General features: G+C 74.0%; 52 protein-coding genes, 1 tRNA gene, 1 pseudogene and 1 riboswitch (1 of these 55 only partly in view). Of the genes and pseudogenes, 25 read left to right on the top strand and 29 right to left on the bottom strand.

Translation table 11 applies throughout. The annotated features are described in order from the left end of the window. The 5 genes and pseudogenes from M8C11_RS21735 to M8C11_RS21715 all read left to right on the top strand — a co-directional run. Window positions 1–336: the final stretch of an SDR family NAD(P)-dependent oxidoreductase gene (locus M8C11_RS21735; RefSeq protein ID WP_252452495.1), read on the top strand. It extends 408 nt beyond the left edge of the window; 336 of the gene's 744 nt are visible here — the last part of the coding sequence; its start codon lies beyond the left edge, outside the window; it ends in the stop codon at window positions 334–336. Between the two features lie 111 nt (window positions 337–447). After that, window positions 448–1,288: pseudogene (locus M8C11_RS21730) on the top strand (ABC transporter ATP-binding protein). Between the two features lie 23 nt (window positions 1,289–1,311). Further along, on the top strand, window positions 1,312–2,112 hold the full coding sequence (locus M8C11_RS21725) for an ABC transporter permease (protein ID WP_252452493.1): 801 nt from the start codon (window positions 1,312–1,314) through the stop codon (window positions 2,110–2,112). Between the two features lie 21 nt (window positions 2,113–2,133). After that, a complete protein-coding gene (locus M8C11_RS30605) occupies window positions 2,134–3,288 on the top strand; it encodes a sensor histidine kinase (RefSeq protein ID WP_252452491.1) in 1,155 nt (384 codons plus the stop codon). Beyond that, window positions 3,285–3,905, top strand: coding sequence for a response regulator (locus tag M8C11_RS21715; RefSeq protein ID WP_043329150.1), 621 nt, complete (start codon window positions 3,285–3,287; stop codon window positions 3,903–3,905). The genes M8C11_RS30605 and M8C11_RS21715 overlap by 4 nt, the downstream gene beginning before the upstream one ends. A gap of 6 nt (window positions 3,906–3,911) precedes the next feature. On the opposite strand, the gene M8C11_RS21710 is transcribed toward M8C11_RS21715, so the two are convergent. Both M8C11_RS21710 and M8C11_RS21705 read right to left on the bottom strand, forming a co-directional pair. Then, the gene (locus tag M8C11_RS21710) at window positions 3,912–4,802 is read right to left on the bottom strand and encodes a L,D-transpeptidase (RefSeq protein ID WP_120568596.1); all 891 of its coding nucleotides are present in this window, start codon (window positions 4,800–4,802) and stop codon (window positions 3,912–3,914) included. 73 nt (window positions 4,803–4,875) lie between these two features. Further along, on the bottom strand, window positions 4,876–6,321 hold the full coding sequence (locus M8C11_RS21705; RefSeq protein WP_252452489.1) for an alpha-amylase family protein: 1,446 nt from the start codon (window positions 6,319–6,321) through the stop codon (window positions 4,876–4,878). A 238-nt stretch (window positions 6,322–6,559) separates the two neighbouring features. Here M8C11_RS21705 and M8C11_RS21700 point away from each other — a divergent pair, with 238 nt between their 5' ends. From M8C11_RS21700 to M8C11_RS21685, 4 genes are read left to right on the top strand one after another with little or no spacing between them, the layout of a single operon-like run. After that, window positions 6,560–8,251 carry a hypothetical protein gene (locus M8C11_RS21700; RefSeq protein ID WP_252452487.1) on the top strand — a complete coding sequence of 564 codons (1,692 nt, stop codon included), beginning with the start codon at window positions 6,560–6,562 and terminating at the stop codon, window positions 8,249–8,251. Further along, the gene (locus tag M8C11_RS21695; RefSeq protein ID WP_120568599.1) at window positions 8,248–9,714 is read left to right on the top strand and encodes an NADH-quinone oxidoreductase subunit NuoF family protein; all 1,467 of its coding nucleotides are present in this window, start codon (window positions 8,248–8,250) and stop codon (window positions 9,712–9,714) included. Before M8C11_RS21700 ends, M8C11_RS21695 begins: the two co-directional genes overlap by 4 nt. 16 nt (window positions 9,715–9,730) lie before the next feature. Continuing rightward, window positions 9,731–10,327, top strand: coding sequence for a redoxin family protein (locus tag M8C11_RS21690; RefSeq protein ID WP_252452485.1), 597 nt, complete (start codon window positions 9,731–9,733; stop codon window positions 10,325–10,327). Continuing rightward, the gene (locus M8C11_RS21685; protein ID WP_252452482.1) at window positions 10,324–11,271 is read left to right on the top strand and encodes a cytochrome c biogenesis CcdA family protein; all 948 of its coding nucleotides are present in this window, start codon (window positions 10,324–10,326) and stop codon (window positions 11,269–11,271) included. Before M8C11_RS21690 ends, M8C11_RS21685 begins: the two co-directional genes overlap by 4 nt. On the opposite strand, the gene serS is transcribed toward M8C11_RS21685, so the two are convergent. The 5 genes from serS to M8C11_RS21660 all read right to left on the bottom strand — a co-directional run bounded on the left by serS (window position 11,258) and on the right by M8C11_RS21660 (window position 16,940). Continuing rightward, window positions 11,258–12,541 carry a serine--tRNA ligase gene (gene serS, locus M8C11_RS21680; protein ID WP_252452479.1) on the bottom strand — a complete coding sequence of 428 codons (1,284 nt, stop codon included), beginning with the start codon at window positions 12,539–12,541 and terminating at the stop codon, window positions 11,258–11,260. The genes M8C11_RS21685 and serS overlap by 14 nt on opposite strands. A gap of 438 nt (window positions 12,542–12,979) precedes the next feature. After that, window positions 12,980–14,125, bottom strand: coding sequence for a MerR family transcriptional regulator (locus tag M8C11_RS21675; protein WP_252452477.1), 1,146 nt, complete (start codon window positions 14,123–14,125; stop codon window positions 12,980–12,982). Between the two features lie 31 nt (window positions 14,126–14,156). Further along, a complete protein-coding gene (locus tag M8C11_RS21670; protein WP_252452474.1) occupies window positions 14,157–15,332 on the bottom strand; it encodes a trans-acting enoyl reductase family protein in 1,176 nt (391 codons plus the stop codon). Window positions 15,333–15,363: 31 nt separating this feature from the next. Continuing rightward, complete coding sequence (locus M8C11_RS21665; protein WP_252452471.1) at window positions 15,364–16,500, bottom strand: alcohol dehydrogenase catalytic domain-containing protein; 1,137 nt, start codon at window positions 16,498–16,500, stop codon at window positions 15,364–15,366. Further along, complete coding sequence (locus M8C11_RS21660) at window positions 16,497–16,940, bottom strand: hypothetical protein (RefSeq protein WP_120568605.1); 444 nt, start codon at window positions 16,938–16,940, stop codon at window positions 16,497–16,499. The genes M8C11_RS21665 and M8C11_RS21660 overlap by 4 nt, the downstream gene beginning before the upstream one ends. 155 nt (window positions 16,941–17,095) lie before the next feature. Here M8C11_RS21660 and M8C11_RS21655 point away from each other — a divergent pair, with 155 nt between their 5' ends. Beyond that, window positions 17,096–19,891 carry a LuxR C-terminal-related transcriptional regulator gene (locus M8C11_RS21655; protein ID WP_252452469.1) on the top strand — a complete coding sequence of 932 codons (2,796 nt, stop codon included), beginning with the start codon at window positions 17,096–17,098 and terminating at the stop codon, window positions 19,889–19,891. Window positions 19,892–19,898: 7 nt separating this feature from the next. Here the strand turns inward: M8C11_RS21655 and M8C11_RS21650 are convergent, their stop codons facing one another. From M8C11_RS21650 to M8C11_RS21635, 4 genes are all read right to left on the bottom strand, one after another. Beyond that, the gene (locus M8C11_RS21650) at window positions 19,899–20,453 is read right to left on the bottom strand and encodes a thioredoxin domain-containing protein (protein WP_121686662.1); all 555 of its coding nucleotides are present in this window, start codon (window positions 20,451–20,453) and stop codon (window positions 19,899–19,901) included. Then, window positions 20,450–20,947, bottom strand: a complete 498-nt coding sequence (locus tag M8C11_RS21645) for a redoxin domain-containing protein (protein ID WP_252452467.1) — start codon at window positions 20,945–20,947, stop codon at window positions 20,450–20,452. The genes M8C11_RS21650 and M8C11_RS21645 overlap by 4 nt, the downstream gene beginning before the upstream one ends. A 59-nt stretch (window positions 20,948–21,006) precedes the next feature. After that, window positions 21,007–21,681: a BON domain-containing protein gene (locus tag M8C11_RS21640; protein WP_121686660.1), complete on the bottom strand. Its 675-nt coding sequence runs from the start codon at window positions 21,679–21,681 to the stop codon at window positions 21,007–21,009. A 161-nt stretch (window positions 21,682–21,842) separates the two neighbouring features. Then, window positions 21,843–22,247 carry a hypothetical protein gene (locus M8C11_RS21635; protein ID WP_091421399.1) on the bottom strand — a complete coding sequence of 135 codons (405 nt, stop codon included), beginning with the start codon at window positions 22,245–22,247 and terminating at the stop codon, window positions 21,843–21,845. A gap of 421 nt (window positions 22,248–22,668) precedes the next feature. Here M8C11_RS21635 and M8C11_RS21630 point away from each other — a divergent pair, with 421 nt between their 5' ends. Continuing rightward, on the top strand, window positions 22,669–23,028 hold the full coding sequence (locus M8C11_RS21630; protein WP_013287849.1) for an STAS domain-containing protein: 360 nt from the start codon (window positions 22,669–22,671) through the stop codon (window positions 23,026–23,028). A 101-nt stretch (window positions 23,029–23,129) separates the two neighbouring features. Beyond that, window positions 23,130–23,582 (top strand): SRPBCC family protein, encoded by a 453-nt coding sequence (locus tag M8C11_RS21625; protein WP_013287848.1) that lies wholly within the window; start codon window positions 23,130–23,132, stop codon window positions 23,580–23,582. Window positions 23,583–23,605: 23 nt separating this feature from the next. Here the strand turns inward: M8C11_RS21625 and M8C11_RS21620 are convergent, their stop codons facing one another. The 4 genes from M8C11_RS21620 to M8C11_RS21605 all read right to left on the bottom strand — a co-directional run bounded on the left by M8C11_RS21620 (window position 23,606) and on the right by M8C11_RS21605 (window position 29,120). Beyond that, the gene (locus M8C11_RS21620) at window positions 23,606–24,679 is read right to left on the bottom strand and encodes a hypothetical protein (RefSeq protein ID WP_252452465.1); all 1,074 of its coding nucleotides are present in this window, start codon (window positions 24,677–24,679) and stop codon (window positions 23,606–23,608) included. Window positions 24,680–24,683: 4 nt separating this feature from the next. Next, a riboswitch (cyclic di-AMP (ydaO/yuaA leader) is annotated at window positions 24,684–24,814 on the bottom strand. 143 nt (window positions 24,815–24,957) lie between these two features. Continuing rightward, complete coding sequence (locus M8C11_RS21615) at window positions 24,958–25,872, bottom strand: cation diffusion facilitator family transporter (RefSeq protein ID WP_120568613.1); 915 nt, start codon at window positions 25,870–25,872, stop codon at window positions 24,958–24,960. Between the two features lie 91 nt (window positions 25,873–25,963). Then, window positions 25,964–28,081 carry an AAA family ATPase gene (locus tag M8C11_RS21610; RefSeq protein WP_252452463.1) on the bottom strand — a complete coding sequence of 706 codons (2,118 nt, stop codon included), beginning with the start codon at window positions 28,079–28,081 and terminating at the stop codon, window positions 25,964–25,966. 124 nt (window positions 28,082–28,205) lie between these two features. Continuing rightward, window positions 28,206–29,120 (bottom strand): alpha/beta fold hydrolase, encoded by a 915-nt coding sequence (locus M8C11_RS21605; RefSeq protein WP_252452461.1) that lies wholly within the window; start codon window positions 29,118–29,120, stop codon window positions 28,206–28,208. A gap of 148 nt (window positions 29,121–29,268) precedes the next feature. Here M8C11_RS21605 and M8C11_RS21600 point away from each other — a divergent pair, with 148 nt between their 5' ends. Further along, complete coding sequence (locus M8C11_RS21600) at window positions 29,269–29,898, top strand: carbonic anhydrase (protein WP_252452459.1); 630 nt, start codon at window positions 29,269–29,271, stop codon at window positions 29,896–29,898. A 37-nt stretch (window positions 29,899–29,935) separates the two neighbouring features. On the opposite strand, the gene M8C11_RS21595 is transcribed toward M8C11_RS21600, so the two are convergent. Then, a complete protein-coding gene (locus M8C11_RS21595) occupies window positions 29,936–30,265 on the bottom strand; it encodes a hypothetical protein (RefSeq protein ID WP_252452457.1) in 330 nt (109 codons plus the stop codon). Window positions 30,266–30,594: 329 nt separating this feature from the next. Here M8C11_RS21595 and M8C11_RS21590 point away from each other — a divergent pair, with 329 nt between their 5' ends. The 3 genes from M8C11_RS21590 to M8C11_RS21580 all read left to right on the top strand — a co-directional run bounded on the left by M8C11_RS21590 (window position 30,595) and on the right by M8C11_RS21580 (window position 33,136). After that, window positions 30,595–31,086: a DUF3145 domain-containing protein gene (locus M8C11_RS21590; protein WP_252452454.1), complete on the top strand. Its 492-nt coding sequence runs from the start codon at window positions 30,595–30,597 to the stop codon at window positions 31,084–31,086. Window positions 31,087–31,119: 33 nt separating this feature from the next. Continuing rightward, entirely contained in the window at window positions 31,120–32,844 is a 1,725-nt protein-coding gene (locus tag M8C11_RS21585) for a glycoside hydrolase family 3 protein (RefSeq protein WP_252452451.1), read from the top strand. A 70-nt stretch (window positions 32,845–32,914) separates the two neighbouring features. Then, entirely contained in the window at window positions 32,915–33,136 is a 222-nt protein-coding gene (locus M8C11_RS21580) for a hypothetical protein (RefSeq protein ID WP_252452448.1), read from the top strand. Window positions 33,137–33,191: 55 nt separating this feature from the next. Here M8C11_RS21580 and fabF read toward each other — a convergent pair whose 3' ends face one another. The 5 genes from fabF to M8C11_RS21555 form a co-directional block, all read right to left on the bottom strand. Beyond that, entirely contained in the window at window positions 33,192–34,418 is a 1,227-nt protein-coding gene (gene fabF / locus M8C11_RS21575; RefSeq protein WP_121686656.1) for a beta-ketoacyl-ACP synthase II, read from the bottom strand. A 2-nt stretch (window positions 34,419–34,420) separates the two neighbouring features. After that, a complete protein-coding gene (locus tag M8C11_RS21570; protein ID WP_007072348.1) occupies window positions 34,421–34,660 on the bottom strand; it encodes an acyl carrier protein in 240 nt (79 codons plus the stop codon). Between the two features lie 83 nt (window positions 34,661–34,743). Beyond that, a complete protein-coding gene (locus tag M8C11_RS21565; RefSeq protein WP_120568620.1) occupies window positions 34,744–35,688 on the bottom strand; it encodes a beta-ketoacyl-ACP synthase III in 945 nt (314 codons plus the stop codon). Further along, a complete protein-coding gene (locus M8C11_RS21560; protein ID WP_252452445.1) occupies window positions 35,689–36,858 on the bottom strand; it encodes an acyltransferase domain-containing protein in 1,170 nt (389 codons plus the stop codon). Between the two features lie 97 nt (window positions 36,859–36,955). After that, window positions 36,956–38,230 carry a CdaR family transcriptional regulator gene (locus tag M8C11_RS21555; RefSeq protein WP_305034171.1) on the bottom strand — a complete coding sequence of 425 codons (1,275 nt, stop codon included), beginning with the start codon at window positions 38,228–38,230 and terminating at the stop codon, window positions 36,956–36,958. Between the two features lie 104 nt (window positions 38,231–38,334). Between M8C11_RS21555 and M8C11_RS21550 the strand changes: the two genes are divergently transcribed. After that, window positions 38,335–38,664: a hypothetical protein gene (locus M8C11_RS21550; RefSeq protein ID WP_120568622.1), complete on the top strand. Its 330-nt coding sequence runs from the start codon at window positions 38,335–38,337 to the stop codon at window positions 38,662–38,664. An 18-nt stretch (window positions 38,665–38,682) separates the two neighbouring features. On the opposite strand, the gene M8C11_RS21545 is transcribed toward M8C11_RS21550, so the two are convergent. Next, window positions 38,683–39,345, bottom strand: coding sequence for a hypothetical protein (locus M8C11_RS21545; protein ID WP_120568623.1), 663 nt, complete (start codon window positions 39,343–39,345; stop codon window positions 38,683–38,685). A gap of 191 nt (window positions 39,346–39,536) precedes the next feature. Here M8C11_RS21545 and M8C11_RS21540 point away from each other — a divergent pair, with 191 nt between their 5' ends. After that, window positions 39,537–40,139, top strand: a complete 603-nt coding sequence (locus M8C11_RS21540; RefSeq protein WP_252452442.1) for a copper resistance CopC family protein — start codon at window positions 39,537–39,539, stop codon at window positions 40,137–40,139. Between the two features lie 4 nt (window positions 40,140–40,143). On the opposite strand, the gene gltX is transcribed toward M8C11_RS21540, so the two are convergent. From gltX to M8C11_RS21525, 3 genes are read right to left on the bottom strand one after another with little or no spacing between them, the layout of a single operon-like run. After that, complete coding sequence (gltX, locus tag M8C11_RS21535) at window positions 40,144–41,553, bottom strand: glutamate--tRNA ligase (protein WP_308212770.1); 1,410 nt, start codon at window positions 41,551–41,553, stop codon at window positions 40,144–40,146. Window positions 41,554–41,602: 49 nt separating this feature from the next. After that, window positions 41,603–42,880, bottom strand: a complete 1,278-nt coding sequence (locus M8C11_RS21530) for an MFS transporter (protein ID WP_252452439.1) — start codon at window positions 42,878–42,880, stop codon at window positions 41,603–41,605. Beyond that, entirely contained in the window at window positions 42,877–44,190 is a 1,314-nt protein-coding gene (locus tag M8C11_RS21525) for a GH1 family beta-glucosidase (RefSeq protein WP_120568627.1), read from the bottom strand. The genes M8C11_RS21530 and M8C11_RS21525 overlap by 4 nt, the downstream gene beginning before the upstream one ends. 201 nt (window positions 44,191–44,391) lie before the next feature. Here M8C11_RS21525 and M8C11_RS21520 point away from each other — a divergent pair, with 201 nt between their 5' ends. Next, window positions 44,392–44,838, top strand: a complete 447-nt coding sequence (locus M8C11_RS21520; protein WP_120568628.1) for an SRPBCC domain-containing protein — start codon at window positions 44,392–44,394, stop codon at window positions 44,836–44,838. 132 nt (window positions 44,839–44,970) lie between these two features. On the opposite strand, the gene aceE is transcribed toward M8C11_RS21520, so the two are convergent. Then, a complete protein-coding gene (aceE, locus tag M8C11_RS21515) occupies window positions 44,971–47,715 on the bottom strand; it encodes a pyruvate dehydrogenase (acetyl-transferring), homodimeric type (RefSeq protein ID WP_308212768.1) in 2,745 nt (914 codons plus the stop codon). Between the two features lie 189 nt (window positions 47,716–47,904). On the opposite strand from aceE, the gene M8C11_RS21510 reads away from it, so the two are divergent. Further along, window positions 47,905–48,309, top strand: coding sequence for a secondary thiamine-phosphate synthase enzyme YjbQ (locus M8C11_RS21510; protein WP_030271630.1), 405 nt, complete (start codon window positions 47,905–47,907; stop codon window positions 48,307–48,309). Window positions 48,310–48,350: 41 nt separating this feature from the next. On the opposite strand, the gene M8C11_RS21505 is transcribed toward M8C11_RS21510, so the two are convergent. Next, the gene (locus M8C11_RS21505) at window positions 48,351–49,994 is read right to left on the bottom strand and encodes an alkaline phosphatase (protein WP_252452436.1); all 1,644 of its coding nucleotides are present in this window, start codon (window positions 49,992–49,994) and stop codon (window positions 48,351–48,353) included. 185 nt (window positions 49,995–50,179) lie between these two features. Here M8C11_RS21505 and M8C11_RS21500 point away from each other — a divergent pair, with 185 nt between their 5' ends. From M8C11_RS21500 to M8C11_RS21480, 5 genes are all read left to right on the top strand, one after another. Next, window positions 50,180–50,650, top strand: coding sequence for a MarR family winged helix-turn-helix transcriptional regulator (locus M8C11_RS21500; protein ID WP_121686647.1), 471 nt, complete (start codon window positions 50,180–50,182; stop codon window positions 50,648–50,650). 62 nt (window positions 50,651–50,712) lie between these two features. Continuing rightward, on the top strand, window positions 50,713–53,151 hold the full coding sequence (locus M8C11_RS21495; protein WP_252452433.1) for a transketolase C-terminal domain-containing protein: 2,439 nt from the start codon (window positions 50,713–50,715) through the stop codon (window positions 53,149–53,151). Window positions 53,152–53,261: 110 nt separating this feature from the next. After that, on the top strand, window positions 53,262–53,696 hold the full coding sequence (locus M8C11_RS21490) for a DUF3052 domain-containing protein (protein ID WP_013287823.1): 435 nt from the start codon (window positions 53,262–53,264) through the stop codon (window positions 53,694–53,696). An 83-nt stretch (window positions 53,697–53,779) separates the two neighbouring features. Further along, window positions 53,780–54,247, top strand: a complete 468-nt coding sequence (locus M8C11_RS21485) for a peroxiredoxin (protein WP_128138072.1) — start codon at window positions 53,780–53,782, stop codon at window positions 54,245–54,247. 83 nt (window positions 54,248–54,330) lie between these two features. Next, window positions 54,331–54,402, top strand: a tRNA-Val gene (locus M8C11_RS21480). A gap of 78 nt (window positions 54,403–54,480) precedes the next feature. On the opposite strand, the gene M8C11_RS21475 is transcribed toward M8C11_RS21480, so the two are convergent. Next, window positions 54,481–54,627, bottom strand: coding sequence for a hypothetical protein (locus tag M8C11_RS21475; RefSeq protein WP_252452429.1), 147 nt, complete (start codon window positions 54,625–54,627; stop codon window positions 54,481–54,483). A 722-nt stretch (window positions 54,628–55,349) separates the two neighbouring features. Next, window positions 55,350–55,634 carry a DUF3027 domain-containing protein gene (locus tag M8C11_RS21470; RefSeq protein ID WP_252452426.1) on the bottom strand — a complete coding sequence of 95 codons (285 nt, stop codon included), beginning with the start codon at window positions 55,632–55,634 and terminating at the stop codon, window positions 55,350–55,352. Window positions 55,635–56,007 lie beyond the last annotated feature (373 nt).

Below are 56,007 nucleotides of genomic sequence, written 5' to 3'. Positions count from 1 at the left end.
ATCGTCAACATCGGCAGCAGCTTCGCCAGCCGTGTCCCGGCTCCCGGGGTGAGCGCGTACGCGATGACCAAGAGCGCCGTGAACGGGCTGACCCGGGCGCTCGCCCGCGAACTCGGTCCGCGCGGGATCACCGTCAACCTGATCCTGCCCGGCTCGACCGACACCGACATGAACCCGGCGGACAGCGCGGGCGCGGACGGGCAGCGGTCGCACATCGCCCTCGGCCGGTACGCGGAACCGGAAGACGTGGCGGCGACTGTCAGCCACCTGGTGGGCGCCGGCGGACGGCACATCACCGGTGCGTCGATCGCGGTCGACGGCGGCGCGACAGCCTGAGCGGACAACCCGGGCGTCCGCCGTCGGCGGTGTGACCGCCTGACAAATGTCACGGCCGGAAGGTGACTGCCGCTCCGGGGAACCGGACACCGCACGCCGGAGCATCGGGGCATGACCGATTCCGCACCGGCCGTGGACCTGGCCGGACTCACCAAGACCTTCGGCCCGGTGACCGCCGTCGACGGGCTCGACCTGCGGATCGCCCCCGGCGAGGTGGTGGCGTTCCTCGGCCCCAACGGCGCCGGCAAGACCACCACCGTCGACATGCTGCTCGGGCTGGCCCGCCCGGACGCCGGCACGGTCCGCCGTGTTGCAGACCGGCGGCCTCCTCAAGGACCTCACGGTCGCCGAGACGGTACGGATGACCGCGCACTTCTACGGCCACACCCGGCCGGTGGCGGAGGTGCTGGAGCGCGCCGGCATCGCCGGGATCGCCGACCGCGCGGTGGGCAAGTGCTCGGGCGGACAGCAGCAGCGCCTGCGGTTCGCGCTCGCGTTGCTGCCCGACCCGGACCTGATGGTGCTGGACGAGCCGACCACCGGCATGGACGTGGAGGGCCGCCGCGACTTCTGGCAGGCGATCCGGGCCGACGCCCGCTCCGGCCGGACCGTCCTGTTCGCCACCCACTACCTGGACGAGGCCGACGCGTACGCGGACCGGATCGTGCTGATCCGCCAGGGCCGCGTGGTCGCCGACGGCACCACCGCCGAGATCAAGAACCTGGCCGCCGGCCGGGTCGTGCGGGCCACGCTGCCCGGCGCCGACCAGGCCGCGCTCGCCGCGCTGCCGGGCGTCCGGTCGGTCGAGGTACGCGGCGACGTGGTGCTGGTGCACAGCGAGGACTCCGACGTGGTGGCCCGGCACCTGCTGACCCGTACCGGCGCCCGGGACCTGGAGATCACCTCACGCAACCTCGAGGACGCGTTCCTCACCCTGACCGCCTCCGCCTGAACCGACCCTCGGGGAGTCCCGCCATGACCGCCACGACCTCGTCCACCACCGGCGCCCGCGCCGCCGACCGCCGGCCGCCCGCACTCGGCGGGTTCTGCGCGCCGGTGCTCGCCATCGAGATACGCCGGGTGCTGCGCAACCGCCGCACGCTGCTGTTCATCCTGGTCATGCCGGCCGTGTTCTTCCTGCTGTTCGGGCTGCCCACGCGCGGGGAGAAGCTGGACAACGGGCTGCCGGTCACCGGTTGGATCATGATCAGCCTCGCCGTGTACGCGGCGATGGTCGCCACCACCAGCGCCGGCGCGGCTGTCGCCACCGAACGGGCGCTGGGCTGGAGCCGGCAACTGCGGCTGACCCCGCTGCGCCCGGCCGGGTACGTGGCGACGAAGGTCGCCACCGCGATGGTGCTCGGCCTGCTCGGCGTCCTCGTGGAGTTCGCTGTCGGCGCCGCCTCCGGGGTGCGGCTGCCGGCGCACGTCTGGGTGGAGTCCGGCCTGACCGCCTGGATCGGCGCGCTCGTGTTCGCCGCGTTCGGGCTGTTCGTCGGCTACCTCGCCCCGGCCGAGAACGTCATGCAGTTCATGGGCCCGGCGCTGGCCATCCTGGCCATGCTGGGCGGCCTGTTCGTCCCGCTGGAGCTGCTGCCCGACGTGATGCAGCAGATCGCCAAGTTCACCCCGGTGTACGGGGTCGGTCAGCTCGCCCGCGCGCCGCTGACCGGCACCGGGGTGGACTGGGCGGCGGTGGCGAACGTGACCGCCTGGACCGTGTTCTTCGGACTCGGCGCGGCCCGGCTGTTCCGCCGGGACACCACACGCGTCTGAGGTGGCACTAGCGTGATCGGCGTGACGTCGCCGCCCGTCCCGGCCCGGCCGGTGAACCGCCACTGGCGGATCACCGGCTGGCTGCTGGCGGCGGTCTGGCTGTTCTTCCTCAACATCCCGTTCACCACCGCCCTGCACCAGCCGCAGATGTGGCGTCGGCTGACCGGGATCGGCTCGCTCGTCGCGTTCGCCGTGGCGTACGTGCTGATCTTCGAGTGGGCCCGGGCCCGGCGGCAGCGCAACCGGCCGGTGCCGCCCGGCCGGGCCCGGCTGCTGATCGGCGTGCTGCTCGCGCTCGGGCTGGCCGGGATCCCGGGCACCGGCGGCGACTGGCTGACCACACTGGTCTTCGTCGCGGCAGCCGCGGTGTTCCTGCTGCCCTCGGCAGAGGCGCTGGTCGTGGTGGTGCTCGCCGCGGCGGCGCCACCGGTGACCGCGCGTCTGGTGCCCGGCTGGGAGCACGAGAGCACGCTCGTCTTCGCGGTGCTGCTCGCCTCGTTCGCCATGTTCGGGGTGAGCCGGCTGGCCCAGCGCAACGGCGAACTCCAGGCCGCGCAGCAGGAGATCCGCCGGCTGGCGGTGGCCGAGGAACGCGCCCGCGCCGCCCGGGACCTGCACGACATCCTCGGGCACTCGCTCACAGTGGTGGCGGTCAAGGCCGAACTGGCCGGGCGGCTGATGGAGCTGGACCCGGCCCGGGCCGCCACCGAGATCGCCGACGTGGAGCGGCTGGCCCGGGAGGCGCTGGCCGACGTGCGGGGCACCGTCGGGGCGTACCGCGGGGTGGATCTGGCCTCCGAACTGGCCGGCGCGCGGTCGGCGCTCGCCGCCGCGGGCGTCGTCGCGGAGCTGCCGGAGTCGGTGCCGCCGCTGCCGGCGGACCGCGACGAGTTGTTCGGCTGGACGGTCCGCGAGGGGGTGACCAACGTGGTGCGGCACAGCGGCGCCCGCCGGTGCGTCATCCGGGTCGAGCCGTCGGCGGTGGAGGTACGCGACGACGGCCGGGGTCCGGCGGACCAGCGGGGCACGACGGCCGGGCACGGCCTGGCCGGGCTGCGGGAGCGGGCCCGGCGGCTGGACGCCACGGTGACGGTGGCGCGGCCGGACGACGGGCGTGGTTTCCTGCTCCGGGTGACGGTGCCCGCGGCGGATCCGGACGGAGAGGCGCACCTGTGACCGAGCCGATCAGACTGCTGCTCGCCGACGACCAGGCGCTGGTCCGGGGCGCGCTGGCCGCGCTGCTGTCGCTGGAGCCGGACCTGACCGTGGTGGCCGAGGTGAGCCGGGGTGACGAGGTGGTGCCGGAGGCGCTGCGCACCGGCCCGGACGTGGCGCTGCTCGACGTGGAGATGCCGGGCCTGGACGGAGTCGCCGCCACCGCCGCGCTGCGGGCCGCGCTGCCGTCGTGCCGGGTGCTGGTGGTGACCACGTTCGGCCGCCCCGGCTACCTGCGCCGGGCGATGGAGGCGGGTGCGAACGGCTTCGTGGTCAAGGACACCCCGGCCCGGCAGCTCGCCGACGCGGTCCGCCGGGTGCACGCCGGGCTGCGGGTGGTCGACCCGGCACTCGCCGCCGAGACGCTGGCCACCGGGCCGAGCCCACTCACCGAACGGGAGACCGAGGTGCTGCGTACGGCACGCGGCGGCGGCACGGTGGCCGAGCTGGCGGCGACGTTGCATCTGTCCGAGGGGACCGTCCGCAATCATCTCTCCGCCGCGATCGGCAAGACCGGCGCGCGTAACCGGGCCGACGCGGTGCGGGTGGCGGAGGCCAACGGCTGGCTGCTGGGGTGAGCCCGGTCAGGGCAGGCGGTCGACCACCACGAAGGCGGTGCCCGGCTCCACCTCGGTCAGGAGCAGGCGCTGGGCGCTACGGGTCAGCCGGATGCAGCCGTTGGTGACGTTCTTGCCGAGCGTGTCGTCGTTGTACCAGCTGTGCAGTCCGATGTGGGCGCCGCGCAGGCCGGTCGGCACCGCGTCCGGGTCGTCGGGGATCGCGCCGAGGGCGAAGATGTCGACGCCGCCGTAGACGGCCTGCGGGGGCGGGGTGCGGCCCAGCACGAACGTGCGGCCCAGCGGGGTGAGCTGCCCGGACATGCCGAGGCTGACCGGCCAGGTGCGCATCGCGCGCCCGTCCCGGCTCCAGGTGAGGCGGTGGGTGCGCCGCTCCACCACGATCTGATCGCGCAGCACCACAGTGGTCCAGCCGCCGGACGGCAGCCAGGCGATGGTGCGGTTGGCCGACGGCAGCAGCACCGCCGTCCAGCCGGAGCGGCGGTCGACGATCGGCACCGTCAGCCGTACGCCGCTGATGGTCGGCGCGAGGAACGCCAGCGGACGGCCGCCCGGCGCGTCGTACGCGGCCACGTTCCGGTTCGGGCGCAGCCCTTCGCTCAGCGGGCGGGTGTCGGCCGGGTCCGGGTCGGGCGGGAAGCCGCGCGGCGCCGGGTCGTAGGTGACCACCGGCAGGTCGTCCGGCGGTGGCGCGGCCGGCGGCACCGACTCGACCGGCGACGGGCTCGGCGCGGCGGTCGTGGCCGGGGGCGCGGCGGCGGGCGGCGCCGCCTGGCGCGCGGGCGTGGCGGTGAGCGCGCGGCCGACCAGCAGCGCGGTGACGAGCAGCAGCGGTACGGCGAGCGCGGCGATCAGCCAGCCGGGAGGCCGGCGCGTGGCGAACCGGTCGAAAAGCACGAAAACGACTGTAACCGACCGGAAGCCCCCGTACCCGGTACTACGGGTACGGGGGCTTCGCGGCGCGGGTTGCTCAGCTCAGCTTCGCGCCGATGTGGATGGCGATCGCGTCGTGCGCGGGGACGTTGGCGGCGAACCAGCCGGACGAGTCCACGGTGATCACCGGCCCGCTGCACGAGCCGTTGCTGAACGTGCCGTGGACGACGTCGCAGTAGCGGCCCGCCGGCAGCCCGGTCTGGTACGACCGGCCGTTCACCGCGGTGTCCTCGTCGTTGATCGTCAGGTAACCCTTGCCGGTACGGCTGAACGCGATGTGCTGGTAGCCGTTGTCGTACCAGTTGGAGACCCCGACGCCCTCGGTGGCGTTGCGGAAGCCGACCATGTTGGCGATGACCGGCCAGCGGTGCTCGCACTCCCAGCCCGAGTAGCAGGTCACGTTGGTGATCCGGTTGCTGCCGTCGGCGGGCGGGCCCTGGTCCCGGCCGCTGTACGTGAAGCTCGACATCACCGCCGGCGTGCCGTACGGCCAGGCCAGCATGAACGCGTTGGCGAGCGCGTACGTGCCCCGGTTGCGGTAGGTCAGCACGCCACCCTCGCGCTGGGTGTCGTGGTTGTCGGTGAAGACCACCGCCTTCGAGCTCGACAGGTAGCCCCAGGACTCGCCGAAGTTCTTCAGGTACGCCAGCCGCTCGTTGTTGAACATCCGGGCCAGGTCCTTGCCGTACCGGAACTCGTGCACGTCGCCGTTGCCGGTGTACTCGGTCGGCTGGATCGGCTCACCGGCGCCGTAGATGACCTCCTGCACCAGGTACGCGCTGCGGGACAGCTTGGCCTTGATCGCGGCGATGTCGGCCGCCGGCATGTGCTTGCTGCCGTCCAGCCGGAAGCCGTCGACGCCGAGCGAGAGCAGGTCGTTGAGGTACGCGGCCAGCCGGCCGCGCACGTACTCCGACTCGGTCTTGAGGTCGGCGAGGTTGACCAGCTCGCAGTTCTGCACCTCGTACCGGTCGTTGTAGTTGGCGATGTCGTTGTTGCCGTTGCGGCCGCAGTAGTGGAAGTCCTGCGCCGAGTAGACACCCGGGTAGTTGTAGTGGCCGTACGACGAACCGGCCCAGCCGGTGCCGCCGTTGTCCTGCCCGGACATGTGGTTGACCACGGCGTCGACGATCACCTTGACGCCCGCGGCGTGACACGTGTTCACCATGGACTGGAACTGCGCGCGGGTGCCCTTGCGGGACTCGATCCGGTAGCTGACCGGCTGGTACGACACCCACCACGGGCTGCTGTTGACGTGCTCCTGCGGCGGGGACACCTGCACGTAGCCGTAGCCCTTCGGGCCCAGCGTGCTGGTGCACTCGGCGGCCACCGAGGTCCAGTTCCACTCGAAGAGCTGGACGATCACCTTCTTGGCGCCCGGGGTGGCGGCGGCGGCCGGGGGTGCCGCCGCGGTGACGGGTACGAGCAGGCTCGCGGCCAGACTCAGGGCGAGCGCGGCGGCGCGGCATCGGCGTCGATGCATCAGGACTCCTGCGGGGTGCGGGGGATGCGGGGGAGTGGAGCCTGTTTCAGTGCTGGCTTCTTGCAAGCCAGCCTGAAATTTTGCGGCAAGGTTACGAGCCTGTTGCAAAGTCTGTCAACGCATGGGCATCCGTCGTTGCGTCAGGCGCTACACGCGCGTCCGGGCTGGACGGTTCGAGAATCCGGCCGAGAAATTCGCCACCGGAGGTGATCCGTCCGCGCCGTCCCTCCGTACCTGAGTGGGGAGCAGGGTCGGCCGGTGGGGGCGCCGCCGCGAGACGATCGAGGAGCAGATGGCCCGGGCACAGCAGAACGAGAAGGCGACGACCGTCCGGACCACCAGCACCAGCCGTGGTGCCCGGACGATGTCGAAGTCCGCGATGGTGGCACTGACCGCCTCCGCACTCGGCCTCGCATGGGCGGGTGTGGAGCTGGCCGGCGCCGGCGGCGTCATGTACTCGTACGGATTCTTCTTCACCGAGTTCTTCGCCGGGGTGGTCGCCCTGGTCTCGCTCAGCATCACAGTGATGCTGGGCCTGCTCGCCACCGACCGCCTGGTGCTGCTCATCCGGCACCGCGTGCTGCTCCAGTCGGCGCACCGGGCCACCGGCGTGCTCGGCGTGGCCGGCCTGGTCTTCCACGTCATCACCAAGGTCGCGATCGGCCGGGCCGGGCCGACCGACGCCGTGGTGCCGTTCCTCAGCGGCAGCGGCCTCTACGTCGGACTGGGGACCGTCGCCGCGCTGCTGATGGTGGGCGTGCTCTGGACCGGCATCATCCGGGTCCGGTTCGCCGGGGTCGGCCCGAAGTGGTTCTGGCGCGCGCTGCACTCGATGGCGTACGTGTCCTGGCCGTTCGCGCTGGTGCACGGCCTCAACGCCGGCCGTCCGGCCGCCGCCTGGGTGGTGCTGAGCTACCTCGCCTGCGTGGTGCTCGTGGTGATGGCGCTGCTGGTGCGCGTCTCGGTCCACCTCGGCAAGCGCAGCCGCGAGCAGCACCAGGCGGTCGCGCTCAACAAGGCGATGGCCGGCAAGGGCGAGGAGCGTACCGGCGTGTTCGCCGCGCTCACCCGCAAGAAGGCCGCCGACAAGGAGGACAAGGGCGCCGGCCGGGGCCGCTGGGCCGAGGCGACCGCCACCTGGACCGCACCGGCCGGCACGGCCCGGCGGCGCGATCCGGAGCGGTTCGCCGTACCCGTGGTGCCGGAACCCGGATCGCTGCGCGAGCCGGTCCGCGCGGCCGCCGCCCGGCGGCGCGACGAGGAGCGCGAGCCCGTCGTCCGCGCCCGGGACGAGGAGACGGCGCCGGCCCGCCGGACCGACGGCGAGCGGCCCCGCCGCCGTCGCCGCGACGACGAGGAACGCGTGACCCGCCGGTCCCGGACCGGGGAGCGGGTGAGCCGCCGCTCCCGGGACGACGAGGACCTGGTCGCCCGGTACTCCGCGCCGCCGGAGAGCGGCGGCCGGCACTCGGCGCCCCCGGACACCGGCGGCCGCCACTCCGCACCCCCGGACAGCAGCCGGTACGCCACGGCGGCCGAGGTGGCCCGCTACTCCGCGCCGCCGCGCGCGACCGACGAGCCGGAGGAGCCGTGGGACAGCCCACGCCGCTGGGAGTCCCGCCCGGTCTCCGGTGAGCCGATCTCGGCCGGCCCGATCTCCGGCACCCCGGTCACGGCAGAACCGCTCAGCGGATCCGGCCGCCGCTACCGGGACGAGGAGGACGTGCCGGAGGAGCCGGACTACTGGCGCCCGCCGGCCCGCTACGCCGCCGACGAGGCGTTCGTCGACGACACCCCGACGCTCGTCGACCTCGCCTCCCGCCGGGCGATGCGCGCGGGCAAGGAGAGCCGGTCCAGCCGCCGCAAGCGGGCCGACGCGGACGCGGTCGACGGCGCGTACTGGGCCGGGCTGCGGGGTGAGGCCCGGTGAAGCGCACGACGGTCCCGCCGGTCGCCTGTGTCGGCGAACCCCGCCTGACCGCCGGGTTCGCCGAGTTCGGCCGGCTCGACCTGCTGGCCCACGAGGAGGTGCACGGCCCGATCGGCCCGATGGAACCGGCGGCGCTGCTGCGGCTCGCCGAGGCCATCGACCTCAAGGGCAAGGGCGGCGCGGGCTTCCCGTTCGCCCGCAAGCTGCGCGCGGTGCTGGAGTCCTGCGAGCGGCAGGACCTCGGTGCCGTGGTGGTCGTCAACGCCACCGAGGGCGAGCCGGCGAGCTGGAAGGACAAGGTGCTGCTCACCCGCGCCCCGCACCTCATCCTGGACGGCGCCGCGCTCGCCGCGTTCGCGCTCGACGCCGAGGAGATCGTGATCGGTGTGGCCGACGACGACGTGGGCCGGCCCTCGCTGACCGAGGCGTTGCAGGAACGGCGGATGCCGGTGCCCACCACGATCGTCACCGTGCCGCACCGGTTCATCTCCGGTGAGGGCGGCGCGCTGGTCAACGGCATCAACGGCCTGCCGCACATCCCGCCCGGCACGAAGAAGCGGTCCAGCGACTCCGGCGTCGGCGGGCTGCCCACGCTGCTGTCCAACGCCGAGACGTACTCCCAGCTCGCCGTCGCCGCCCGGATCGGCCCGTACGAGTACGCCGCGCTCGGCACCGACGACGAGCCGGGCACCGTGCTGCTCACCGTCACCGGGTCGGCGAAGCGCCCCGCCGTGGTGGAGTGCGCCGCCGGCACCCCGCTGCGCGAGATCCTCGACCTGTGCGAGGTGCCGCCCGGCCCGGGCATCCTGATGGGCGGCTACCACGGTAAGTGGATCACCGCGGCGGCCGCCGAGCGGGCCGAGGTGTCCCGCAAGGGGCTCACCGCCGTGGGCGGCACGCTCGGCGCCGGCATCATCGTGCCGCTCGGCGCCGACACCTGCCCGCTCGGCGAGGCCGCGCAGGTGGTGCGGTACCTGGCGGGCGAGTCCGCGGGGCAGTGCGGCCCGTGCAAGATGGGCCTGCCCGACCTGGCCCGCTCGGTCGACCTCGCAGTCTCCGGCAGCGCACCGGTCGAGCTGGTCCGCGCCGCGGCCGGCGACGTCAAGGGCCGCGGCGCGTGCAGCCACCCGGACGGCACCGCCCGGTTCGCACTGTCCGCGATGGAGGTGTTCGCCGACGACCTGCGGCTGCACGCCACCGGCGAGGGCTGCGGCAAGCGGGTCAAGGGCATGATGGGCCTGCCCGGCGCGCCCGACGGCAACCCGCAGAAGCTCACCCTGGACTGGTCGCGCTGCGACGGGCACGGGCTGTGCGCGCACGTGGTGCCGGACTTCATCCGGCTCGACGGCAACGGGTATCCGGCGTTCCCACCCACCCCGGTGCCGACGTGGCTGCGCGAGGGCGCGCTCAAGGCGGTCAAGGTCTGTCCCGAGCTCGCGCTCCGCCTGGTCCGGGCCGAGTAGAACCCAGGAGCCGCCGATGCGTACCGCCGTTCGTGTCACCGCCGCCGCCGTGCTGGCCGCCACGCTCGCCGCCGCGACCGCCTGCGCGGCCGGCCCCGAGGGCGGCGCACCGGCGGGCGCGGTGGCCCCCGAGTCCCCGGCCCCCGCGTCCCCGGCTCCCGCGTCCCCGGCCGTCGCGTCGCCGGCGTCCGCGTCACTCGCCTCGGTGCCGGCCACGCTGTCGTTCACCGGCAAGACCCTCGACGGTACGGCGTTCAACGCCGCCACCCTGGCCGGGCGGCCGGTGGTGCTGTGGTTCTGGGCGCCCTGGTGCGCCACCTGCGCCAGCCAGGCGTGGACGGTGGCCGAGATCGCCCCGGCCTACCGCGACACGGTTCCCGTCGTCGGCGTCGCCGGGCTCGGCGAGCAGAAGGCCATGAAGTCGTTCGTCACCGAGTTCGACCTGGGCGGCACGACACAGATCGACGACCGGGCGGGCGTGCTGTGGCGCCGGTTCAAGGTGGCCGAACAGAGCACGTTCGTCGTCCTGGATCGCACCGGCCGGGTCGTCCACAAGGGATTCCTGGACGGCGAGGCGCTGACCCGGCAGGTCGAGACGCTGGCCCGGGGATGACCGGCACGCTGCTGCTCGCCCTGACCGCCGGCATGCTCGGCGCGGTCAACCCGTGCGGCTTCGCGATGCTGCCCGCGTACCTCTCGTTGCTCGTCGCCGGCCCCGACGGCGGGCGCGGCGCGGTCCGCCGCGCGCTCACCGCGACGGCCGGGCTGACCCTCGGGTACGTGCTGGTGTTCGGCGCGTTCGGGCTGGCCCTGGCACCGGCGGCGGACTGGCTGCGGCCGCGGCTGCCGTGGCTGACGGTGACGCTCGGCGTGCTGCTGGCGCTGGCCGGGTGCTGGCTGCTCGCCGGCCGGCGGCTGCCCGCGCCACGCCCGTTACGCGTCGCACCCCGGCTCACCCGCACCTGGCCGTCCATGGCGCTGTTCGGCGCGGCGTACGCGCTCACGTCGCTGACCTGCGCGATCGCGCCGTTCCTGGCGATCGTGGTGACCAGCCTGCGGGCCGGGTCGCCGCTGCGCGGGCTGGCGCTGTTCGGCGCGTACGCGCTGGGGATGGCGCTCGTGGTCGGGGTGGCCGCGCTCGCCGTGGCGCTGCTGCGCGGCCGGGTCGTGGCCCGGTTGCGCGGCGCCGGCGCGTGGGTGCCGCGGCTGAGCGGCGTGGTGCTGCTGGTCGCGGGCGGCTACGTCGCCTGGTACGGCTGGTACGAGGTACGCCTCGCCCAGGGTCGCTACGACGCCTTCACCGACCCGGTCATCCGCACCGCCGCCGACATTCAGCAGACCGTGGTGAACGCCGTCGACGCTCTGGGCCCCGCCGTCCTCGCGGCCCTCCTGGCCGCGCTCCTCCTCGCCGCCCTCACCCGCCCCCGCCCCCACTCCCGCCCCCGCGATCTTGCAGTTGGTGCCCCGGCAGAAGGGGTGAACCGGACTTCTGGCGGGCCGCAAGTGCAAGATCGCGGGGGAGGGGCGGAGGCGGGGGAGCGGGTCAGCGCGGGGTGAGGCGGTCGGTGCCCAGCTTGTCGCGGAGGACCTCCGGGACCACCACCGAGCCGTCGGGCTGCTGGTGCTGCTCCAGGATGGCCGGGAACAGGCGGCTGGTGGCGAGCGCCGAGCCGTTGAGCGTGTGCACGAAACGGGTCTGCTTCGCGCCCGGCTCGCGGTAGCGGATGGCCGCCCGGCGGGCCTGGTAGTCGCCGGCCCAGGAGACCGACGACACCTCCTTGTACTTGCCGGTGCTCGGCATCCACACCTCGACGTCGAGCGTCTTCTTCATCGAGGCGCTCGCGTCACCGGCGGCGAGCAGGCTGGTCTGGAAGTGCAGACCGAGCTTGTCGACCAGGCCCTCGACGTGCCCGACCATCGCCTCCAGCGCCTCGCCCGCCTGCTCCGGCAGCGTGAACTGGAAGATCTCCACCTTGTTGAACTGGTGGCCGCGCACGGTGCCGCGCTCGTCGGAGTGCGAACCGGCCGCCTCGCGCCGGTAGCACGGCGTGTACGCGAACGCCTTCAACGGCAGCTTCGGCGTCTCCAGGATCTCGTCCTGGTACGCGCCGAGGATCGCCGTCTCCGCGGTGGGCAGCAGGAACTGGCCGCGCGAGGACGACTGCTTGTCGATGTGGTAGACGTCGTCGTGGAACTTCGGGAACTGCCCGGCGGCGAAACCGGCGCTCTCCAGCAGCAGGTGCGGCGGGAGCAGGAACTCGTAGCCGGCCTGGATGTTCTGCTCGATCAGCCAGTTCACCAGCGCCCACTCCAGCCGGGCGCCGAGACCGGTGTACATCCAGAAGCCCGAGCCGCCGAGCTTCACGCCCCGCTCGTGGTCGACCAGGCCGAGCGCACGGCTCAGCTCCACGTGGTCGCGTACCTTCTCGATGGCCGGCGCCTCGCCGAACGTGCGCACCACCCGGTTGGCCTCCTTGCCCCCGGCGACCACGTCGTCGGCGGGCAGGTTCGGCAGCTCGCTCATCGCCGAGCGGAGCCGGGACTGCACCTCGTCGAGCTGGGACTCCAGCTCCGCGAGCTGCTTGCGCTCGGCCTCCGGGGCGACCGGTTGCGGCGTGCCGCCGGACCGTTTCGCCTCCGCGTACGCGCGCGCCTCGGCCTTGCGGCGCTGCCGCTCGGCGTCGATCTCCGTGATCAGGGCGCGTCGCTCCTGGTCGAGCCGCTGGATGTCGTCCAGCGCCCGGGTGACCTCGGCGGGATCCAGACGCTTCGCCAGCGCGGTCGCCACCGCCTCGCGATCCTTCCGGATCAACTCCATGTCGAGCATGCTGCTCGTACGCCTCCGTCCAGGCAGTCAGGTGGGACCTCCAGATGCTACCGTCGCGCCCCCGCCGCCCCGGCCCGGCCCGCGCAGCCCGCCGCCGCAAGGCCCTTTCCGGTGACGGTGCGTGGTGGTTGAGCCGTCGACAGGGCGTGTTCACATTGCGTGATGGTGCTCCGATGCCCGTGCCGGCCCATTGCCGGTCGCCAGTCCGCTGAACTGGTCAATCTCGCGGATCCGTTCTCCGGCCGACATGCCCCTCCGGCGACTTTGCTCTGCAGCCACCGACGCGGCGTTCGACGGAGCGTCAGCGTTGCGTGGATGGCTGCAGAGCAAAGTGCGCGAGGGGTGAAGGGTGGGGGCGGCGGTGTGGTCACGCACGGTCACTGATTCCTGCCGAGGTGCGGGGCCGGGACCGGCGAGCGCGGGCCGGAGACCGGAGCGTCAGAGGCGCACCGGCATCAGGACCGAGAAGGCGTCCGCGTCGTCGGCCCGCCGCACGGCCAGCGGGGCGATCGGGCCGTCCAGCTCCAGCACGAGCTGGCCGTCGCCGGACCCCAGCGCGTCCAGCAGGTACTCCCGGTTCACCGCCACCCGAAGCGCATCCGGGCCACCGGCGCCACCCGCACCAGCCGCGCCGTCGGCGCCACCCGCGCCGCCCGCGTCGACCACGGCGTTCGGGTCGACCAGGCGCAGCTCGCCCCGGCCGTCCAGGCCGAGCGCCACCACCTCGTGCTCGACGCCCTCGTGCGCGCGGTGGCAGACCGGGACGCCGTCGGCGGTGAGCGCCGCGCGCAGCGCCGCGCCGTCGAACGGGATCCGGTACGCGGGCACGTCGCCGAGCTGTGCCCGCAGCAGCCGCCGGTAGTCAGGGAAGTCGTACGGCAGCGGTTCGGCGGTCACCGGGCGGCCCGCCACCGTGACCGTCACCCGGTCGGCGGCGACGACGACCTCGGCGGTCCCCGCACCTTCGGCGCCCAGCAGCGCGCGGAGTTCGTCCACCGGTGCCACCGGCAGCAGCGCGCTCACCGGCGGGCCGTCGACGGTGCCGGCGACGCGGGCCACCGCCAGCCGGTGCCGGTCGGTGGCGACCAGCCGGACCCCGTCCGGCTCGACCTCCACCAGCACGCCGGACAGGACCGGCAGGTCGGGGTCGGCGCCGACGGCGAAGCGTACGGCGTCCACGGCGGCGGCGAGGTCGGTGCGGGACAGCACGAGGCGGGTGGTCACGATGGTCTCCTCCGGGTCGATCAGGCTGCGGATCCGGGAGAGTTCGCGACGGGCGTCGGCCAGGCCGTCCTCCAGGCGGCGCAGGTGCGCGTCCAGCAGCCGGTGCACCTCGGCCGGCCGGTGCCGGTGCCGCAGCGCCTCGGCGATGCCGGCCAGCGGCATCCCCACCCGGCGCAGCCCGGCCACCAGGCGGGCCGGGTCCACCTGCTCCTCGGTGTACCAGCGGTAGCCGGTGACCTGGTCCACCCGGGCCGGGGCCAGCACGCCGGAACGGTCGTAGAACCGTAGTGCGCTGACCGTCAACCCGCTGGCCCGGGCCAGTTCGCCGATGCTGCGAAGCTCGCTCTCCACGGCCGTCATCCTGTGACCTCAAGCGGGTCGAGGGTCAACCTCACGCCGGCAGGGTGCGGAACGTGATGCCGGCGCGTACCAGCCGGTCCAGCAGCGCGTCGCCCATCGCGGCGACGGGCGTGACCTGCCCGGCGGTCTCCGGCAGGTCGTCGAAGGCCAGGCAGAGCGCCGACTCGGCGAGCATCTTGGCCGTCTCGTCGTAACCCGGGTCGCCGCCGGCCACCTCGGTCACCACCCGCCGGCCGCCGCCGGTGCCCACGAACCGCACCCGGAACCACGACTTGGCCCGCTGCTCGGCGGTCGGCCCCTGCCCGGAGGCGAGCCGCCCGAGCAGCCAGCGCCGCGTCGGCGCCACCTTCACCAGCCCCACCACGCCGGCCAGCCCGACGCCGGCCACGAGCACCGTGGGCAGCCGCTTCATCGCCGCGAAGTGCCGGTAGCGGAAGTCCGGGCCGTACTCCGGGCGGGCCGCCGCGGACCGGCGGACCACCTGCGGGTCGATGGTGGGCAGCGGCACCGCCCACTGGCCGAACTCGCGTACCCGGCCGACCTTGCCCGGCACCGCGCGGACCCGGCGTCCCTCCGGGCCTGGCTCCATCGCCCGGCGGGCCCGCGCCGCGCGGCTCATCTCACCGGTACGGGAGAACGCGGTGAGCGCCGAGTGGTACGTCCCGGCGGAGAACCGGCCACCGGCCCGGACGTACCCGTCCACGGCGATCGGCCCGTCGGCCGGCAGTTGCTTGACCGTGTACCAGACGCCCAGGTCGTGCGGGATCGAGTCGAAGCCGCAGGCGTGCACCAGGCGTGCCCCGGTGCGCACCGCCTCGGCGTGGTGCCGCACGTACATCCCGTCGACGAACTCCGGCTCACCGGTGATGTCGAGGTAGTCGGTGCCGGCCGCGGCGCAGGCGGCCACCAGCGGCTCGCCGTGGTGCACGTACGGGCCGACGGTCGTGGCCACCACCCGGGCGCTCTCCGCCACCGCGCGCAGCGACGCCGGGTCGGTCACGTCGGCGGTGAGCAGTGGCAGGTCGGCCAGGGCCGGGTCGACGGCGGTCAACCGGTCCCGCACCGCGGCCAGCTTGTCCGGGTTGCGCCCGGCGAGGGCCCAGCGCAGCCGGTCCGGCGCGTGCCGGGCCAGGTACTCGGCGGTCAGCCCGCCGGTGAAGCCGGTGGCGCCGAACAGGACGAGGTCGTACGGACGGTCTGCGCGCATCCGCCGAGTGTGCCATCCACGGCGCTCACCTTCACGGTGTGAAGACCACCCGGACGCAGCCGTCGGTCCTGTCCCGGAACAACGCGTACCCCTCGGCGCCGCGCTCCAGCGGCATCCGGTGGGTGGCCAGATGCTCGGTGACCAGCTCGTCGCGGGCCATCCGCTCCAGCAGCGCCGGGATCGCGGCACCGCCCCGGCGCCGGGCGGCGCGGACCGCGAGCCCTTTGTCCGCGAGCGCGCCGAGCGGGAACCGGTCCACGAATCCGGGCCGGGCGTCGAGCACCACCACCACGCCGCCCTTGCGGCAGGCGTGCACCGCCTCGCGCAGCGCCGCCCCGCCGTCCGGCTCGGCCGCCGGCCACCGCACCGGCGCGGCCGGCACCCCGGAGGCGTCGACGCACACGTCCGGCCCTCGGCCGCCGCTGCGTTCGCGCAGCTCGGCGAGCACGTCCACGTACCTGTGGTTGAGCGCCTCCACGCCGTCGTGCCCGGTGACCATCCGCAGCCGGTCGTCCCGGTCGTCGACGACCACCACCCGGTCCGCGCCCCGGGCCACCGCCGCGTCGGCGGTGAGCTGGCCGACCGCGCCCGCACCCCACACCGCCACCACGTCGCCGGGGGCGACCTCGCCCAGCTCGGCGCCGTACCAGCCGGCCGGCGCGGCGTCGGCGGCGAACACCGCCCGCTCGTCGCTCACCGACTCCGGTACGGCGAACGCGCCCACGTCGGCGTACGGCACCCGCACGTACTCGGCGTGGCCACCGGCGAAGCCGCCCAGGCGGGCCGGCCGGCCGTAACCGCCGGCGGACGGCTGCCCCCACGCCGGCTCGGCGGTCACGCCGCTCGTGCCGTTGTCACAGCAGGCCGGCAGCCCCTGCCGGCAGAACCAGCACGCCCCGCAGGCCACCGCCGCGCCGACCACCACCCGGTCGGCGACCCGGTGCCGGCGTACCTCCGGACCGACCTCGACCACGTCGCCGAGGAACTCACGTCCGAGCACCTCCCCGGCGGACGCCTCGGGCACCCGCCCGCCCAGCAGCGGCAGGTCCGCGCCGCACGTGGTGCTGCGCCGGACCTGGACGATCATGTCCTGGGCGTTGCGCAGCTCCGGGTCCGGGACGCGGCGCACCTCCACGAGGCCGGCCCCGGCCCAGCACAGCGCCCTCACGTCGGCGTCCCCGGCCGGTCCAGTGGCGAACGGTCCGCCCGCAGCACCTCGCCGGTCTCCAGGAGCTGCTTGGTCTGCCGCAGCACCTGCCGCAGGAACCGGCCCGGGTCGTCGCCGACCAGGTGCGCGGCGAACCCCGGGAGCGTGCACTCCCCGCCCAGCGGGCGGATCGCCAGTTCGGTGCCGCGCCCGCCGGGGGCCGGACGGGCCCACACCTCGACCGCGCCGTCGAGGCGGCGCAGCGGCTCGGGCCACCGCCCCGCCGGGAGCACCTGTTCGGGCGCCGCGGCCACCGTCACCACCTGCCACCGGCCCGGCCGCGGATCCGTGCCGGCCCGCCGCGCGCGGCGGCGGGCCAGCACCCGTGCGCCCGCCGGAGCCAGCACCCGTGCCCCCGCCAGCGCCAGCGCGCCGGCCGCCAGCCGTCTGCTCCGCGCCACCCGACCTCCCGCCGTTTTCCGGGCGGCCGGCGCTCCGGCCGGCCGCCCCGCGTGCCTACAGGGTGCGCGGCGCCCGGGTGAGCGGGGTTCGCCCGGAAGGGGTGAACCGGCGCGGTGCGGGTAACCGCTGCCCGCACCGACGGGGGGAGGGACGCATGCCGGAGGAGGCAGACCAGGTCGTCACCGCACGGAGCGGCACAAGCGACATCACCGGTACGCCCGATCTGCTCACCACCGGCCTCGATTCACCCGATGTCGCCGGTGGTGCGCTGCCGGGTGGCCCGCCGTTGCTGGCGTCCCGGTTGACGCCGCCCGTGCCGCCCGAGCCGGTCCTGCTGCGTCCCCGGCTGCTGGACCGGCTGGAACAGGGCGCGTCGGGCCCGTTGACGCTCGTCTGCGCGCCGGCCGGCTGGGGCAAGACGACGCTGCTGTCGACCTGGGCGCAGGGGGAGCGGGAGGGGCCGGCGCCGGCCTGGGTGACGGTGGCCGCGGGGGAGACCACCCGGCGGCTCTGGGGCTACCTCGCGGCGGCCCTGCGTACCGCCGCCGCCGACGACCCGGACGACGGGCCGCCGCCGGTGCCGGACGGACCGCCCCGGCCCGAGCAGCTCGAAACGCTCGCCGCCGCGCTCGCCGCACGGGAACGACACGTGCTGCTGGTCCTGGACGACCTGCACCGGGTCACCGATCCGGCCGCCCTGACCGGGCTGGAGTTCCTGCTCCGGCACACCGACGGCCGGCTGCGGCTGGTGGCCGGCGCGCGCAGCGAACCACCGCTGGCGCTGCACCGCTGGCGGCTGGCCGGCGAGCTGACCGTGATCGGCGCCGACGACCTGGCGTTCACCGCCGACGAGGTGGCCGACCTGCTCGTCGCGCACGGCGTGTCGGTGCCCGCCCCGGCCGTGGCCCGGCTGGCCGAGCGCACCACCGGCTGGCCGGCCGGGCTGCGCTTCGCCGCGCTCGCGCTCGGGGACGGCGCCGACCCGGCGCGCGCCGTGGACCGGTTCGCCGGTGACCAGCCGGATGTCGCCGCGTACCTGCGGGACGAGGTGCTCGCCCCGCTGGAACCGGTGACCCGCGACGTCCTGCGCCGGGTGGCGGTGGCCGTCGCGGTCCACGCCGACCTGGCCGCCGCGCTGACCGGGCGGCCCGACGCCGGGCACCTGCTCGCCGAGGCGGCCCGGGAGGGCGGTTTCCTGCACCAGGACGGCGGCAACCCGCAGTGGTACCGGCCGCACCCGCTGCTGGCCGACGTGCTGCGCGACGAACTGGACCGGCTGCCCGCCGACGAGGTGCGCGAGCTGCACCGGCGCGCCGCCGGCTGGTACGCCGGCCACGACCGTCCGGCCGAGGCGCTGCGGCACGCGCTTCTCGCCGGTGAGTGGGCCGACGCCACCGAGCTGCTCGTGACCCGCTGGCCCGAGCTGGCGCCGGACGAACCGGCCGCCGTACCGGCCCCACCCGAGCCGCCGGCCGAGGCGGTCCGCCGGGATCCGGAGCTGGCGCTGGCCGCGGCCGCCGAGCGGGCGTACGCCGGGGACCGTGCCGCCGCCGACGTGCAGCTGCGGCGCGCGCTGGCCGACGCCGCCGACCTGCCCGCGCCGCGCCGCGACCGGTTCGGCCGGCTGGCCGCCGCCGTGGAGCTGAGCCTCGCCCGGCTCGGCGGCGACCACGAGGAGGTACGCCGGGCGGCCGATCGCCTGCTGGCCACCGTCGCGGCGGAGGAGTCCCCGAGCGGCCCGGACGCCGGCGGTGCCGTCGCCGGTGATGTCGGCGATCCGCGCGCCGGGACGGCCGAGCGGGAGGACGTGCGCGCGGTGGCCGGTGCCGCGCACGGGCTGGCCGCGCTGGCCGAGGGGGAGCTGCCCACCGCCCGGGACCGGTTCGCCACCGCCCGGGAGGCGGCACGGCGGGCGGGGCGGCCGCGTACCGAGCTGCTCTGCGTCAGCCGCTCGGCCCTGCTGGAGGCGGCCCGGGGCGCGCTGCGGGCCGCCGAGGAGCTGGCCCGGGAGGCGCTGGCGATGCCGCCCTGCCAGGGCTGGTCGTCCCGGTCCGACTGCGGCTACGCGTACCTGGCGCTGGCGCTCGTGGACTGGCAGCGGGACCGGCCGGCGGAGGCCACGGCCCACCTGGCGCTCGCCGGGCCGGCCGGCGCGGAGCCGGGCGGCGCCGCGCTCACCGCGCTGTGCCGGGCCGGGCTGCTGGCCGACGGCGGCGACCCGGGCGGCGCGCTGCGCACGCTCGCCGAGGCGCGGACCGCCGCGCCCGGCCCGGAGCTGGGCGAGTGGCTCGCCGCCGACGAGGCACAGGTACGCGCCGTCGTCGGCGACGTCGACGGCGCCCGGGCGCTGCTCGACGCGGCGGGCGACGGGCCGGCGCCGGCGACGGCGGCCGCGCGGCTGCGGCTGCGCGCCGGGGACGCCCGGGCCGCCGAGCGGGCGCTGCCCGACTGGACCGCACCCGGGGCGGCGGACTGGCCGCTGCCGGTGCGGCTGGGCGCAGGGCTGCTCGACGCGGCGCTCGCCGGCGCGTCCGGTGACGCCCGGCGGGCCGGCCGGCTGCTGGAGGAGGTGCTGGCACTGGCCGAACCGGGCGGCTTCCGGCGCGTCTTCACCCGGGCCGACCCCGGGGTACGGGACCTGCTCGCCGCGCGGCTGGACTCCGGCACCGCGTACTGGGCGACGGTGAGCGAGCTGGTCCGGGGCGTGGACGCGCAACCGGCGGCCGCGACGGCCGACGGTCCGGCCCGGACGCTCGACGAGCCGCTCACCGAGCGGGAGCTGACCATCCTGCGCTACCTGCAGAGCATCCTGTCCAACGTGGAGATCGCCGCCGAGCTGTCACTGTCGGTCAACACGGTGAAGACGCACGTGCGCAACATCTACCGCAAGCTCGACGCGACCCGCCGGCGGGACGCCGTCCGGCGGGCGCGCGAGCTGCGATTGATCTGATCGTTGCTCAGCCGTCGTCGGTGGCGGCGTCCACCACGGCCAGCAGTTCGGCCAGGTCGTAGCCGCCGTCGTGGCGGACGTCGTTGACGAACAACGTCGGGGTGCCGTTGACGCCGCTGCGGATGCCGCCGACGAAGTCCTGCCGGACCCGGTCGGCGTACTCCTGCCGGCCGACCTCCCCGGCGATCTCCTCCGGCGACAGGCCGATCTGCTCGACGCCCAGCGACAGGTGCACCGGGTCGAGCTGGTCCTGGTGCTGGTAGAGCCAGTCGTACATCTCCCAGAACCGGCCCCGGGCGGCGGCGGCCTCGGCGGTCTCCGCGGCGCTCTCCGCGTACGGGTGGACGTTGGTGATCGGGAAGTGCCGGTACGCCAGCCGCACCGTGTCGGCCCGCTGGCGCAGCACCTCGGTCAGGTTCGGGTACGCGGCGCCGCAGAACCGGCACTGGAAGTCGCCGTACTCGACGATCGTGACCGGCGCGTCCACCGGCCCGCGGACATGGTCGCGTTCGGTCACCGGGATCCGCAGTCGTGCGGTGGTGACCTGAAGGGGCGTGGTCATCCGGCACTCACCCGCCGATCCGAGTCCAGGCTTTCGAGCGCGTCGAGGATCCCGTCCACGCCCGGGTTCACCTCGGGCGGGGACAGGTGGCTCCAGGCCACCCGGCCGTCCGGGCCGACCACCACGAGTGCCCGGTCCGACTGCCCGTTCGGCGCGTACGCGCCGTACCTGCGCGACACCTCACCCTTGGGCTCGAAGTCGGCGAGCAGCGGGAACCGGATGCCCCGGCTCTCGGCGAAGGCCCGGTGCGAGTCGACGCTGTCCACCGAGATGCCCAGCAGCACCGCGTCGTACCGCTCCAGCTCGGGCAGGGCGGCCTGGTACAGGGTCATCTGCTCGCCGCAGACCGGTGACCAGTCCGCCGGGTAGAAGGCGAGCACCACGGGACGGCCCCGGAACTGCCCGGGGCCCACCTCGCGCCCGTCCGGCGCCGCCGGCAGCGTGAACCCGGGCGCGGCCTGCCCGGGTGTGATCAGCCCGTTCGGATCACTCATGCCTCCCACCATGGCCGCGACCCGGGTGAGGCGGGCTCACCCGGGCGGGGTGGTTCCGGTCAGCGCACGACGAGGTGGTTGTGCACCTCCCGGATGCCGGGGGCGTTCCACACCACCCGCTCGATCTCCTCGCGCTCGCCGGCCGAGTGGACCTGCCCGTCCAGCAGCACCGTGTCGCCGTGCACCCGCACGTCGACCTCCTCGGCCTCGGTGGCGCGGTTGCGGGCCAGCGCGTCCACGATCCGCTCGGCCAGGTCGCGGCCGTCGGCGTGCACCGCCGGGCGTACGGCGATGCCGTTGCTCACCCCGCGTACGCCGGTGAGCCGGGCGACCGACCGTTCGGCGGCCCGCCGCTGGTACTCCCACTCGACCTCGCCGTGCAGCGTGACCCAGCCGTCGGCCACCGTCACCTGCAACGCCTCGATCGGCACGAACGCGTCCCACTCCAGCGCCCGTACGGCCGCGACGGCGATCTCCGGGTCCTCCCGCCCGGCCGCGGTGTCGATCCGGACGGCGAGGTCGTTGGCGACCGCACGGACCCGGGTGACCCGGTGCGCGGCCCGCTCGGCGGCCCACTTCTTGGCGTAGCTGTCCACCCGGCCGGTGAGCGTCACCACGCCCTCGGTGACGGTCACCCCGATCTCGTCCGGGCCGACCCGCGGCTCCCAGGTCAGCTCGTCGAGCACGGCGGTCTGGATGTCCCGGTCGGTACGCGTGACCGTGTCGGTGGCCATCCGGCTCTCCCTCCCGTCGATCGCGGCGCGGGCACGTGGTCCCGCACCCGCGATCCTGCGCGTGTCCCGGGTGAGCCGCCCTCGCCCGGTCCGGGTGAGGCAGCACGACGGCCGCTCCCGGGAGCCCCGGGAGCGGCCGTCGTCGCGTCGTACTGTGCGGGTCAGCCGTCCAGGCCGGCCGGGGAGTTCGGCCGGTCCACGTCCACGAACTCGATCTCGTCCGCGGCGCGGTCCCGGCTGCCGGCGGCGCGCGCCGCGGTCCCGGCGGCCCAGCCGATCGCCGCGCCGGCGAGCGCCGCCGCGATCAGCAGCGTCCAGGGCAGCGCGGGCCGGCGGCCGGCGAGCGCGTCGAACGCGAGACCGGCCCGGCGGCGTGCCTCCTCGGCGGCGCTGCCGACCAGGTCGGTGGCGTCGTCGGCCAGGCCGGAGGAGCTGCGGCGGGCGGTACGGGTGGCGTCGCGCACGCTGTCACCGGCGGAACCGGCGGCGGAGAGCAGGTGCTGCCACGCCTGGTCGGCGACCCGCTCGGCCTTGCCCCGGCGGTCCAGCAGGTTGGATCCGAACATCGTTCTACCTCCTCGGGTGCCGAAGGCCGGCGGCCACTTCGGACTCCGGTGTCCATCCGGCGGGTTCACTGTCTCGGGCAGTGCCCCACCGGCACGCCCGGCAAACCATGTCCGGGTCACGGGCGGGCCGGGCAGCGAACGGGACGAACCACCCGAACGCGCCGGGACCGGTGCCCACGGGACGTGCGTGCGCCCGCTACCCTGGTCGGCGGATCGGCCGGGCCCGCCCGGCCGCAGGGTTGGCCGCGGCCCGCCCTGAAGGGGAAACTGGAACCCGGAGGTCCGGATTGGGTACGCCCAGGTGTGCCCAGTTCGCGAATTGCTCATCCCGGGGGGTGGCGACCGGGCCGTCGGAGGAATACGCTCGGTCGCGGCCCGCGTACTGATGAGGCGCCCGTCATGGGCGAGTGGAGGTGCTCGCGTGAGCCTGTCGATCGTGAAGTCGGTGCGGCCGGGTGGTGTCGTCCAGATCGCGCCCCGTGGGGAGATCGACGTCGACACCGCGTACGAGGTGCGGGAAGCGATCGCCGAAGTGCTCGCGAAGGGCCGCCCCTCGCGGATCGAGCTGAACATGCGGCTCGTCACGTTCATCGACTCGGTCGGCATCAGCGCCATGGTCGCGGGCTTCCAGACCTGCGAGGTCAGCGGCGTCAAGCTGGTGGTCACCGAGCCGAGCCGGTTCGTGCACCGGCAGCTCTGGGTGACCGGCCTGCTCGGCCTGTTCGGCGCGCCCGAGCCGTGGTTCGCCGACGACACCCCCGAGGTGCTGCCCGGCGCCTGAGCGCCGTTCACACCCCCTGCTGCCAGGGGACCTTCTACCCGTTGCCAGTCCGGCGTCGGTACGGGACGATCGTCGCGACGCACGACGGCGAGGGGGCCCGCTTGCAGAGCAGCGACAGCTTCAGCTACACCGTGCAGGCCCGGTGCACCCGGGCCGAGGCGGTGGCGCTACTGGGTGACCTGAGTCGCCAGGGTGAGCTGCATCCGCTGATCGTCCGGGTCCGGAAGCTGCCGGCCCGGCCGGGCGCGCTGGCCAGCTACGCGATCACCGACCGGCTGCAACTCGGCCCGCTGCACTTCCCGGTCACGTACCAGGCGGACGTGTTGATCGCCGGCGAGGACGAGGTCGTCACCGTGGCGCGTCAGCAGCCCGCGACGACGGTCCGCAACCACACGCGCCTGCGCGACGAGCCCGACGGCACGGTACGCATCGACGTGGAGATAACGCTCACCGCGCCGGCACCGCTGTTCGGGTACGCGTTCCGCCAGGCCCGGGCGGCTCACCTGGGCCTGGCGGCGCGTCTCGGAGCGACCCTGGAGGGCCGGCCGGCCTGATCCGGCCGCCCTCCAGGGCGCGCTCAGTACACCGACAGGTGCACGTGGTTGGTGTGGTCGCTGGACGGGTCGCCGTTGCCGCCGCTGTACGACTTCCACCCGCTGCTGGGCAGCCAGATCTGCTTGAACCAGATCACGTAGAGCACGGCGAGCGGGTCGGCGTTGCGCACGAAGTACGCGGCCAGGTTGTTGCCGTACGTCCGGTCGCCGCCGGTGGCCACGCCGCCGAAGCCGCTCTTCTGCGCGGCGAAGTCGCAGGCGCGCCCCTTCGGGTGCTCACCCGAGCCGCTGGGCCGGTGGCAGGAGACGTACCGGGTGAAGCCCGCCGCCTTGGCCTGTTGCAGCGCGTGCAGCGTGCGCGGGGTGATGCAGCCGTTCGCCGGGGTCGGGTCGTTGACGCTGCACGACTCCGACGGCCAGGAGCCGTCCGAGTTGCGCGGCGCGGGCTTCGCGTTCTTGCTGGAGGTGCCCTGGACGCTGCCACCGCCGCTGCTGCTGCGCGAGGCCCGGTCGTTCGCCACCTCGAGGGCGCGCTCGGCCTGCTCCTTGCGCTTGCCCATCACCGCCACCTGCTTGCGCTGCTCGCGGATCTCCCCGTCGAGCTGGGCGCGGGTGCGGGTGGCCTCGTCCCGGGTGGCGATCAGGTCGCGCAGCGTACGGTCCTCGTGCGCGGCGACCTGCTCCAGCGCGGCGGCCCGGTCCATGAAGCCCTCCGGGCTGCTGCTGCCGAGCAGCGCCCCGGCGGTGCCCAGGCGGCCGTTGCGGTACGCCACGGCGGCGATCTCGCCGACCTTGGCGTCCCGGACGGTCAGTTCGGCGCCGACCGTCTTGAGTTGTTCGTTGAGTTGCTTCTGCCGGTTCACCGACCGGTTGAGCGCGGCCTTCGCCTCCAGCCAGCCCTTGCTGGCCGCGTCGAGCTGGGCGCGCAGTTCGGGCGTGCCGCCCTCGTCGTCGCCGGGCGCGGCGGCGAGCAGGCCGGTCGCGGGCGCCGCCGAGGCGGGGGAGGCCGGAACGGTCGCGACGCCGAGGGTCAGCGTCGCGACGAGCAGGGCCGCCAACCGGGCGGCCGTCCGTCGTACAGGTGCCACTGGGGGCATTCACACGTCCTTCCGTCAGCGCCGACCGGGTTAGCTGACGGGTTCGGGACGGAAGATCCCTACCGCTGACGCGGATGCACCCCACGTACGTGGTTCCCCGGCTCGTCCCTGCGGACGATTAGGCGACGGCCGCCCCACCGGGGCCGGTGGCGCCCGCGGGTGCGGCCGCGACCGAGACTACCGGCGCTGCCCGGGCACGGCTCCGTGGAGCAGTGCCACTAGGCGGGGCAAAACCGGCATAAGACTACATTAGCCACAGCGATTTAAGTGTGTCCTAATCACCACTCGGTCTGTCCGCACACTCCGGCCGACGCTCCGGGTTCGACCTGCAACGTGGCGTGATCGATGGAGAAGTCCTCGTGCAGGGCGGCCCGCGCGGCGGCCAGCACGCCGGCCGGGTCCACGCCCGGGTCGGTGGTCAGGTGCGCCGAGGCCACCTCCATGCCCGAGGTGAGCGTCCAGACGTGCAGGTCGTGCACCTCGGCCACGCCGGGCACGGCGGCCAGCCGGTCGTGCACGGCGGTCACCTGGAGGTGTTCCGGCGCGGCCTGCACCAGGATGCGCAGCGCGGCCCGGCCGAGCCGCCAGGTGCGCGGCAGGATGAACAGGCCGATCCCGACGGCGACCAGCGGGTCCGCCCACCACCAGTCGGTCACCGCGATGACCAGCGCGGCGGCGATCACGCCGAGCGAGCCGAGCAGGTCGCCGAGCACCTCCAGGTACGCCCCGCGCAGGTTGATGCTCTCCTTCGACCCGGCGCGCAGCAGCGCGAACGCGACGATGTTGGCGAGCAGGCCGAGCACCGCCACCACCAGCATCGGGCCGGCCAGCACCTCCGGCGGCTCGCCGAAGCGGCGTACCGCCTCGACCAGGACGTAGATGGCGACGGCGCCGAGCAGCACGGCGTTGGCGAGGGCGGCGAGCACCTCCAGCCGGTAGAGCCCGAACGTGCGCTGCGGGTCGGTGCCGGCTCGGCGGGTGGCGGTGATCGCCGCGAGGGCCATGCCGATGCCGAGCACGTCGGTGAACATGTGCCCGGCGTCGGAGAGCAGCGCCAGCGAGCCGGTGGTGAAGGCGGCCACCGCCTCGACCACCATCAGGGCGGCGAGCAGCGCGAACGCGGCCCAGAGGCGGCCCCGGTGGCGGTGTGCCGCGTTGGCCACCGCGCCGCTGTGGTCATGACCTGCGCCCACGCCAACACCCTCCCTGCCGCGTACCGGCCCGGCCCAATGTATGTTCACATCGCTATGTATGCAAGTGAACTGTGGGTGGCGGCGGGGCCGGTCACCCCACCGGGTCGAGCGTGGTGAGGCGCTGGGTCGCCCGGGACAGCGCCACGTAGAGCGTGCGGACGCCCGAGCCGGGATCGGCCCGGATCTCACCCGGTGCCACCAGCACCACGCCGTCGTACTCCATGCCCTTGGCCTGGAGGCTGGTCACCACCTGGAGGCGGCCCGCGCCGAGCCCGCCCAGCCAGCCCGCCACCTCGTCCCGGCGCGGCACCGGCGTGATCACGCCGACGGTGCCCTCCACCTGCGCGAGCAGCGCCTCGGCCGCCTCGACGGTGGCCGCCGGAAGGTCGGCGGCGGGCACCGTGCGCTCGACCGGCGGCACGCCGGTGGACCGGACCGCGTCGGGCAGCGGCAGGTCCGGGTAGAGGCGGCGGATCTCCGCCGCCGCCACCGCGAAGATCTCCGCCGAGTTGCGGTAGTTGGTGGTCAGCTCGTAGCGGTGCCGCTTGCGCCGGCCCAGCGCCTGGTCACGGGCCCGGTCCAGCTCCTGCGGGTCGCCGGTCCAGGCGGTCTGCGCCGGGTCGCCGACCACGGTCCAGGACGCCAGCCGCCCCCGCCGGCCGACCATCCGCCACTGCATCGGCGAGACGTCCTGCGACTCGTCCACCACCACGTGCGCGTAGTCGCGGTAGTCGTCCGGACGCTCCCGCGCCGCCGCGCGGGCGGCACGCTGCCGGTCGGCGTACGTGCTCAGCTCGCGCACGCCACCGGCGAGCTGGTACGGGTCGCGCTTGGGCCGGGCCCGCTGCACCGGCTTGCCGAGCAGCGCGTCCAGCTCGTCCAGCAGCGCGATGTCGGCCACCGTCAGCCCCTCGGTCGCGAGGCTCCGGTACGCGTCGCCGAGCAACCGGATCTCCGCCGAGGACAGGATCCCCCCGGCGTAGCGGCGCAGCCGGTCCGGGCGGGCCAGCCAGTCCAGCACGTGCCGCGGGTGCAGCCGGGGCCACCACGCCTTGAGGAACTCGCGGAACTCCGGCCGCTCGATGATCTCGTCCTCGAACGCGGGCTGCTCCGGCAGCCGGCCCACCCGCAGCGTGCGGGCCTGCGCGTAGAGCGCGGCGAGCACCGCGTCGAACGCCGCCCGGCGCACCTCGTTGCGGCGCGCGCCCCGGGCCAGCGTCCGGTCCCGGATCGCGTCCAGCGCGGGGCGTTCCAGGCGTAGCAGCTCGCCCCGGTAGAGCAGGCGCAGCTCGGCGGGGGAGTCCGGCACCGCGTCCCGTACCGCGCGTTCCAGCACCCGGCGCATCCGCAGCGACCCCTTCACCGCCGCCACGTCCGGCGGGTCGGTCCGGGACGCGGACAGGCCGGGGAACAGCGAGCCGAGCGAGTGCAGCGTGGCGGTCTCCTCGCCCAGCGAGGGCAGCACCGAGGCGATGTACTCGACGAACACGCCGGACGGGCCGACCACCAGGATGCCGCCGCCGGCGTACCGGGCCCGGTCGGAGTAGAGCAGGTACGCGGCCCGGTGCAGCGCCACCGCCGTCTTGCCGGTGCCCGGGCCGCCGGAGACGATCGTGACGCCGTTGCCGGGGGAGCGGATCGCCTCGTCCTGCTCGCGCTGGATGGTGGCGACGATGTCCCGCATGCCCCGGCCGGTGGCCCGGGACAGCGTGGCCAGCAGCGCCCCGTCACCGACCACCGCCATGTCCGGCGGCGCGGCCTCCGGGTCCAGCAGGTCGTCCTCGATCCGGGTGACCTTCTCCGAGGCGGACTGGATCGTGCGCCGGCGCACCACGCCGCGCGGCTCGGCGGGCGTGGCCTGGTAGAACGCGGCGGCGGCGGGCGCCCGCCAGTCCACCACCAGCGTCTCCGCGTCCACGCCCCGCACACCGAGGCGGCCGACGTGCAGCACCTGCCCGGTCCGCAGGTCCAGCCGGCCGAACACCAGCCCCTCGTGCTCGGCGTCCAGCACGTGCCGGCGCTGGGCGGCGTGGAAGACCATCGCGTCCCGCTCGACCAGCGCGCCGAAGTTGCCGACCCGGGCCAGCCGGTAGCCCTCCCGCTCGGCCTCGGCCGCGGACCGGCGCAGTTCGGCCAGCCGGGCGTACACCCGGTCGAGGTGGCGCTGCTCGGCGGCGATCTCCCGGTCCAGCGTGGTCTGGTCGGTCAACGCGGATGCTCCTGTGTTCGGAGGGCACGACGGGCTGAATGAGGGTACGGGCCGCCGGCAACCGGCACGTCGGGGCATGCCGCGCACGTGGCGTACGTCGGTGTCGCCCGGAGGCGGGGGATGCTCAGAGGCGGGTCGCGGGGCGCGCCGCCAGCACCCGGTCCAGCACGCCGGAGAGGGCGGCGTTCACCGCGTCGGGGCGCTCCATCATGAGCATGTGCCCGGCGCCCGGGCAGACGGTCAGCTCCGTGGTGGGCAGCGCCGCCGCGATCGACTCGGCGCAGGGCGGCGGGGTGAGCCGGTCCCGGTCCCCGACCAGCGCGGCGGCCGGCAGACCGCCGAGCGCGGCGAGCGTCTCCAGCCGGTGCTGGGCGCCGATCGAGGCGCGGAAACCGCCGATCGAGCGCAGCGTGGCCCGGGCCACCGCCGAGGTGACCAGCCGGATGTCCGCCGGGTCGCAGCGGTCGCCGAACAGCATCCAGCGGATGCTCGGGCGCAGCGCGCGCAGCAGCGCGTGCGGGGGCCGCCAGCCGCCGCAGCGGGCCAGCACCCCGGCGCCGGTGGTCTCGGCCAGGCGGATCAGCCGGGTGATCCGGGGGGAGAGACCGTACGCGGTGTGCGTGTGCCCCTCGGCGGTGGTGGAGACGAAGACCAGGCCGGCGGTACGCGCGGCGAACCGGTCGGGGTGGCGGTGGGCGTACTCCATCACGGTCATGCCGCCCATCGAGTGCCCGACCAGGACGACCGGACCGGACGGGACGATCTCGTCGACCACCGCCGCGAGGTCGTCACCGAGCTGGGCGAGGGTGGCGTCGCGCAGCGCCAGGCAGCTCGACCGGCCGTGCCCGCGCGCGTCGTAGGTGACCACCCGGACCCGGCCGCCGAAGCGCTCCCGCAGCTCCGCGACCTGGCGGTGCCAGCTGCGCCCGTCCAGCGTCCAGCCGTGCAGCAGGACGGCGGTGACCTCGGCGTCGACCGGCCCGGTGACGCTGACGTGCAGGCGTACGTCGTCGGGGAGCCGCAGTTCCAGGTCCGGCATCGTCCACCTCCCGGGCCCACCGGTGTGTGTCCACCGGATGACCCGGCGGTGACACCGGCGTTACCCGCCATGAGACCACGGCAACCGGCCCGGAGAGAAGATTCCGGTCCGGCCCCACGGCGTCGGATCGGTGACCAGGCTGGGAGGCATGTCGTCCACCGCCCGCACTCCCCGCGCCGCGCTGGCCGAGCTGCTCGCCGGCAACCGGCGCTTCGTCAGCGGGCAGCCGGTGCACGGGCACGACGTCACCGCCGCCGCGGCGGTGGCCTCCGGCGACCAGCAGCCGTACGCGGTGGTGCTGGGCTGCATCGACTCCCGCGTGCCGTTGGAAGCGATCTTCGACCAGACGTTCGGTTCGATCTGCGTGATCCGCACCGGCGGGCACGTGCTGGACCGGGCCGTGCGGGGCTCGATCGAGTACGTGGTGGAGCAGCTCGGCGTACGCCTGGTGATGGTGCTGGGCCACGAGCGGTGCGGCGCGGTCGGCTCGACGGTCGAGGCGCTGCGCACCGGGCGCCGCCCCGGCGGGGACCTGGCGTACGTGGTGGACCGGATCGCCCCGGCGGTGACCGACGTCGGGGTGGACGACCCGGACGCGCACCCGCTGGCGATCCGCCGCCACGTCCGGCGCACCGTGGCCGCGTTGCGCGCCGACGACCGCCTGGCCGGGCCGGTGGAGGCCGGCGAGCTGGCGGTGGAGGGCGCGCTCTACGACCTGGCCACGGGCGAGGTCACGCTGCTGCCGCGGGAGGAGACGCGAAACCGCCCGCCGGGGTGATCCCGGCGGGCGGTCGCGGTGGTGCGGGTGAGGGTGCTCAGCCCTCGAAGACGCCGGCCTCGACCAGGCGCTTCTCGGTGGCGTCCCAGCCGTGGTCCGGGTAGGACGCGGCCAGGCCGTTGATCTCGGCGCGGATCTTGGCGGCGTGGCCGGCGGCGGCCAGCACCCGGATCTCCTCGACGAAGGCGTCGGAGTCGGTGCGCAGGTGCACGGTCTTGCCGTTGGTCAGGTTGCGCACGTAGGCGTGCTTGCCGCTGTTGAGCGGGATCAGGTACTTGAACTCGCCCAGCACGCTGAGGGCGCCACCCTGGCCAGCCTGGCCGGCCCGGACGGACGCGCGCGCGGTCTTAGAGGTGTTGCTCGCCACGGAGGTACTCCTTGCAGACGTACGGTGGGGACGGAAGGCCGTCCGGGGGCTGTGCGAGTGACGCCCGGGTGGGCGCCGGCCCGCGAAGATGTACGGCGGCACAGAGAACCGCCCAGAGAACTGTACACGACCACGACACCTGGCTGGTCGTCGCGGCGTCAGAGGGCATAACCGGGTCCACCACCCGGGTATTTCCCGCCCCGGGGGACCGGCGAATTTTCCGATTCGCTGGCGCACCACCAGTCACACGGGTCATCATGTGTGCCAGGTACCACTCGGTACGACGAGGTCGTAGGGGAAGACGCACCTCGGCTCACCGGGAGGTCACCGTGCCAACGCGTGGCGTCGTATACGTCCACTCGACCCCGCTCGCCGTGTGCTCGCACGTCGAGTGGGCGATCGCGCGCGTCCTCGCCGCGCCGGTCAACCTGCACTGGACGGCGCAGCCCGCCGATCCGGGCGCCCGTCGCGCCGAGTGCGGCTGGACCGGCAGCCCGGGGACCGGCGCGGAGCTGGCCGCTGCCCTCCGGCAGTGGCCCATGATCCGTTTCGAGGTCACCGAGGAACCCAGTCCCGGCGTCGACGGCGAGCGCTTCATGTACGTACCGGGCCGCGGCCTGTTCCGCGCCGCGGTCGGCGCGGCCGGCGACATCCAGCTCGGCGAGGACCGGCTCCGCAGCCTGATGGCCGCCGTACGCAGCCCGGAGGCACTGGCCCACGCTCTGGACAAGGCGCTCGGCACCGCCTGGGACGCCGAGCTGGAGCCCTACCGGTACGCCGGCGACGGTGCGCCGGTGACGCTGCTCACCCGGGTCGGGTGACGGGGGCCGAGTTGCCCCGATACGGTGGGCCGCGTGTCGATTTCCCCGCGGCGCTCCGCCGTCGCGCTCGCCGCACTGACCGCGCTGCTCGTCTCCGGGTGCTCGGACGGGCCGGATCGGCCCCGGCCTGCGCCGACGAGCCCGGCGCCGCCGTCGGCCGCGCCCGCGCCGAGTGAGTCGCCGGCCGCCGATCCGGCCGCCCGGGCTGCCGCGCTCGTCGGCACGCTGAGCGACGAGGACCTGGTCGGGCAGGTGCTGATGCCGTACGCGTACGGCAGCTCGGCCACCGAGGTCTCGGCCGGGTCGGCGGCCGGGAACCGGGCGCTCGCCGGGGTCGACACCCCCGCCGAGATGGTGGCGAAGTACCGGCTCGGCGGCGTGATCCTGGTCGGCTTCAGCGCCGACGACCCCACCTCGGGCAACCAGGCCACCACGAACGTGGACAACCCGAAGCAGGTCCGCGCGCTCACCGACGGGCTGCGCGCCGCCGCCGGCAAGCTGCCCGCCGGCGCCGCGCCCTTCCTGATCGGCACCGACCAGGAGTACGGCGTGGTCACCCGGATCACCGACGGGGTGACGCTGCTGCCCAGCCCGCTCGCCGCCGGCGCCGCCGGGAACCCGGCGCTGACCGAGGCCGCCTGGCGGGCCGCCGGGGCCGAGCTGGCCGCGATGGGCATCAACCTCGACTTCGCCCCGGTCGCCGACGTGCTGGCGGCCCGCAGCACGGTGATCGGCTCCCGGTCCTTCGGCGCCGACCCGGCGACCGCGTCCCCGCAGGTGGCCGGCGCGGTACGCGGCCTTCAGGCGGAGGGCGTCGGCGCCGCGGTCAAGCACTTCCCCGGGCACGGCCTGAGCGCCGAGGACTCGCACACCGAACTGCCGGTGATCAAGCAGTCCCGCGCCGAGCTGGACCGCCTCGCGTTCCCGCCGTTCCGGGCCGGGATCGGGGCCGGGGCCATGGCGGTGATGTCGGCCCACCTCGACGTCAGGGCCGTCGACCCGGGCACCCCCGCGACGTTCTCCCGCAAGCTGCTCACCGACGTGCTGCGCGGCCAGATGGGCTTCCAGGGCGTGGTGATCACCGACGGGATGAACATGGCCCCGGCGAAGAAGTGGTCGCCGGGCGAGGCGGCGGTGCGCGCGCTCAACGCCGGCAACGACCTCATCCTGATGACCCCGAACGTCAAGCAGGCGTACGACGGGCTGCTCGCCGCGCTCAAGGACGGCTCGCTGCCCCGCGCCCGCCTGGTCGAGGCGGTCACCCGGGTGCTGACCATGAAGTTCCGGCTGGCCGGGCGGGACGCGCCCGCGCTGTCCACGCTCGACGGCGCCGCACACCGCAAGGCCGCCGACGACCTGGCCACCGCCGCCGTGACGGTGCTGCGCGGCAAGTGCGGCGGCGCGGTGAGCGGACCGGTGAGCGTCACCTCCTCCGGCGGCCGGGAGCGCACCCGCAAGCTGCTGACCGAGGCGCTCACCAAGGCCGGGGTCAAGGTGGTGCCCTCCGGCGGGACTGTGGTGCACCTGGTCGGGTACGGCGACGGCGCGAAGGACCTGCGCGCCGACGCCGCCGTGACGGTGGCCATGGACACGCCGTACGTGCTGTCCGGGGCGAAGTCCCCGACGCTGATGGCGACCTACTCGTCCACCCGCGCGTCGATGACCGGGCTCGCGGCGGTGCTCGCCGGCAAGGCCCGCCCGGCCGGGCGCTCCCCGGTGCCGGTCTCCGGCCTGCCGGCCACCACCTGCCGCACCTGACCCGGCCGCTCGCCCGGCCGCGCCGAAACCCGGGTGCGTCCGGGCGGTCCCGGCTGGCAGGGTGGCGCGCATGGGAGAGGCAGCACAGGGTTTCCGCTACGTCGAGCGCGCCGACGGCACGGTGGTCGTCACGCATCACGGCCGGGTCGCCGCCACGTTGCGCGGCGGCCGGGCCGCGCAGTTCCTGGCCGAGGTCGACGACGACCCGCAGCTGGCCATGGCCCGGTGGACCGGCAACTACCGGCGGGGCAACGAGCGGACCGCCCGGCAGCACCCCCGCAACCGCGGCTGAGACGCGCGGAAGGGCCCCTCCTCCGTTCGAGAAGGGGCCCTTCCGTCGCGTCCGCTCAGGGGCGGGTGAAGACCAGCGCCACGTTGTGCCCGCCGAAGCCGAACGCGTTGTTCAGCGCCGCCGGGATCTCCATGTGACGCGCCTTGTGCGCGGCCACGTCCAGGGTCAGGCCCTCGTCCGGGTCGTCCAGGTTGATCGTCGGCGGGATCACGCCGTCCCGGATGGCCAGGATGGTGGCGATCGACTCCAGCGCGCCGGCCGCGCCGAGCAGGTGCCCGGTCATCGACTTCGTGGCGGTGAGCACCGGGTGGTCGCCGACCGCCTGACGCAGCGCGCCGATCTCCAGCATGTCCCCGACCGGGGTGGAGGTGGCGTGCGCGTTGACGTGCACGATGTCGGTACGGGCCACGTCCGCGTCGGCGACCGCCCGGGCGATGGCGCGGATGGCGCCCTCACCCTCGGCGTGCGGCTGCACGATGTCGTACGCGTCCGAGGTGATGCCCGCGCCGGCCAGGCGCGCGTACACCCGGGCGCCCCGGGCGGCGGCGTGGTCGGCGCGCTCCAGGATCACCACGCCCGCGCCCTCACCGAGCACGAAGCCGTCGCGGCCGGAGTCCCACGGCCGGGAGGCCCGCTCCGGCTCGTCGTTGCGGGTCGACATGGCCCGCATCGAGCTGAAGCCGGCGATCGGCAGCGGGTGGATGACCGCCTCGGTGCCGCCGGCCACCACCACGTCGGCCCGGCCGGCGCGGATGATGTCCAGTCCCAGCGCGATCGCCTCCGCGCCGGTCGCGCAGGCGCTGGCCACCGTGTGCACGCCGGCCTTGGCGCCCAGTTCCAGGCCGACCCAGGCGGCCGGGCCGTTCGGCATCAGCATCGGGATGGTGTGCGGGGAGACCCGCCGCGGTCCGGAGGCCTCCAGGATGTCGTCCTGGGCGAGCAGGGTGGTGGCGCCGCCGATGCCCGAGCCGACGCTGACCGCCAGCCGCTCCGGGTCCGGCCCGGCCTCGTCCAGACCGGCGTCGGCCCACGCCTGCTTGGCGGCGATGATGGCGATCGCCTCCGAGCGGTCCAGCCGGCGCAGCTTCACCCGGTCCAGCACCTCGGACGGGTCGACCGCCAGCTCGGCGGCGATCCGGACGGGCAGTTGCGCGGCCCACTCCTGGGTGAGCGCACTCACCCCGGAGCGGCCGGCGAGCATGGCGTCCCAGGTCGACGCGACGTCCCCGCCGAGCGGGGTCGTCGCGCCGAGCCCGGTGACGACGACGTCGGGACGACTCATGATCAGGACTGCGCCTCGATGTAGCTGACCGCGTCCCCGACGGTCTTGAGGTTCTGCACCTCGTTGTCCGGGATCTTGACGCCGAACTTCTCCTCGGCCGCCACCACGACCTCGACCATGGAGAGCGAGTCGACGTCGAGGTCGTCGGTGAAGGACTTCCCCTCGGCCACGTCGTCCGGGTTCACCCCGGCAACCTCTTCGAGGATCTCGGCGAGGCCGGCGGTGATCTCGTCACGGGTCATTGCGGTTGGTTCCTCTCATCGGGGGTCACGTGTCACCGGCGTCGCCGGTCACACACCTCGGCGCGTTCGCGCCCGAGGGGGTCTCAGGGGCAGCGCACGACCTGACCGGCGTAGGTCAGGCCGCCGCCGAAGCCGAACAGCAGCACCGGGGCGCCCGAGGGCACCTCGCGCCGCTCGACCAGCTTCGACAGGGCCAGCGGGATGCTCGCCGCCGACGTGTTGCCGGACTCGACGATGTCCTTGGCGATGATCGCGTCCGGGATGTTCAGCCGCTTGGCGATGCCGTCGATGATCCGGGCGTTGGCCTGGTGCGGCACGAACGCGGCCAGCTCCGACGGGTCCACCCCGGCGCGTTCGCAGGCCTGCAGCGCGAGCGGGGCGATCGCGGTGGTGGCCCAGCGGAACACCGACTGCCCCTCCTGCGTGATGTACGGCTGCCAGCCCTCGATCCGGACCGCGTCGCTCTTCTCCGGCGCGGAACCCCAGACCACCGGCCCGATTCCGGCCGGCTCGTCGTCGGCGGTCGCGGTGACCACCGCAGCCCCGGCGCCGTCGGCGAAGATGATGCAGGTCGAGCGGTCGGTCCAGTCGGTGAAGTCGGAGAGCTTCTCCGCGCCGACGACGATCGCGTTGCGCGCCGCGCCGGCCCGGATCGCGTGGTCCACCGTGCCCAGCGCGTACGCGAAACCGGAGCAGGCGGTGTTGAGGTCGAAGGCCCCGGGCGCGTTGATGCCCAGCTTGGCCGCGACCCGGCAGGCCACGTTGGGGCTGCGGTCCACCGACGAGCAGGTGGCCACCACGACCAGGTCGATGTCGGCGGCGGTGAGGCCGGAGTTGGCGAGCGCCTTGCCGGCGGCGGCGGTGGCCATGTCGGCCACCGTCTCGTCGCCCGCGATCCGCCGGGTGACGATGCCGACCCGGTCCCGGATCCACTCGTCGTTCGTGTCGACCATCTGTGCGATCTCGTCGTTCGTGACGACGCGGGAGGGCTGGTAGTGCCCCATCGCGACGATCCGGCTGCCGGCCATTTAGTGCGTTCCTCCGATGCGGACGAGGGGCTGGCCCGGTGCGACCGGGTCGTCGTGGTGTGCGAGCCACTCGACGAGCGGCCCGTTGTCGTGCGCGGTCACCTCGACCGGCCCCCGGCCGGTGGCGACGTGGCCGAGGACCTGTCCGGCGCGTACCTCGGCGCCCTCGGCCGGTCCGGCCGAGCGGTCGAGGCGGCCCGCGGCGGGGGAGACGACCACCCGGAACGACGGCGCGGCCGGGCGGGCGGCGGGACCGCCGTGCCGGGCGATCAGGCGGCGCGCGGCCGGCAGGTCGGCCGGGGTGTTCAGGGTGACGATCTCGGGTGCGCCCTCGCCCTTGAGCTCCCGCTTCACCAGCCCGGCGAGGGTGCCGGCCGGCGGCAGTTCGATCACGCCGGTGACGCCGAGGTCGGCCAGCGTCCGCATGCACAGGTCCCAGCGGACCGGGGCGGTCACCTGCCGGACCAGCCGCCGCACCGTCTCCGGGCCGTGCCCGGCCGGCGTGCCGTCGAGGTTGGACAGCAGGATCCGGGCCGGGGCGGAGGCCGGGACGCCGGCGGCCACCGCGGCGAGGGCGGTCTCGGCGGGCGCCATGTACGGCGTGTGGAACGCGCCCGCCACCTGGAGCCGGATGACCCGGGTCCGGGCCGGCGGCTCGGCGGCCAGCTTGTCCAGCGCGTCGACCGCGCCGGCGGCCACGATCTGACCGGCCCCGTTGCGGTTGGCCGGGTGCAGCCCGTGCGCCGTCAGCGCGGCGATCACCTCGTCCGGGTCACCGCCGAGCACGGCGGCCATCCCGGTCGGCTCCAGCGCGCAGGCGGCGGCCATCTCCCGCCCGCGTACGCCGGCGAGCGTCACGGCGGACTCGGCCGGCAGCACCCCGGCCAGCGCGGCGGCGCCCAGCTCACCGACGCTGTGCCCGGCGACCAGCCCGACGTCGTGCATGGGCAGGTGCTCGGCGGCGAGCAGCGCGGCGGCGACCAGCAGCGGCTGGGTACGGGCGGTGTCCTTGATCTCGTCCGCGTCCGCCCGGGTGCCCAGGTGGATCAGATCCACCCCGGCCAGCGCCGACCACCAGCGCAGACGCGCCTCGGCGCCGGGGAGGTCGAGCCACGGCACGAGGAAGCCGGGCTTCTGGGAACCCTGGCCGGGAGAGAGTACGGCGAGCACGTGTACGACTCTGACGGATACCGGCGTGCCGCGCTGTAACGTACGGCACGAAACCGCACTAGAACCTTTAGAGGAAACCTACAAAGATCGTCGTCGGTCATCGTCGGTCGGAGGCCGTCGGCACCACCGGGTCGAGGCGTCCCACCGTCAGCGCGACCTGCAACGCGAACGCGTCGCGCGGGGCCAGCGGCGAGAAGCCGGTCACCTCGGCGATCCGCTTCAGCCGGTAGCGCACGGTGTTCGGGTGCACGAACAGCGCCCGCGCCGCGCTCTCCAGCGTGCCGCCGGCGGCGAAGAACGCGTCGAGCGTCTCCAGCAGCTCTCCGCCCGAGCGGGCCAGTGCCGCGTACACGTCGTGGCGCAACCGGCGGCGGGCCTCGGTGTCGCCGGCCAGCGCGCGTTCCGGGAGCAGCTCGTCGGCGGCGACCGGGCACGGCGCGGTCGGCCAGGCCGGCGCGGCCCGGAACCCGGCCAGTGCCGCCCGCGCCGACTCGGTGGCCTCGTCCAGGCTGGGCACCGCGGGGCCGACCACCACCGGTCCCTCGCCGAAGGCGGTACGCAGCTTCTCCGTGGCCGCCACCGGATCGGCCGCCCCGCCCAGCACGATGACCAGGCGGTCGCCGTGCACGCCGCCGATCACCTCGACGCCGATGCGCCGGGCCTGCCGGTAGACGGTGTGCAGCACGGCGGCCACCTCGCCGCCCGGGGAGCGGCCCACCGCCACCGCCACCGGCGGCGCGTCCGTCCAGCCCAGCGCGGCGGCCCGGCTGGCCAGCACGTCCGGGGAGTCGCCCCGCAGCAGCGCGTCGACCAGCAGCGCCTGCAACCGGGCGTCCCAGGAGCCGCGGCTCTCGGCGGCCCGGGCGTAGACCCGCGCCGCGGCGAACGCGATCTCCCGGGAGAAGCGCAGCACCGCCTCGCGCAGCGACTGCTCCTCGCCCGGCACGGCCAGCTCCGACACCTGCTCCTCGACCACGTCGATGGTCACCTTGATCAGCGCCACCGTCTGCTGGAGGCTGATCGAGCGGGCCAGCGCCTGCGGCGCGGCGGCGAAGACCTCGTCCGACACCTCCTGGGTGCGGTCGGTCGCGCCGCCGCCCTGGCGCAGCCACTGCACCAGCGAGCGCACGCCGGCCTGGGCGACGAGCATGACCCAGGAGCGCTGGTCGGCGGGCAGCTCACGGAACCACGGCAGCGTCTCGTCCATCCGGGCCACGCTGGCGGTGGCCAGCCCGCCCGCCGCCCGTTCGATGCGGCGCAGCGTCGCCGACGTCTCCGTTCCGCCCGGTTCGCTCACCGCACCAGCCTGACACGGCGTGACCAGCGGATCCACTTCGAGGTGACGCGGTCGCCGCCGCGCGACGATCTCCACCGGTACGCGCTGACGATCTTGTTCGGGCGGGCCAGTACGGTGTCAGGGCACGCCGGGCCAGACTCCGGCCGGGCGGGCGAGGGCGACGCGTGAGGGGGGCCGGGATGGCGCAGGGGGAGGCCGAGCACGGTTGCGCCCAGGGTGAGGCCTGCCGGCGCGGCCACGACCAGCCGGCGACTGCCACACACCCGCGCCGGCCGTGCCTGAACCAGCAGGGCGAGCAGCCGGCCGGCCGGGCGCCGGAGCGCGCCGAGGACGAGCCGGGTGTGCCCCGGCAGCGGGCGGCGGAGCCGGCGCACCCGGCCGACGAGGAACCGGTCGACCGGAGTTGCCGCAGCGGCCTGGCGGGCTGGGCGGGCGCCCACCGTCACGGCGCGGTACGCCCGCGCAACCGCACCGTCCGCCGGGAGCGCCCGCCGCGCCGCTGGTGCTGACGCGCCGCCCGATACGGCTCAGCGGGTGCGGCGGCGGACCAGCAGCGCGATGCCGGCCAGCCCGGCGGTGATGACCAGCACGATGCCCACGTTGAGCAGCAGCAGCCGCTGGAGTTCGCCGAGCGCGGTGTCGATGTTCTGCACCGGGTCGAGCGCCTCCTCCGGAAGCACCCGCTCGCCGCCGCCGATGCCGCCGGCGAGCGTGTCGAACTGGGCCGGCATCGGCACGCCGACCGAGCGCAGCGTCTCGGGCATGTTGAGCCGCCCGAAGAACCAGCCGGCCCGGGTGCTGCTCAGGTCCGGCTGCTTGCCCGGCCGGTAGATCCGGGGACCGCCCTTGGCCAGCGGGAACAGGTCGTAGGTGCGCTGCGGACCGGCGGCGGCGAGCACCACCACCGTGTACTTCGGACCGAGATCCTTCGCGGCCGGGCCGCGCAGCTGGCCGGTCGTGCCCAGCCACCTGACCTGGTCGATCACCAGGTTGACCTCGTTGGGGCTGGTGTCGGTGCGCAGCTTCAGCGGCGCGTCCAGCCGCTCACCGCTGATGTCGACGCCGGTCGGTGCCGGCTTCGGCTTGGGCGCCGCCTGGGCCGCCGCCGTGCCGGTCAGGGCCAGCGCGCACGCCAGGGCCGCCACGCCCCCGGTCACGGCGACCAGCAGCCGTCTCACCCTTCGGATCATCGCCGCCTCCTCGCCCCGTTCGATGGCTGGCTTCCGCTGCAGGTCACACTGGACCGGTGTCCACCACAAGACTCCGCAGAACGGCGCTCGGTTGCAGCTGGTGGAAGAGTATTTGGAACTATCTGCGAGCTGAGACCGACCAATGAACGGTCGATGATCATCGGCCGGATCCTACCCGGACGGAGGGAACCATGGGGGGCAGGGTCGCCCGTGTGGCGCGTACCTGGGCGGTGGTGCTCGGGGTGGTCGCGGCGTCCGCGCTGCTGCCGGCCGCGCCGGCCGCCGCGCACAACTCGCTGACCGGCAGCGATCCGCGCGACGGGGCCCGGCTGGCCGCCGCACCGGAGCGGATCGAGCTGCGGTTCCTCGCCACGCCGAAGGAGGCCACCACCGAGGTCACCGTCACCGGCCCGGACAACGTGGCCGCGACCGGCGGCGCGCCGGCCTTCGCCGGCAAGCGCGTGACGGTGCCGTTCCGGCCGGGCGCGGCCGGCCTCTACATCGTGACCTACCGGCTGGCCTCCGACGACGGCCATCCGGTCAAGGGGGAAATCCGGTTCACGCTGACCACCGGCACCCCGGCGGAGTCGCCGTCGGCGAGCGCGCCGCCCACCAGTGCCGCCCCCGCGCCTTCCACCGCTCTGCCCACCAGCGCGGCGCCGAGCCCGACCCCGGCCGCCGCCGGGGCGGACGACGACGGGGGTACGGGCTGGCTGTGGGCGGCCGGAGCCGTGGTGGTGCTGGCCGCGCTGGGCGGCGGACTGCTGCTGCGCCGCCGGGCCGCCCGCCGCTGACCGCTCAGACCAGGCGTACGCGGGCGGCGCGCAGCCGGGTCAGCGTACGGTCGCGGCCGAGCACCTCCAGCGACTCGAACAGCGGCAGGCCGACGGTGCGCCCGGTGACCGCGACGCGTACCGGCGCCTGCGCCTTGCCCAGCTTCAGCCCGCGCTCCGCGCCGACCGCCTCCAGCGTGGCCTTGAGCGACTCGGCATCCCAGGACTCCAGCGCCTCGAACGCGACGATCGCGGCGTCCAGCAGGTCGGCGGCGCCCTCCTTCATCGCCTTCGCCCAGGCCGCCTCGTCGATCAGCGGGTCGGCCAGGAACAGGAAGTCGACGTTCGGCACGATCTCGCTGAGCACCGCGATCCGGGTCTGCGCCAGCGGGGCCACCGCCGCGAACGCGGCCGGGTCGAACTCGTCGGGCTGCCACGGCGGCGGGGCGATGGTCCCGGTGCCGGTGAGCCACGGCCGGCACGCCTCGACGAAGTCCGCCACCGGCAGCGCCCGGATGTAGTCGCCGTTGAACGCGCGCAGCTTCTTCTCGTCGAAGAACGCCGGGGACGGGTTGACCTCGTCCAGCCGGAACTCCTCCTCGATCACCGACCAGGGCACGATCTCCCGGTCGCCCGACGGAGCCCAGCCCAGCAGCATCAGGTAGTTGCGCATCGCGTCGGCGAGGTAGCCCTCGTCCCGGTACGCCTCCAGCGCGACCTTGTCCCGCCGCTTGGACAGCTTCTGCCGCTTCTCGTTCACCACCACCGGCACGTGCGCCCAGACCGGCGGCTTGACGCCCAGTGCGTCCCACAGCAGCTGCTGCTTCGGGGTGTTCGGCAGGTGCTCCTCGGCGCGGATCACGTGGGTGATCCCCATCGACATGTCGTCGACCACGTTCGCCAGCAGGAACACCGGGGAGCCGTCACCGCGGGCGATGACGAAGTCCTCGATCAGCTTGTTCTCGAACGTCGGCTCGCCGCGCACCAGGTCGACCACCACGGTCTCGCCCTCGTCCGGCGTACGGAAGCGCAGTGCGCGGCCCTCACCCGGCTCCAGGCCGCGGTCGCGGCAGAAGCCGTCGTAGCCGCGCTGCTGCGGGCCGGTACGCGCCTGCACGTCCTCGCGGGTGCAGTCGCAGTAGTAGGCCCGGCCGCCCTCGTACAGCCGCTGCGCGGCGGCCCGGTGCTCGCCCGCGTACGAGGACTGGAAGTACGGGCCCTCGTAGCTGCCCCGGGCGATGCCGATCCAGTCGAGCGCGGAGAGGATGCCCTCGGTCCACTCGGGCCGGTTACGTGCCGCGTCGGTGTCCTCGATGCGCAGCACGAACACCCCGCCCTGCTGCTTGGCGAAGATCCAGTTCTGCAGCGCCGAGCGGGCACCGCCGACGTGGAACATACCGGTCGGGGAAGGGGCGAAGCGTACACGTACCGTCACGCCCCCCAGCCTACGGCGGACCGCGACGGGTTTCCGGCAGGGGGCCGGGTCAGGGCACCGACTTGATCTTCACGACCAGGGCGCTGCCGAGCAGGGTGACCGCCGCGGTGACCGCGTACAGCGTCGGGTAGCCGCCGAGGTGCACGACGATCGGCGCGGACAGCGCCGGCCCGAGCACCTGCGGCGCCGAGTTGGCGATGTTGATCACGCCGAGGTCCTTGGCCCGGTCGGTCGCGGCGGGCAGCACCTGGGTGATCAGCGCGGCGTCCACCGACAGGTAGACGCCGTACCCGGCGCCGAGCAGCAGCGCCGCGACGATCGCCATGGGCCAGGTCGGCGCCACCGCGAGCAGCACCGCCGCCACCGCCATGATCAGCCCGGAGGTGATCACGAAGACCTTGCGCCGGCCGGAGCGGTCGGACATCCGTCCGGCCACCACGGCGGTGAGCATCATGCCGACCGTGTAGAGCAGGATCAGCACCAGCAGGGAGCCTTCGGGGTCGGCCACCCGCACCCCGTCGGTGAGGAAGTAGAGCAGATAGAGCGTGCCCAGCGCGTTGCCGGTCTGCACCAGGAACCGGGTGAACCAGGCCCAGGCGAAGTCGGGGTGGCGGCGCGGGCTGATCCACATCGAGGCGAACAGCGAGCGCAGCCGCAGTGGGGAGCGGTGCTCCCGGGGCAGGTGGTCGTCCTGGGTCAGCAGCGCGAACGGCAGCGACAGCAGCAGCACGGCGAGCGCGATCGCGGCGTAGCCGGCGGCGTTGCCGGTGACCACGGCGGTGACCAGCACCGCCCCGAGCACCAGACCCAGCGCCTGCGGGATGCCCACCCAGCCGGACACGCCGCCGCGCTGCGCCACCGGCACCCGGTCCGGGATGGCGGCGGTGAGGCTGGCGAGCATCGCGTTGAAGCAGACCTGCGCGGCCACCCAGGCCACCGCCACCCCGGCGATGGTGTTCTGCCGGGCCAGCAGCACCAGGGCGAGCGCGCCGACCACCGCGCCGAGCGCGGTCCAGACGTGCCGGCGGCCGAAGTGCCGGTTGGCCAGCCGCAGCGAGGTGCGGTCGGACAGCGCCCCGGCGAGCGGGTTCGCCAGCACCGCGGCGAGCGCGCCGATGCCGGTGACCACCGCCAGCATGGCCTCCTTGTCGGCCGGGGCGATCCGTTCCACCTGCTGCGGCAGCAGCACCTGGATCGGGGTGAAGAACGCCATCCAGACGCCCAGGTTGGCCGCGAAGATCAGCGCGATCCAGCCGCGCCGCACCGGGACGGTCGGCTCGGCGAGCGCCGCCGGCAGCGAGGCCGGCGTCGGGTTCATCGTGGTCATCGCCGGACCAGATCCCGGAACCATGTGTACGACGACTTCGGCGTGCGCCGCTGCGTGTCGAAGTCGACGTGCACCAGGCCGAACCGCTTGGTGAAGCCCTCGGCCCACTCCCAGTTGTCCAGCAGCGACCAGACGAAGTACCCGGTGACCGGCACGCCCTCGGCCATCGCCTGGTGCACCGCGCGGATGTGCCCGTCCAGGTACGCGATCCGCTCCGGGTCGTGCACCCGGCCGTCGGCGTCCGGCGCGTCGTCGTACGCGCAGCCGCTCTCGGTGACCTGGATCGGCGGCAGCGCGCCGCCGTACCGCTCGTGCAGCTGGAGCAGCAGCTCGCGCAGCCCGTCCGGGGCCACCGGCCAGTCGAACGCGGTGCGCGGGTAGCCGTCCAGCGGCACGATCTCGAACGGCAGCGGCGAGTCCGCCTCCGGCGCCCGGATGCCCGTCGGGTTGTAGTAGTTGACGCCCAGGACGTCGATCGGCGCGGCGATGACGTCCAGGTCGCCGTCGCGCACCACGCCCGGTTCGGGGCCGAGCGCGTCCGGGTAGCCGCGTCCGAGCAGCGGCTCGGTGAACAGCCGGTTGTGCAGCGCGTCGTACGCCGCGGCGGCGGCCCGGTCCGCGTCGGTGTCGCCGGCCAGGCGCACCGGGGAGTAGTTGTTGGCGATCGCCACCGGGGACGTGGTGCGGGCGCGCAGCGCGGCGACCGCGAGGCCGTGCCCGAGGAGCTGGTGGTGGGCTACCGGGAAGGCGTCGAACAGCAGCGTCCGGGCGGGGGCGTGCTCGCCCGTGCCGTGGCCGAGGCTCATGTGGATGAACGGCTCGTTGAGCGTGATCCAGAGCTTCACCCGGTCGCCGAGGCGGGCCGCGGTCAGGTCGGCGTACTCGGCGAAGCGGGCGGCGGTGTCCCGGTTCAGCCAGCCGCCGGCGTCCTCCAGCGCCTGCGGCAGGTCCCAGTGGAACAGCGTGGCGACCGGGTCCACGCCGGCGTCGAGCAGGCCGTCCACCAGCCGGTCGTAGAAGTCCAGCCCGGCGGCGTTGGCCGGGCCGGTTCCGGCCGGCTGGATCCGGGGCCAGGCGATCGAGAACCGGTACGCGGACACCCCCAGCCCGGCCAGCAGCGCGGTGTCCTCGGCGTACCTGTGGTAGTGGTCGCACGCCTGGTCGCCGGTGCTGCCGTCGGCGATCCGGCCCGGGTCGTGGGCGAACGTGTCCCAGATGGACGGGCCGCGGCCGTCGACTGTGGTCGCACCCTCGATCTGGTACGCGGAGGTGGAGACCCCCCAGCGGAAGCCGGCGGGGAACTCGGGCATCGGCGCGGTCGTCAAGTCACCCTCCAGAACGTGAAGCGTGCTCGCGACTCTAGGGCTCCGCGGACCGCTGCGCCATAGGCCGAGATGACTGGGTAACGCAAGGCGGTTCGGCGTGTCTTTTCCGAACCCGTCCGCTTAAGTCCGATTTACACATAGAGTGCCGAATATCGCGGATGTGATTTAAGTGGGGGAAAGATACTCATGATCCTCGTGGAACGAAGTGCGCACGTGGCGGCGCCGGTGGATGTGGTCTGGGATGTCGTGCAGCGCGCCGAGCAGCTGCCGGCCTGGCTGGCGGGAGTCCGCGCGGCCGAGGTCCTGTCCGGGGAGGGATTCGGGCGGCGGCAACTCGTCCAGGCTGGACGCGGCGCCGCGCACGAGGCCGAGGTGATCGCCTTCCAGGAGCCGACCCTGATCGGCTGGCGCGAACGCGCGAAGGGCGCCGGCGCCCGCGCCGAGGCACGCACCGAGATCTACGTCCAGCTGACCCCGGACGAGGAGGACGGCGGCACCGTCGTACGCCTGATCGTCGTGCGGTGGCCCGCCGGACCCGTCAAGGCGGCCCTGCTCCGGCTCGGCCTGCGCCGGGTCGGCGCCGACCTGGAGGACTCGCTGGCCCGGCTGACCGACCTGGCCGCCGTCGGCTGACCGAGCCCGTCCCGGCGTCGCCCGCGATGGTGACGGCCCGGCGTTCCCGCCAGGGACGCCGGGCCGTCGTCGCATCGGGGGACGAGAAGGGCCCGGCGCGCCTGGCGCCGGGCCCTTCTCGCGTGACGGGTACTAGCTGTCGCCGCCGGTCTCGCCGACCGGGGCGGCGTTGACGTCGTCCAGCGCGTACTTGCGGGCGGCGTCGGCCGGCACGTGGGCCGGCACCACGCCGCGCAGCGCGAGCTGGCGCAGCGTCGCGACCGCGACCGACTCGGCGTCCACGTGGAAGTGGCGGCGCAGCGCGTGCCGGGTGTCCGACATGCCGAAGCCGTCCGTGCCGAGCGAGGTGTAGTCGCCGGGTACCCAGCGGGCGATCAGGTCCGGTACCGCGCGCATCCAGTCGCTGACCGCGACCTTCGGCCCGTCGGCGTCGGCCAGCTTCCGCGCGATGTACGGCACCCGCGGCTCCTCGCCCGGGTTGAGCAGGTTGTGCTCCTCGCACTGGACCGCGTCGCGGCGCAGCTCGGTCCAGGACGTCACCGACCACACGTCGGCGGAGACGCCCCAGTCCTCGGCGAGCAGCTGCTGGGCCTTGAGCGCCCACTGCATGCCGGTACCGGAGGCGAGGATGTTCGCCTTCGGCGCGTCGTCGCCGACCTGCGGCGCGGGGGAGTAGCGGTAGATGCCGTTGACGATGCCCTCGACGTCCACCCCCTCCGGCTCGGCCGGCTGGAAGATCGGCTCGTTGTAAACGGTGAGGTAGTAGAAGATGTTCTCCTGCGCCTCCCCGTACATCCGGTGCAGGCCGTTCTCCACGATGTGCGCCAGCTCGTAGGCGAACGCCGCGTCGTACGCGACCACCGCCGGGTTGGTGGCCGCGAGCAGCAGCGAGTGGCCGTCCTCGTGCTGGAGGCCCTCACCGTTGAGCGTGGTCCGGCCGGCGGTCGCGCCGAGCACGAAGCCCCGCGCCATCTGGTCCGCCGCCGCCCAGAACCCGTCGCCGGTGCGCTGGAAGCCGAACATCGAGTAGAAGATGTACAGCGGGATCATCGGCTCGCCGTGGGTGGCGTACGCCGTGCCCGCCGCCGTGAACGAGGCCACCGACCCGGCCTCGTTGATCCCCTCGTGCAGGATCTGGCCGGTGGTCGACTCCTTGTAGGACAGGAACAGCTCCCGGTCCACCGAGGTGTAGCGCTGGCCGTGCGGCGAGTAGATCTTCTGGGTCGGGAACAGCGAGTCCATACCGAAGGTGCGGGCCTCGTCCGGGATGATCGGCACCCAGCGCTTGCCGAACTCCTTGTCCTTCATGATGTCCTTGAGCAGGCGGACGAAGGCCATCGTGGTGGCGACCTTCTGCTTGCCCGACCCGCGCTTGACGTCGGAGAACCGCTCGGTGCCCGGGATGGCCAGCGTCTTGCGCGCGGTGCTGCGCGTCGGCAGGTAGCCGCCGAGCTGCTGACGCCGGTCCTTCAGGTACGTGATCTCGTCCGACTTCTCACCCGGCGTGTAGTACGGCGGGAGGTACGGGTTCTCCTCCAGCTGCTTGTCCGGGATGTCCAGGTAGAGGCGGTCGCGGAAGAGCTTCAGGTCCTCCAGCGTCAGCTTCTTCATCTGGTGCGTGGCGTTGCGGCCCTCGAAGTGCGAGCCGAGCGTCCAGCCCTTGATCGTCTTGGCGAGGATCACCGTGGGTTGGCCGGTGTGCTCCGTGGCCGCCTTGTAGGCCGCGTAGAGCTTGCGGTAGTCGTGGCCACCCCGCTTGAGGTTCCAGATCTCGTCGTCGGTCAGACCCTCGACCATCTTGCGGGTCCGCGGGTCGCGGCCGAAGAAGTGCTCCCGCACGTACGCCCCGGACTCCGCCTTGTAGGTCTGGTAGTCACCGTCGGGCGTGGTGTTCATCAGGTTGACCAGCGCGCCGTCGGTGTCCGCGGCGAGCAGCGGGTCCCACTCGCGGCCCCAGACCACCTTGATGACGTTCCAGCCGGCGCCCCGGAAGAACGCCTCCAGCTCCTGCATGACCTTGCCGTTGCCGCGGACCGGTCCGTCCAGGCGCTGGAGGTTGCAGTTGATCACGAAGGTGAGGTTGTCCAGCTCCTCGCGGGCGGCCACGCCGATCGCGCCGAGCGACTCGACCTCGTCCATCTCACCGTCGCCCAGGAACGCCCAGACGTGCTGCTGGGAGGTGTCCTTGATGCCCCGGTGGTGCAGGTAGCGGTTGAACCGCGCCTGGTAGATGGCGTTCAGCGGCCCGAGGCCCATGGAGACCGTGGGGAACTCCCAGAAGTCCGGCATGAGCCGCGGGTGCGGGTACGACGGCAGGCCGCCGCCGGGGTGCGACAGCTCCTGCCGGAAGCCGTCGAGCTGGCTCTCGCTGAGCCGGCCCTCCAGGAACGCCCGCGCGTACATGCCGGGGGAGGCGTGACCCTGGTAGAAGATCTGGTCGCCGCCGCCCGGGTGGTTCTTGCCCCGGAAGAAGTGGTTGAAGCCCACCTCGTAGAGGGACGCCGAGCTGGCGAACGTGGAGATGTGCCCACCGACGCCGATCTCCGGGCGCTGCGCCCGGTGCACCAGCATCGCGGCGTTCCACCTGATGTACGCCCGCAGCCGCCGCTCGACGTGCTCGTCACCCGGGAACCACGGTTCGCGCTCCGGCGGGATCGTGTTGATGTAGTCGGTGGTGGTCAGGGACGGCACCCCGACCTGCCGCTCGCGGGCCCGCTCCAGCAGGCGCAGCATGACGTACCGGGCTCGCTTTGTCCCGCGCTCGTCGATGACACCGTCGAGCGACTCGACCCATTCGCTGGTCTCTTCAGGGTCGATGTCCGGAAGCTGGCTCGGCAGACCAGCGGTGATCACCGGGCGCTTGCGTTCCGTAGCCACAGGCGTTCCCTCGGTTTCGTGTGGGATAGGTCTCTAGCGCCATCCTGCCCCCTGGTGGCGCGTGTCGTCACCTCTCCCACCCCCAGACGCGACGCTGAACACAGGTACCCATCAGTAACTTTGCGCGATCACCGGATGCGCTATCGGCGGACGCGGCGGCGAACCGGGCACTGCGGCAGAATGCGCCGTATGCGCAGTGAGGTGATCACCGTTCGGACCGGCTCCCGGCCGACCGTCCGGGACATCACGAGCGAGGCCGAGCGGTTCGTGTCCGGGGCCGGCGACGGCCTGCTGCATGTCTTCGTCCCGCACGCCACCGCCGGGCTGGCGATCATCGAGACCGGCGCCGGCTCCGACGACGACCTGCTGCGGGCGCTCGACGACCTGCTCCCCACCGACGACAGGTGGCGGCACCGGCACGGCTCACCCGGGCACGGCCGCGACCACGTGCTGCCGGCGTTCGTGCCGCCGTACGCGACGCTGCCGGTGCTCGGCGGGCGGCTCCAGCTCGGCACCTGGCAGTCGATCTGCCTGGTCGACACCAACGGCGACAACCCCGACCGCCAGGTGCGCTTCTCGTTCCTGGCCGGCTGACCGGCCGGACCGGGCGCCCCGCGCCCGGCCCGGCCGCGCCGTCACGGGCGGACCGTCTCCGCCTCCACCGTCTGCCGGCCCTGGTCGACACCGGGGGCGGCGGTGCGCGCCGCGGCCGGCGGCCGGTCGTGGGTCAGGTTCAGCCCGGGTACGCGGTCCTCGATCACGAACGTGGCCCGGGTGTACGCGGGCGCGTCCGGCCGGCTCACGTACGGCAGCACGTCGAAGTCGGCGGTCAGCTCGGTCGGGGTGATCGTGGTGCGGACGTACCCCCGAAGGTTGTTCTGGAAGCGCAGGTGCGGGTTGAACGCCAGCCACGGGTGCGAGCCGGTCGGCGAGTCGGCGCCGTCCCCGGTCGAGGTGATCGACGAGCAGACCAGCTCGCTGCCGACGGTGCGCGAGGTCGGGTCGGCGTAGTCCAGCTTCAGGTCGCTGGCCCAGTGCGCGTGCACGTCGCCGGTGAGCACCACCGGGTTGCGTACCCCGGCGGCCGTCCAGCCCCGGGTGATCCGGTCCCGGGAGGCGACGTACCCGTCCCAGGCGTCCATGCTCGTCACCGTCAACGGGCCGGAGTTGTTGTCCCGCTGGGCGAAGAACACCTGCTGGCCGAGCAGGTCCCAGCGGGCCTCGGAGCGGCGGAAGCCGTCCAGCAGCCACGCCTCCTGCGCGGCGCCGGTGATCGAGCGGGCCGGGTCGGACGCCTCCGCGCAGCTCCTGTAGCCGTCGCCGCACGCCTGGTCGTCCCGGTACTGCCGGGTGTCGAGCATGTGGAAGGTGGCCAGCCGGCCCCAGCGCACCCGGCGGTAGAGCTGCATGTCGATGCCGCGCGGGATCGAGGTGCGGCGCAGCGGCATGTTCTCGTAGTACGCCTGGAACGCCGCCGCCCGCCGGGCGGGGAAGTCCGGATCGGGCGCCTCGGGCACCTCGTCGGCCCAGTTGTTCTCCACCTCGTGGTCGTCGAAGACCACCACCCAGGGCGCGACCGCGTGCGCCGCCTGGAGGTCGGTGTCGGTCTTGTACTGGGCGTGCCGCTGCCGGTAGTTCGCCAGCGTGCGGGTCTCCGGGCCCTCGTGGTCACGCGGGTTGCCGCCGGGCACGGTGTAGGTGTCCTCGGCGTACTCGTACTGGTAGTCGCCGAGGTGCAGGATCAGCTCCGGCTCGGTCTCGGCCAGCCGCCGGTACGCGGTGAAGTAGCCGTGCTCGTACTGCGAGCAGGAGGCGAAGGCCATCGCGAGGGCGGACGGCATCAGCCACGGCGCCGGAGCGGTCCGGGTGCGCCCGGCCGGGGACAGCCAGCGCTGCGCCCGGAACCGGTAGAAGTACTCGCGGCCGGGCAACAGGCCGCCCAGCTCGACGTGCACGCTGTGCGCCGACTCCGGCCGGGCCAGGGCCACGCCGCGGCGCACCACGTGCCGGAAGCGCTCGTCGGCGGCCACCTCCCAGTTGACCGGCACGACCCGCGACGGCATGCCGCCCAGGCCGTCCTCGGCCAGCGGCTCCGGCGCCAGCCGGGTCCAGAGCACGAAGCCCTCGTGGTCGGGGTCGCCGGAGGCCACGCCGAGCGTGAACGGGTCGCGGCGCAGCGGGCCGGGCGACGCGGCGGCCGCGACCGGCAGGCCGGCTGCCGCGCCGGCGGCGCCGAGCGCCGCGCCGCTGAGCAGGATGGTACGTCGGGACAGAGCCACGATTTTCCTCCCGGAGTCCGGTTCGTCGACACCGGGAAGCCTCACGGACGTCGATGGCCGGAAGGTGACGCGCGGACGACCGGCCGGGAATTTTCGCCGAACAGCGCTTCATGATCGGCAATCGGTTGCGGGAGGTGCCTGACCGTTCGGCTGATCGAAGATCGACTCGCCCATACGATGATCGGATGGCGCAAACCACCGTTCCCACCGTCCACAACCGGGCGGAGCTGGCCGGGGAGACCGTGCGCCGGATCCTGCACGTCGCCGCCGCGATGCGGCACCACCAGGACGAGGGGATCGCGGCGCTGGGCCTCACCCCCGCGGTCGCCCGGGCGCTGCACCAGCTCGACCCGGACCGCCCGCTCCCGGCCCGTGACCTCGCCGAACAGCTCGGCTGCGACAGGTCCAACGTCACCGGCCTGGCCGACAAGCTGGAGCAGGCCGGGCTGGTGGAACGGCGTACCGACCCGGCCGACCGGCGGCAGAAGGCGCTCGTGGTCACCGGGCGGGGGCGGCAGGTACGCGAACGGCTCCGCCAGGTGATGTCGGACTCCCGACTGCTCGACGGGCTGAGCACCGACGAACTGGCCACACTGCGGGACCTGGTGCTGAAGGTCTCCGACGGAGGCTGCCCGCAGGAGTGTGGGCAGGTCTGAGCCACGCCGGGCGGAACGTGTCCGAGTGGGCGAGGCGGGCCCGAGTCGGTAATGCTGTCCGCGTGACCACCCCGCACGATCTCGACGACCGGCTCCGAGCCGAACTGGCCGCGCTCGGGGCGCCCGACCAGCGGCGCGACCTGGGCGAACCGCTGCCCGACGGCGGCCCGTTGACCGGGGCGCAGGCGCTGGCCCTGTTCGACGCGCAGGTGACCAGCCGGCTGCTCGACCTGGCCGGGCGGTGGCTGTCCGGCTTCGGCGAGGGGTACTTCACTGTCGAGTCGGCCGGTCACGAGGGCGACGCCGCGGTGGCCGCCGCGCTGCGGCCGACCGACCCCGCGCTGCTGCACGCCCGCTCCGGCGCGTTCTACTGCCTGCGCGCCGCCCAGGCCGCCGGCGCCTTCCCCGCCACCTCCCCGCAACCGGAACCGGAACCGGAACCGGGAAGATCTTCGAGCGAAAGCGCCCCTCCGGGGGCCGTTTCCCACCAAGATCTCGACGCTGACCCGGGGGAGACGGAAGCGGCCAGCCTCCCCGTGGGCGCCGGGATCGTCGTGGACGCGGACGGGGACGCGACTGTCGTCGTACCCGATCTGCCGCAGCCCGCGCCCGACGACGCCTACGCGGCGGCGGCGCGCGATGTGCTGCGCGGCATCGTCGCCTCCGCCGAGGAACCCGCGGCCGGCGGGCGGGCGAAGGTCTTCGGCCGCGCCGACCTGGCGGTCGTGCCGACCACCTCGACCGCCGGCTCGCACCTGCCGCGCGCCGTCGGCCTGGGGCTGGCGCTGGAGCGGCTGCGCCGCGGCGCGCGGCCCACCGACGGCGAGGCCGACGCGACGCCCTGGCCCGCCGACGCCGTGGTGGTCTGCTCCTTCGACGACGCCGCGGCCGACCACGCCACCGCGACCGCCGCGCTGAACACGACCGGCTGGTACGACCACACCGGCCTGCGCATCCCGGTGCTGTTCCTCTGCGCGGACAGCGGCGCCTCCGCCGAGGGCTGGGTGGCCGCCACGCTGCGGTCCCGGCCCGGCATCCGGTACTTCGCCGCCGACGGCACGGACGTGGCCGCGACCTACCGGGTCGCGGCGGAGGCGGCCGAGTGGGTACGCCGGCAGCGCCGGCCCGCCGTGCTGCACCTGAGCACGGTCCGGCTGATGGAGCAGGGTGACGACGACGCGGCCCGCGACCCGCTGCTGGCCACCGCGCGGCTGCTGGTGACCTCCGGGTACGCCGGTGGCGAGGAACTGCTGGCCCGCTACGACGAGCGGGGCTGGCAGCTGCGCCGCGTCGCCGAGGAGGTGCTGGACGAGCCGAAGCTCGCGTCCCCGGTCGAGATCGTGCGGGAACTGGCGCCGCGCCGGCCGGTCCGGGTGTCCCGCGCGGTCGCCGAGGCGGCGGCGCACGCGGCCGGGCCGGGCGCCGGAGCGCGGGCGGAGGCGTTCGGCGGCAAGCCGCCGGAGCTGACCGGCCCGCTGACGCTGGCGCAGAGCATCAACGCCGCGCTCGCCGACGGCATGCTCGACCACCCCGGTACGGCGGTGTTCGGCCACGAGGTGGCCGCCCGGGGCGGGGTGTACGGGGTGACCGAAGGGCTGCGGGACCGGTTCGGGGCGGCGCGCGTGTTCGACACGCTGCCGGACGAGACGTCGATCCTCGGGCTCGGTCTGGGCGCCGGGCTGGCCGGCCTGCTGCCGGTGCCCGAGATCCGTCATCTGACGCTGCTGCACGGCGCCGAGGACCAGCTCCGCGGCGAGGCGGCCACCATGCGGTTCCTGTCCCGGGGCGCGTTCCGCAACCCGATGGTGGTGCGGGTGCCCGGCCTGGCGAGCCCGGACGGGCTCGGCGGGCACGACCGCAACGACGACTCGCTGGGGGCGCTGCGGGACGTACCGGGGCTGGTGGTGGCCGTGCCGGCCCGGCCGGACGACGCCGCGCCGATGCTGCGTACCTGCCTGGCGGCGGCCCGGGTGGACGGCAGCGTCTGCGTCTTCGTGGAGCCGATCGCGCTCTACCACGTGCGTGACCTGTACACCGACGGTGACGACGAGTGGACCGCCGAGTACGCCGAGCCGGGCACCTGGGCGGACCGGCACGTGCCGATCGGGCGGGCCCGCGTCTACGGGGTCGGCTCCGCCGAGGACCTCACCATCATCACGTTCGGTAACGGGGTGCGGATGTCGCTGCGCGCCGCCGCCACGCTCGCCGGGGAGGGCGTGGGCAGCCGGGTGGTGGACCTGCGCTGGCTGGCCCCGCTGCCGGTGGCCGACATCATCCGGGAGGCCTCGGCGACCGGCCGGGTGCTGGTGGTGGACGAGACGCGGCGAACCGGCGGGGTGGGCGAGGGCGTGCTGTCCGCCCTCGTCGACACCGGATACGTGGGCGCCGCGCGCCGCGTAGCCGCACTTGACTCGTTTGTACCATTAGGTCCGGCTGCCCGTCAGGTACTGGTCTCCGCCGAAGCCATCACCCAGGGTGCCCGTACGCTGCTGGCACGGTAAATTCCGTTCCACCCGGTGCGCCACTTGCGCGGCGAGCCGCAACTGTGTGGACTGAGCCCGACGGTGTCACCCGACGCCACGAGCAGGGATAGATGAGGAGGCACTCGACAGTGAGCGCGACCGCTGGCCAGGCCGACGGGGTACGCAGCCTGGCGGACCGGTTCGGTATCGAGCCGGGCATGGTCGTCATGGAGATGGGCTACGACGACGACGTCGACACCGATCTCCGGGACGCCCTGACCGACCGCTGTGGGGAACTCGTCGACGAGGACACCGACGAGGTGGTCGACGCGGTTCTGGTCTGGCACCGAGACGGCGACGGTGACCTGTTCGAGCTCCTCGTCGACGCCCTCGGGCCGCTCGCGGACAACGGCGTGGTCTGGCTCCTGACCCCGAAGGCCGGCCGCGACGGCCACGTCGAGCCGAGCGAGGTCGCGGAGAGCGCGCAGACCGCCGGGCTTCAGCAGACCTCCACCATCAACGCCGGCCGTGACTGGAGCGGAGCCCGTCTCGTCATGCGGCGCGGTTCCAAGAGCAAGAAGTAGGGGCGGCGCCCGACACCCGGCGGCCGCGGTCGCCGGGTGTGGCAGGCTGATCATCTCCAGACCCGATCGCCGAGGGAGCACGCATGCCCATCGAGGTTGGCGCCGAGGCGCCCGACTTCCTGCTCAAGGACCAGAACAACCAGGAGGTCCGGCTCTCCGACTTCCGCGGTCGCAAGACCGTGCTGCTGGTCTTCTACCCGCTCGCCTTCACCGGCATCTGTCAGGGCGAGCTGTGCGAGGTGCGGGACAACCTCAACGAGTACGTCAACGACGACGTCCAGGTGCTGACCGTCAGCGTCGACTCCGTGTACGCCCACAAGATCTGGGCCGACCGGGAGGGCTACCAGTTCCCGCTGCTGGCCGACTTCTGGCCGCACGGCGCGGTGGCGCAGGCGTACGGCGTCTTCAACGACGTCGCGGGCATCGCCAACCGGGGCACCTTCGTCATCGACAAGGCCGGCGTGGTCCGGTTCGCCGAGATGAACATGCCCGGCGAGGCGCGCGACCAGCAGGGCTGGCGCAAGGCGCTGGCCGAGGCCGTCGCCGCCTGAGTCCCACACCCCAGGCACGTCGTTGCGCGGGGCCGGAGGCGGGCAGGTAAGCTGGCCGCTCCGGCCCGCCGTACGGGCGTTCCGGGCGCGTAGCTCAGTGGGAGAGCACTCGCCTTACAAGCGAGGGGTCGCAGGTTCGAAACCTGCCGCGCCCACCCTTCATCATCAGCAGAAACCGCCTTGAGAAGATCGTTCCTCGGGGACGGTGACAGCAACGCTGACAGCAACAGGGTCTATGAGAGACGCCCGTCGAGCTTGCCGAGCGCCTGATGCATCGCGTCGACGTTGGCATGCGAGTGGATCTTTAGCGTGATCTTCACGTCGGCGTGCCGGGCGATGGCCTGGACGACGTGCGGCGGGACGCCCAACTCCATCAGCAACGAGACGACGGTGTGCCAGCGACTCCGAGACTGGCCAGATGCTCCGGTGGGAGTTCGACACCGAGGACGAGGCCCGGCGGATGGTCACGCGTCTCGTCCAAGCCGGCGGCGGACAGTGGCGGGAGCAGGCCGGCCGTGAAGCTACGCAGCCTCCGAGGTGAGCGGGGAGGGTCGACCTTCGTCGTGATCGACGACAGACTGGACGAGACTTCGCCGCGCCTGACGGTCGGGAACGACCGCCAGCCTGACGCTTCATCGCTTCCCGCCGGTGCGATGGTGAGCGGCGCAAGCTGGCTCAGTCCGGTCGCACGGAGCGTCACCTAGCCATCATCGTGCCCTTTATGCCAGCTTCCTCGCTTGACATTCACGGCTGTCTGCTAGCGGTAGCCGACTACGGACCACCGGCGCGCCACCCTGTCCTGCCAGCAGAGATCACGCATCTTTGGTTGATCTCGGACGATCCAGGTACCCCCTCACTGACGTACACCTCGCGTCGGTGGACCGTCCTTGCGCCCGTTCAGCCCCTCACCTGACTCGACCGACGGCCTGCTGTCGCCCCTGGAGGCACGACCCATGAAGCAATCGACAAAGGTCAACGGGTGGGTGGCCACTGGAGTCGACCGGCTGCCGGCGATGTCGGGTCTCAGGACGTGCGTGACAGATCAGTCTTGGGACGTGGGTGACACGTCCGGCTAGACGATCTTCAACTTGCTTGCGTTGGGTTATCCGAAGGAGCCGTCGTCGCGGTTGGCGAAGACGGCGCATCCGTCGTGTTCGAAGCGGACCCGTCCGTCGAAGTTCGAGGCGGGGTTCGTGCAGGCACCGTAGTCGTGGCCGAGTTCGCCGTCGAGGGGGATCCAGAAGCGGCATCCGCCGCATTGCTCGTCGTACCAGGCTTCTGGGTAGGCCGGGTCGGCGGTGTCGCGGTTGCGCTGTTTGATCCACCGCTGGTGGCAGTGGTTGTTGTGGTCCGCGTCGTTGCCGGTCCACGGCTTGCCGGGTGCCATGGGATCAGGGTGCGTCACCCAGAACCTACAAGCGAGGGGGCGCAGGTTCGAAACCTGCCGCTCCCACCATCAAGGGAAGGGTGCCACCACGCGAAGCGAATCCCGGCCACACCTCAACTCTTCCGCCCCGCATATCGGAGCGCGAGTCGTCGAATGATGGCCTCCCCGTCGGTAGCTGGTAGCCAGCTTGCTTCCTCGTGTGATTCGCTCTCTTCCCACTCAGGGATGTCGGAAGGGTCTTCGCCTTGTCAACGCCGGCTGAACTTTGACCCCTCTGTTCCGGCCGAATTTTGACCCCTTCGCTGGTTTGTTGATGTTCAGTCGTTGGTCTTGGTTGCTGCGGGGACGCGGCCGAGGTCGCGGTCTTTGAGGC

The sequence above is a fragment of the Micromonospora sp. CPM1 genome (assembly GCF_023896895.1).
GTDB lineage: Bacteria > Actinomycetota > Actinomycetes > Mycobacteriales > Micromonosporaceae > Micromonospora > Micromonospora tulbaghiae.
Note: the sequence above shows the minus strand (reverse complement) of the source record. Positions and strands in the feature narration are given on the sequence as shown.

Bases quoted from the DNA above. Each gene is read 5' to 3' on its own strand.
- M8C11_RS21470 (WP_252452426.1), bottom strand. From the start codon at position 55,634: ATGGCACCCGGCAAGCCGTGGACCGGCAACGACGCGGACCACAACAAC.
- M8C11_RS21520 (WP_120568628.1), top strand. From the start codon at position 44,392: ATGATCCTCGTGGAACGAAGTGCGCACGTGGCGGCGCCGGTGGATGTG.
- M8C11_RS21550 (WP_120568622.1), top strand. From the start codon at position 38,335: ATGGCGCAGGGGGAGGCCGAGCACGGTTGCGCCCAGGGTGAGGCCTGC.
- M8C11_RS21545 (WP_120568623.1), bottom strand. From the start codon at position 39,345: ATGATCCGAAGGGTGAGACGGCTGCTGGTCGCCGTGACCGGGGGCGTG.
- M8C11_RS21500 (WP_121686647.1), top strand. From the start codon at position 50,180: ATGGCGCAAACCACCGTTCCCACCGTCCACAACCGGGCGGAGCTGGCC.
- M8C11_RS21540 (WP_252452442.1), top strand. From the start codon at position 39,537: ATGGGGGGCAGGGTCGCCCGTGTGGCGCGTACCTGGGCGGTGGTGCTC.
- fabF (WP_121686656.1), bottom strand. From the start codon at position 34,418: ATGAGTCGTCCCGACGTCGTCGTCACCGGGCTCGGCGCGACGACCCCG.
- M8C11_RS21705 (WP_252452489.1), bottom strand. From the start codon at position 6,321: ATGCATCGACGCCGATGCCGCGCCGCCGCGCTCGCCCTGAGTCTGGCC.
- M8C11_RS21600 (WP_252452459.1), top strand. From the start codon at position 29,269: ATGTCGTCCACCGCCCGCACTCCCCGCGCCGCGCTGGCCGAGCTGCTC.
- M8C11_RS21685 (WP_252452482.1), top strand. From the start codon at position 10,324: ATGACCGGCACGCTGCTGCTCGCCCTGACCGCCGGCATGCTCGGCGCG.
- M8C11_RS21530 (WP_252452439.1), bottom strand. From the start codon at position 42,880: ATGACCACGATGAACCCGACGCCGGCCTCGCTGCCGGCGGCGCTCGCC.
- M8C11_RS21620 (WP_252452465.1), bottom strand. From the start codon at position 24,679: ATGCCCCCAGTGGCACCTGTACGACGGACGGCCGCCCGGTTGGCGGCC.
- M8C11_RS21690 (WP_252452485.1), top strand. From the start codon at position 9,731: ATGCGTACCGCCGTTCGTGTCACCGCCGCCGCCGTGCTGGCCGCCACG.
- M8C11_RS21670 (WP_252452474.1), bottom strand. From the start codon at position 15,332: ATGCGCGCAGACCGTCCGTACGACCTCGTCCTGTTCGGCGCCACCGGC.
- M8C11_RS21510 (WP_030271630.1), top strand. From the start codon at position 47,905: ATGCGCAGTGAGGTGATCACCGTTCGGACCGGCTCCCGGCCGACCGTC.
- M8C11_RS21580 (WP_252452448.1), top strand. From the start codon at position 32,915: ATGGGAGAGGCAGCACAGGGTTTCCGCTACGTCGAGCGCGCCGACGGC.
- M8C11_RS21650 (WP_121686662.1), bottom strand. From the start codon at position 20,453: ATGACCACGCCCCTTCAGGTCACCACCGCACGACTGCGGATCCCGGTG.
- M8C11_RS21645 (WP_252452467.1), bottom strand. From the start codon at position 20,947: ATGAGTGATCCGAACGGGCTGATCACACCCGGGCAGGCCGCGCCCGGG.
- M8C11_RS21655 (WP_252452469.1), top strand. From the start codon at position 17,096: ATGCCGGAGGAGGCAGACCAGGTCGTCACCGCACGGAGCGGCACAAGC.
- M8C11_RS21485 (WP_128138072.1), top strand. From the start codon at position 53,780: ATGCCCATCGAGGTTGGCGCCGAGGCGCCCGACTTCCTGCTCAAGGAC.
- M8C11_RS21675 (WP_252452477.1), bottom strand. From the start codon at position 14,125: ATGACGGCCGTGGAGAGCGAGCTTCGCAGCATCGGCGAACTGGCCCGG.
- M8C11_RS21525 (WP_120568627.1), bottom strand. From the start codon at position 44,190: ATGCCCGAGTTCCCCGCCGGCTTCCGCTGGGGGGTCTCCACCTCCGCG.
- serS (WP_252452479.1), bottom strand. From the start codon at position 12,541: ATGCTCGACATGGAGTTGATCCGGAAGGATCGCGAGGCGGTGGCGACC.
- M8C11_RS21570 (WP_007072348.1), bottom strand. From the start codon at position 34,660: ATGACCCGTGACGAGATCACCGCCGGCCTCGCCGAGATCCTCGAAGAG.
- M8C11_RS21565 (WP_120568620.1), bottom strand. From the start codon at position 35,688: ATGGCCGGCAGCCGGATCGTCGCGATGGGGCACTACCAGCCCTCCCGC.
- M8C11_RS21605 (WP_252452461.1), bottom strand. From the start codon at position 29,120: ATGCCGGACCTGGAACTGCGGCTCCCCGACGACGTACGCCTGCACGTC.
- M8C11_RS21725 (WP_252452493.1), top strand. From the start codon at position 1,312: ATGACCGCCACGACCTCGTCCACCACCGGCGCCCGCGCCGCCGACCGC.
- M8C11_RS21640 (WP_121686660.1), bottom strand. From the start codon at position 21,681: ATGGCCACCGACACGGTCACGCGTACCGACCGGGACATCCAGACCGCC.
- M8C11_RS21635 (WP_091421399.1), bottom strand. From the start codon at position 22,247: ATGTTCGGATCCAACCTGCTGGACCGCCGGGGCAAGGCCGAGCGGGTC.